Here is a 56,044-nt window from a genome sequence, read left to right as displayed (position 1 = left end):
GGCGCCACGGTCAGCGACGGTTCGAAGAGCGGCCGGGACGGCGCGTACGTCCGCTTCGACACGAGCGAGGACCGGACCGTCGAGGCCACGACCGCCCTGTCGTACGTGGACGCCCACGGCGCCGCGCTCAACCTCCGGGCCGAGGGCGGGCGTTCGTTCCAGCAGGTGCACACCGCCGCCCGGCGCGCCTGGGAGGACCGGCTCGACGACGTGCGCGTGCGGGGCGGGAGCGAGACCCTGCGACGCACGTTCTACTCGTCGCTGTACCGGTCCTTCCTCGCCCCCAACATCGGCAGCGACACCGACGGCCGGTACACCGGCTGGGACCAGAAGATCCACCGTGCCCGGGACTTCACGTACTACCAGAACTGGTCCCTGTGGGACACCTACCGCACCCAGTCGCAGTTGCTGTCCCTGCTCGCGCCGCGTGAGGCGCGGGACATGGCGATATCGGTGATCCGGATCGACGAGGAGAGCGGCTGGCTGCCCAAGTGGGGCTACGGCACGGTCGAGACGAACATCATGACCGGCGACCCGGTCACCCCGTTCCTCACCAACGCCTATCAGCAGGGCCTGCTCAAGGGCTACGAGGACCGGGCCTACCGCGCCCTGAGGAAGAACGCCGACGGGGTGCCGCCGGCCGACTCGCCCGCGGTGGGACGGGAGGCCAACAAGGAGTACGCCGCGGACGGTTTCGCGCCCTATGTCAAGGGCCGCCCGCACGTGAAGCCGGGCGACTCGGACTACGACCACGGCGCCTCGGCGACCCTGGAGTATGCCCTGTCGGACGCGATGCTCGCCGAGATGGCCCGCGACCTCGGACATGACGCGGACGCCGCACGCTACGCGGCCCGGGCCCAGAACTACCGCCGGATCTTCGACTCCTCGACCGGCTTCTTCCGCGCGCGCGACGCCTCCGGCGCCTTCACCGGGCCGGCCGATCCGGCGCGGAGCGAGGGGTTCCACGAGGGCACGTCCTGGCAGTACCAGTGGCTCGTGCCGCAGGACCTGCCAGGCATGGTCGGCCTCATCGGCGGCAAGCAGGCGGCCAACGAGCGGCTGGACTCCTTCTTCGCCTACGACAAGCTGGTCAAGGACCCCGCCAAGACCGCCCGCGAGGTGTGGGTGAACGGCCCGTACGACTACTACAACGCGGACAAGTACAACCCGCAGAACGAGCCCGACCTCATCGCCCCGTACACCTATCTCTCGACCGGTCAGCCGTGGAAGACCACCGATGTGGTGCACGCCGCGCTGACCCTCTTCACGGACACCCCGACCGGCATGACCGGCAACGACGACCTCGGCACCATGTCCGCGTGGAACGTGCTGTCGTCGATCGGTGTCTTCCCGGTGCAGCCCGGCTACGACACCTGGGGCCTGTCCACGCCCGTCTTCGAGCGTGTCGACCTCACGCTGGACCGCCGCTACTACCCGCGCGGTTCGCTCACCGTGGCGGCGCCCGGCACCTCCGACGGCAGCCGCTACATCCAGTCGGCGCGCGTCGACGGCGCTCCGCACGGCCGCACCTATGTGACGACGCGTGAGCTGCGCGGCATGCGGTCGCTGGCGTTCACCGTCGGTGCCGAGCCGTCCGGATGGGGGACGGACGCCCAGGACGGGCCCCCGGCGCTGAACTGATTGGTGACAGAGGGGCCGTGGCCACGATCGCGGGATCGTGGCCACGGCCGCTCTCACATGTTGATCATGTGGCCGGCCAGGCCGTGCACGGCCTCCTTGACGGCCTCGCCCAGCGTCGGGTGGGCGTGCACGTTGCGCGCCACCTCATGGACCGTCAGGTCCCACTGCTGGGCCAGGGTCAGCTCGGGCAGCAGCTCGGTGACGTCCGGGCCGATGAGGTGGCCGCCGAGCAGCTCGCCGTACTTGGCGTCGCTGATCAGCTTCACGAAGCCCGTGGCGTCGCCGAGGCCGTGCGACTTGCCGTTCGCGGTGAAGGGGAACTTGGCGACCTTGACGTCGTGACCGAGCTCGCGGGCCTGGGCCTCGGTGTAGCCGAAGCTGGCGACCTGGGGCTGGCAGTAGGTCGCGCGCGGGATCATCGCGTAGTCGAGTTCCATGGTCTCCGCGTCGGCGAGGGTCTCGGCGGCGACGATGCCCATCGCCTCGGCGGCGTGCGCGAGCATCAGCTTGGCGGTGACGTCGCCGATGGCGAAGATGTGCGGAACGGAGGTGCGGCAGCGGCCGTCGACGTCGATCGCGCCGCGCTCGGTGACCCGTACGCCGATCTTGTCCAGGCCGTAGCCCTCGACGTTCGGGGCGAAGCCGATCGCCTGCAGGACCTTGTCGGCCTCCAGGACCTGCTGCGATCCGTCCTTGGCGGTGACGGTGACCCGCACCTGCGGGCCCGACTCGTCGATGGCGTCGACCCGGGTGGAGGTCAGCACGTCGATGCCCAGCTTGCGGTACTGGCGGGCGAGCTCGGCGGACACCTCGGCGTCCTCGAGCGGGGTCATGCGGTCCAGGAACTCGACGATGGTGACCTTCACGCCGTAGTTGTGCAGGACGTACGCGAACTCCACGCCGATCGCGCCTGCGCCCGCGATCACGATGGACTGCGGCAGTTCCTCCGCGAGGATCTGCTCCTCGTAGGTCACCACCCGGGAGGTGCGGCGGGTGCCGGGGAGCAGCTTGGGCGTGGCGCCGGTGGCGATGACGCAGTGGTCGAAGCCGATGGTGCGCGTCGAGCCGTCGTAACCCGCCACCTCCAGCGTGTGCGGGTCGAGGAAGGTGCCGCGGCCGTCGAACTCCGTGATCCCGTTCTTCTTCATCAGGTAGTGGACGCCCTTGACGCGGCCGTCGGCGACCTTGCGGCTGCGGCGGAAGGCCTCGCCGAAGTCGAAGGTGACCTGCCCGTCGACCTTGATGCCGAAGGTCTTCGCCTCGCGCGTGAAGATGTGCGCCAGTTCGGCGTTGCGCAGCAGCGCCTTGCTCGGGATGCATCCCACGTTCAGGCAGACACCGCCCCAGTACTTCTCCTCGACGACGGCGACGCGCTTGCCCAGCTGGGCGGCGCGGACAGCGGCGACATAGCCGCCGGGTCCCGCTCCGAGGACCACGACGTCGAAGCGTTCGTCCAGCTCGGACATGGGGGTTTCCCTTCCTGTGGAACGACTTTGGCGACCGGATGTGGGTGACCGGCCTCGAATGATCATCCATGCGCCCGGCCGGCTCCCGCAAGCGCTTCTTTCCTGACCGGCCGCCGCCGTAACGGAACGCGGGCGGATTTCGTCAGTCGCGGGTTCGTGCCGCGGTCATCGCCGCCGGCTCGGGCGCGGGGCCGGTGCGTGGGATGCGGGCCAGGTCGGTCATCAGGGCGCTCAGCCAGGAGACGGTCGCGTAGTACAGGCGGGGCGCGCCGGGCGGCTCCGTGGTGAACCCGGCGAGGGCGGGGTCGAGGCGGGGCACCGGTGCGGCCGGGGTGTCGCTCCCGGGGTCGAGCGCCGCCGAGACGAGCAGCATCCGCCCGGCCACCCGGTCCCCGAGTCCGGCGGCCGACTCGGCGGCGGCCGGGCCCAGCGCGGCGGGCGGCGGTTCCAGCAGCCGTTCGGATCCCCACAGCGTGTGGTGTCCGGCGATGAGGGTGACCTGCCAGTCCACCGTGGGCAGCGCCGCCCCTCTCCCCCGGCCCCCGAAGAGCGTCGGCTCGCTCTGGAACTGGGCGTACGCCGACTCCGCGAGGATGACCGCCTGGTGCAGCGAGCGGTGGCCGGACACCGCGAGCGGCGCGGCGGCCACCGCGCCGCCGGCCGCCACGTCGGCACTGGTCGCCACCACGATCTCGGCCGCCCTGCGCAGGAGTTCCGCCGCCGCGTGGCGCAACTCGTCGTGGGCGCCGCGGGGCCAGGCGAGCAGGCCGAACACCGCTCCGATCGCGCTGCCGACCAGCACGTCCAGCAGGCGGACCTCGGCCAGCCGCCAGGTCGGCGGCGCGAGCTGGGCGAAGACCAGGGCGACGAGCACCGTGAACAGGCCCTGTGCCCAGCCGACGCCCTTGACCGGGCCCAGGGTGAAGGCGAGGAGCATCCAGAGCGGGAGCACGGCGGCGTAGATCTCGGTGTGGCCGCCCACCAGGGTCAGCAGCGCGGCGGTCAGCAACGCCCCGGCCAGCGTGCCTCCGAGCGCCCGGCGGATGGTGCTCCAGGTCTCGTCCATGGTGGTCCGGGTGAGCGTGAGCGTGGCCAGCGTCGCCCAGAATCCGTGGGGCAGCGTGTCCACGCCCGCGATGAGCCGGGCGACGGTCAGGGCCAGGGCGATGCGCACCGCGTTCTGGAAGAAGACCGACCGGCGCCCGGCGTGGCCGCGCACCCGGTGCCACCACAGCCCCGGGGCCCGGCTCGTGGCGTACCAGAAGCGGCCCGGCGGCACCGGCACCGACGCCCGCCGGCCACGAACCGCGAGGTCGGCCGCCGTGGCCATGGCCAGCGCGGCATCGGCGATCTCCAGTACGGCGGCGTGCCGGCGCAGTACGGCGGGCGGGAAGACCGGCGGGGGCGTGCCGCCCGTGGCAGCGGCCACGGCGGGCACGGGGCCGGCGGACGTGGCCGACAGACGGGCGCGGGCCGCAGCCAGTTCCTCGTAGGCGGCCACGGGCGCCGGCCCCGATCCGAGGCGCTTCGCGGCCCCGGTCGACAGGCCCGCCACCGCGCACAGCACGGCGGTCACCCGGGGGCCCTGACCGTCGCCGGGCGGGGCGGTCAGTTGTGCCAGCCGGCTGAGCAGGGTACGGGTGGCCAGGCCGGTATGGGCGAGGGCACGGTCGCGCAGCCCCGGCCCGGCGGGGCGTTCCGCCTCCGGGACGGTCAGGGGCCGCAGGGCCGCGCCGGCCTCCCGGGCGGCCCCGCTGTCCGTGCCGGTGAGGGCGTACGGGGGCACGGCCAGCAGGGTCGCGCAGTGGGCCGCGGTCCGTGCGGCGAGGGCGGCCCGCTCCCGGTACGACGGCGGTGCCGGCTCGGGGAGGAGCAGCGCCTCGGCGGCGATGAGCAGGGCCAGCCCCGTCGTCGTACCGATCAGGCGTTCACCGAGCGAGCCGGGATCGTACGGCGGGAAGGAGGGCAGGATGTAGAGCAGTTGCAGGCCGGGAGCCGCGCCGGCCGGGCGGGGGCCGCCCACGGCCGTGAAGGCCAGGGCGAAGCCCACGATCAGCATGCCGGCGACGGCGCTCCAGGTCCGCACCGACAGACAGGTGCCGGCGATCACCAGCAGCCAGCAAACCGGCAGCACGCGCAGTCCCGTCGCGGCCCGCTGCCGTCCGGTGCCGGGGATCCTGGACAGTCCGCCCAGCGCCACGGCGGAGAACAGGGCGTACGTCGCCGCGACGGGGAGGCCCAGGCCGTAGCGGAAGAGGAAGAACCCTGCCGCGGCGACCAGCGTCGCGCGTACCGCTCGGCGGCCCGAGGCGGCGTAGGCCGCGGGGATCCGGCCGAATGGGGCACCACACACGCTTACAGAATCCCGCACCGTCCGGTACCCGGCACGTGCGGCGGCCGGGGTGCCCGCCGTGAGGCGGGCGGCGTGCCGGCCGGGAGGAGGGGACGGGCCGGTGGCGGGGCCATCAGGGTGGTCGCAGGCCGTGTCGGGCGTCCGGCACGGGACCCGTTGGCCATGCTGGAGCGCGAGCTGCCCCCTTCCCGGCGAACAAGGAGCACGGTATGCCGACGGACCCGGTGGGACGTTTCCTCGCGGCCCTCGACCCGGAGCACCGGGAGGCCGTGGCCGCCAGGCCCCGCGAGGAGCAGGAGCGGCTCGCGGCGGCCTGGGAATGGGAGCTGGAGGCGGACACCGAGCTCGACACCCTCGACGAGCTGTCCCCGCCGGCCGCGGAGGCCGAGGCGGCCCGGCGCGTCCTGGAGTCCGGAACCGACTAGCGGAGGCGTCCTCGGCACCCCGGTGTACTCAGCCGCCGCCCCTCAGACGCCGGGTTCCGCGAGATCCCAGGGGCAGGGTCCGGTGCCGTCGGACCAGGCACTCAGCTTCGCGCCGTTGACGCACAGGATTCCGCACTGCTGGGCGTACTCGAGGGCCGGTGCCGTGAAGTCGCTCGTGGTGACGACCACCGCTATGTCGGCCTCGTGGACGGTGAAGCAGGTACCGCCGAAGCGCTGCATGTCCTGCGAGCCCACCTTGTTGGTGTCGCAGTAGCGCTTGCACTGGATGACCACGCGCCGGCCGTCCGGGGTGACCGCGGTGACGTCCGCGCCCAGGTCGCCGGCGCCGCCCACGACTTCCACCTGCCCGCAGTCGTCACGTGCGCACAGGTCGGCTATGGCCTGTTCGAAGGCGTCGGGGTCGAGCTCGGCGTGATCGACCACGTCGTCGAGGGGGACGGTCGCCTCCTCACCACCGAGCCCGAGCGGCCCGGCGCCGGGGTACGTGGCTTCCGGACCGAAGTTCTCGGCCTCGCTCGGTACGTCGGCCGGTACGGCCGGCGACGCGGCCACCGTCATCCGCACCGACTCGGCCGGGGCCGGAGCCGGTGCGGGGTCGCAGAGCGTGTCGGTGGCCTTCTCGGCCGCCGCCTCCAGGGTCTCGGTGGCACGGCGCGCACATCTCGCGACGGAAAGACGCCGCCACCGGGACCTGCACATGAGCGCCACCGCGAGGCTCACCATGGCCAGTGAACAGGCCCAGAACGGACGGCGTTCGACGATGCCGACAACGGTACGGGCGACGAAGCTCATGACGCACAGAATGATCGCGAGCAGGCCGAAGAACATGGCGGTCGTACGCAGATCGAAGCGCCGCCGGTCACGGGCGACGGGGCGGAAAGGGCGCGCGGGGACGGTCATGCTGGGCTTCCCTCCGGAGGACGACGACGAAGATCACCCGGCTACGCGTGCCCAAGATCGTCGACTTAAACGGTGGTTGAGGGCCTTGGAGGGCGTGCCTTTGCGGATCGGGCCGGGCGGGCGTTTGCTGGAAGTGTTCAGCAGCGGGGCGAGGACTCCGCGGGGACCACGAGGCGCGGCCCGCAGGGTTGCCTGCCCGGGTGCCCTCCGGAGCGGCCCGCCGCCGCCGTCCGGCGTTCGACGCGGAGGTGACCGAAGGTGAAAGCCGTCGTCTATGAGAAGCCCTTCACCGTGGCGGTGAAGGACGTTGACGATCCGCAGATACAGCACCCGAACGACGTGATCGTACGGGTCACGTCGACCGCGATCTGCGGGTCCGACCTGCACATGTACGAGGGCCGTACGGCCGCGCAAGCCGGCATCATCTTCGGCCACGAGAACCTCGGCATCGTCGAGGAGGTCGGCAGCGGCGTGGTCTCCCTCTCCAAGGGCGACCGGGTCGTGATGCCGTTCAACGTGGCCTGCGGGTTCTGCAAGAACTGTCTCGCCGGGAAGACCGGGTTCTGCCTGACGGTGAATCCCGGGTTCGCGGGCGGAGCGTACGGCTACGTCGCGATGGGGCCCTACCCCGGTGGGCAGGCGGAGCGGCTGCGGGTCCCGTTCGCCGACTTCAACTGCCTGAAGCTGCCGCCGGGCGACGAGTTCGAGACGGACTTCGTGCTGCTCGCCGACATCTTCCCGACCGGGTACCACGGCTGCGAGCTGGCGAAGGTGTCGCCCGGTGACTCCGTGGCCGTGTTCGGTGCCGGTCCGGTCGGCCTGATGGCCGCCTACTCGGCACTGCTGCGCGGTGCGTCCAAGGTCTTCTCGGTGGACCGGGTGCCCGAGCGGCTCGCCAAGGCGGAGGAGATCGGGGCCATACCCATCGACTTCACCAAGGGCGACCCGGCCGAGCAGATCAAGGAGCAAACCGCGGGCGAGGGGACCGACAAGGGCGTGGACGCCGTCGGGTACCAGGCCACGTCCCACAGGGACGTCAGCCACGAGGAGCCCGCCGTCGTCCTCAACACCCTGGTCGAGACGGTACGGCCCACCGGCCTGCTCGGCGTGCCCGGCCTGTACGTGCCGTCCGACCCGGGCGCACCCGACGAGCACGCCAAGCACGGCCAGTTGCTGGTCTCCATCGGCCGGATGTTCGAGAAGGGCCAGCAGATGGGCACCGGTCAGTGCAACGTCAAGCTGTACAACCGCCAGTTGCGCGACATGATCATCGCCGGGCGCGCCAAGCCCAGTTTCGTGGTCTCGCACGAGCTGCCGCTCGAGGACGCGCCTGTGGCGTACGAGAAGTTCGACAAGCGGATCGAGGGTTACACGAAGGTCGTGCTGCACCCGGGCCACGCGCTGGCGGCATGACGTGACTCAGGGTCCGGACGCCGGAGCGGGCGTCCGGACCCTGCGGGTCAGACGCCCAGGGTGCCTGGGCCGTTTTGTGGCCGGGGAGGGCTCCGGGTGCCTGGGGGCGGTGCGTTGGGTACGTCGGGCGGCGGGGGCTCGGGTACGTTCGCGTCGATCGTCGACTCCCCGAACAGTTCGTTACGGCACATGGGTTGGCCGGTACGCGTGATCCGCCGTCTGGAACCTGGCTGACGGGTCATCGGCTGCCCGCCGGTCTCTTCCTCCAAGCTTGCAAACAGCTCCTCAAGACTGCGGGCGTCGGGCTCGGCCTCTGGCGTGTCGTCGGCGACGCTCTTCAGGTGCTCGAACGCCTGCAAAAGTGTGTCGGCGTCACGCTCGAGGTCTTCGATATCGGCCCCGGGCACGTCCCCGAGAACGCGTAGGTGGAGCGTCACGGCGGCATGGGCTTGCTCCACCCACTCCAAGGAATCGGCCTTTCCGGCCGGTTCCTCGGACTGCTTGAGCAGGCGACGCCCTTCCTTCAAGGCCCTCTTCGCCGCAGTCTTGTGCAGGGCGATGGCGGACGTCCCGAGTTTCGGCGGTTCGAACAACGCCTTGAGCTTTTCACCGGTCGGCAGCAGAAGCGCCGCCAACGAGCTCCCGACCGTTGACAGCGCGGCGGCGAACGGCCCGCCGGAAGCCGTGGAGGCCAGAGCGATGGCGGTGGTGGTGGCCACGTGCGGGATGAGTGCCCGGGACACTCTGACAGCTCCCTGGAGGCGGGACCTCCAGTACCTGGGCGTCTCACCGGCCGCGACCTTGCCGGCTTCCCTTCCTACGACCTCGATGATCTCGTTGAGACTCGCCAATGCTTCGGCTTTGGCCGGCTCGCCCCCCGGGCGGCTGAGGCTCACCCGGGCCTCGGCCAGGTCGGCCAGAATCCCTGTGAAGGTGGGCGGTGGCGGATCCTCGTAGCCCACAGAAGCCAGGAGGGTGGGTACGAGGATCGCCAGGCACGTACATGCGTCCTCCGCGTCGAACCCGTCGGCCGGCCCGGGCCCGTCCCTGATCACGTCCTCGGCCTCCGCGAGCAGCAACCGCGCGGATACCAAGACCTCCGTCGCGGCGGCTAGCCGGTCAGGCGTCGGCTCGCCCCAACCAGTGAGTCGTTCAAGTCTGCGCTGCTGTCGGATGAACTCCGCCAACAGTTGGCGCAGTTCGTCCCCGGCCATGGCCATGCGCCCCTCCCCCTGGTCACCGCACAGTGTGGAGGAACCAGCCCTGTCGGGCAATACGGCCATTCATCGGCCAACTGGCGAAATACGGCCCGCGGCGCGCCACTTCGAGTGAGTGACGCGCCGCGGGTCAAGAACTGCCGAGTGCCCGGTCAGCGGTGGTTGCCGTGCCAGCCGCCGTGGCGACGGTCACCGCGGTGGTCGTGGCGACGGTCACCGCGGTGGTCGCGGTCGTCGTAGCGGCGGTCGTCCCAGCGGCCGCGGCGGTCGTCGCCCCGGTGGTCGCGGTAGCCGCCGCCCCAGCGGCCGTGGCGGTCGTTGCCCCAGGAGGCGGAGTCGATGTAGCGACCGCGGCTGTCGCGCAGGGTCGCGGTGTCGTTGTTGTCCCACACCTGGCGGCCGCGGTCCTGGTAGACGTCACCCACTCGGTCCCAGCCGTTGCCGGTGTGGACGCGGACCGTCTCGTGCCCCTCGAGCCGGTAGTAGCGGAAGACGTAGGTGTGGCCGTCCGCGTCGGACAGCGTCCAGCCGTTCAGGTTGACGTCACGGCGGCCCTCGTTGGTGATCTCGACCCATTCCCTGTTCAGGGCGCGGGCGTCGCGGACGTGGGAGCCGTGCTGCACGGCGCTGATGACGACCTGTGCGCGCTGGTAACGGCCGTGGTCGGCAGCCGAGGCCGGCAGTGCCGCCGCGCCCACGACGGCCGCCGCGGCGACGGTGGCGGCAGCGACACGACGTGCGGTCACGAAGACAGAAGCGGACAAGGTGTCCCCCTTCTCAGGGTTGTGCGGGTGGCGGCCGGGCGGCCGCACAGCCACACCGTGCAGGCAGCGGGCCGCGCCGCCGGCGGACACACGGAGCCCGTTACGATTCACGCACATTTCCGTGACTCTTGGATGCAATGTCCATTAATGCGGTGAATGAGTCATGTGAGGACGCCACCCGGCACATCAGGCCCAAGCCCGTCGTACCGGTCTCACCCGAAAGTGAGTAACAGTCAGCGGCCCGGCGAGTGGGGTCGCCGGGCCGCGGACGGTGTCGTTACTCGGTCACCTTCAGCAGCTTGTTGGGCGTTCCGCTGCCGGCGTTGGTGATCTTGTCGGCGGTCGCACCGCCGGTCAGGGCTGTCGCGACCTGAGCCGGTGTGGCGTCCGGGTGGCCGGCGACGTAGACGGCGGCGGCACCGGTGACGTGGGGGGTCGCCATGGAGGTGCCGGAGATCGTCTTCGTCCCCTCGTCGCTGTCGTTCCAGTCCGAGGTGATGTCCGATCCCGGCGCGTACAGATCGACGATGGAACCGAAGTTGGAGAAGTCGGACTGCGCGTCGGCGTTGGTGCTGGAGGCCACGGTGAGGGCCTCCGGCACCCGTGCGGGCGAGCTGGTCTTGGCGTCGGTGGACTCGTTGCCGGCCGCGACCGCGAAGGTGACACCGGCGGCGATGGCCTTGCCGACCGCCGCGTCGAGGGCCGGGTCGGCGCCGCCGCCGAGGCTCATGTTGGCGACGGAGGGGCCCTTGTGGTTCTTGGTCACCCAGTCGATGCCGGCCACGACCTGCTCGGTGGTGCCGGAACCGTTGTTGTCGAGGACTCTGACGGCGACGACCTTGGCCTTCTTCGCGACGCCGTGGGCGGTCCCGGCGATGGTCCCGGCGACGTGGGTGCCGTGGCCGTTGCCGTCGTCGGCGCTGTCGTCGTTGTCGACGGCGTCGAAGCCGTAGGAGGCGCGGCCTCCGAAGTCCTTGTGGCTGATGCGGACGCCGGTGTCGATGACGTACGCGGTCGCCCCCTCCCCGGCCTTGTCGGGGTAGGTGTACTTGTGGTCGCCGGCGGTGTCGGCCTGGTCGATCCGGTCCAGGCCCCAGGACGGCGGGGTGTCCTGGGTGGCGGTTATGTGGAACTTCTTGTTCTGCACCACGGTCGAGACCTCGGGATCGGCGGCCAGCCGCTTGGCCTCGGTCTCGGTGAGGCTCGTGGCCGAGAAACCGTTGACCGCCGATCCGTAGGTGCGGCCGAGTTCGCCGCCGTACCGTTCCGCCAGGTCCGCCTTCCGCGCCTGTGACGCCTTCTGGTCCAGCAGGACGATGTAGCTGCCGGCGACCGCGCCCCGGGCGTGCATCCCGTAGACCGTGCCCTCGGCGGGGCGTTCGGCGTGGGCCATGGGTGAAACGGCCATGGCGGTACCGACGACTGCCGTCACGGAGGCGATCGCGGTGGCGATCCTTGCCTTCCCCATGCGGTGCTGATGGGTCGTCAAGAGGGATCTCCTCGTCGTATGTGGGGGGTTGAGTGGGGGGACGCACCGGCGACGAAGACCGGTGCGCCTCGGAGCGTGCCTAGTTGTCACGCACAGATCAACCCCGTATATGCGAGAGGGAAGCGGCTCCCGCACACACCTCCACCAGATCCCCTCGCCCTCGACGGAACCCTTGGGCATAGCCGCAGCTCCCGGCAGTGATTGAAGTAAAAAACAACACCAGAGGAGCCTTTGTGACTTTTTCTGCACATGATGTGCACTCAGTTGAGCCGGAACCTCTGCGCCGCCGATCCATTGCAGTCCCACAGCTCGACCTTCGCGCCGTTCGCCGTACCGTTGCCCTCGATGTCGAGACAACGACCCAGTGTGCTCAGGGAGTTGTCAGCACGGTGGAACCAGTGCTGGTCGACCGCCCAGGTCTGGCAGTCCCAGAGCTGTACGGCGGTGCCGTTGACGCCGGTGTCGTCCGCCGCGACGTCGACGCACTTGCCGCCGGGGCCGGTGACCGTGCCCTGGGGGCCGTTGGGCACGTCCGTCCGCCCGGAGTAGCCGACCGACACGATGTTGGCCTGCACGGCGTTCTCGGCCGCGTCGGTCGGATAGCCGGCGACCATCACGCCCTCGAAGAACGTGCCCATGTTCCAGTTGCTGTTGTCGCCGCCCGTGCCGAGGATGATGCCGCCCTCCTGGTGCATCGGCTGGTAGCCGCCCCGGGTGGGCAGGGCCCCGTCCCACCACGTGGTCAGCGCGCCGGACTGGGAGTCGCCGCCCTTCAGGGCGTATCTCGTCCGGCCGTCGTTCTTCAGCACCGCGGTGACGTACGCGCTGTTGTTGCCGCGGTTGGCTGTGTTGGAGCCGTTGTCGCCCTGGAACATGCCGTTCTCCAGGTCCGCCTCGACCCAGGGTCCCGAACCGGTGCACGGGGCGAAGTAGCACGTGGTGGCGATGCTGACCGCGTCCATGTGACCGTTTCCGGTGTCGGCGGGCGTGCTCTCGGCGTTGCCGTAGTCGAAGCAGCAGGCCGAGCCGACGTGGGTGCCGCTGGCCACCATGTAGGCGCCCTCGGGCTGTCCGTTCACCGCGACGCCCGAGGCCACGCCGGTGTAGCGGTAGCCGACGCCGGGTGAGATCCACACGCCGTAGACCTTGTGGCCGCCCGCGGTGACCGCGATCTCACTGGCGTCCGCCCCGCGGTCCGCGCCCATGCCGGCGGTTCCGGCGGGTCCCGGGGTCAGGTCGTTGTGGCGTGCGGTCTGGTCGTAGATCTTCGTGATGCGGCAGGTCGTTCCGCCGCAGAAGGTGTCCTGGCGGCCGGCGTCCGCGTAGCCGCCCGCCGACAGCAGTCCGATGTCGGTGGCGGCGCCGTCCGAGGCGCGGGTGACCCGGTACAGGAGTCCGTTGTAGGCGCCGTAGAGGGCGCGCACCGTGCTGTGCGCGGCGACGCACGGGGTACCGGCCCCGCCGTAGATGTCGCAGGGCTGCGAGCCGGCGGCCTCGGCCGGCCCGCTCAGGCCGGCCAGGGCGACGAGCACGAGCGCCAGGACGGCCGGCAGGGATCGCACGCGTGCGCAGGGGCGCCGCGGCGGCCTGGGCCCGGTGCCGGTCGTGGCGTCGGTTCCTGTTCCGGGTCCGTGTCCCTGTACGGGCCCGGGTCCGGTGACTGCAGATCTCTCTCCGCGCATCGTCTGCTCCTCGAAGGACGGGACGTGCTGCCAACAAGGTGGGGTGTCAGCCGAGTTCGTCTTTCGTTGCGGCCGTTGCGGAACGTACGAAGCGCGATCGATGGCGTCAGGATTTGTTGCTTCAGACTTATTTAAAGCTTTGGATCTGTCCTGAATTGTTGCTTCAGTGGGTGGCTTGACGCCTCACTTCGGGGCACACGGACATGTGGAGTGTTACTTCGACAGGAGGCACGTCATGATCGCCCTCGGAGTCATCCTGCTCATCATCGGCTTCCTCACGGGGATCTCCATCCTGTGGACCATCGGCATCATCCTCGTGGTGATCGGCGCGGTCCTGTGGATCCTCGGCTCCATGGGGCACGCGGTCGCGGGGCGCCGGCACTACTGGTAGGACCGGGGCCGTTCTCGGGGCAGTGACGCGGACCGGCTGCCCGGACGCAGGGCCGGACACGCCGGTCCGCGGTGTGTCCGGGCGCCGCGTACCCTGCTGCTCGTGTCCGCCTCAGCCCCGCATCCGCACCGTGTCGCCGTGCTCGTCCTGGAGGGTGCGAAGCCGCTGGACGTCGGCATTCCCGCCCAGGTGTTCACGACCCGGGCGAGCATGCCGTACGAGGTGCGGGTGTGCGGGGCGGCGCCCGGTCTGGTGACCGGCGGCGACGGTCTGTCGTACCACGTCGCGCACGGCCTGGAAGCGCTCGCGTGGGCCCAGAGCGTCTTCATCCCCGGATACAGGTTCCCGAATCGTGAGGACCCGCCGCGGGCCGTCGTCGACGGGCTGCTCGCCGCCCACGAACGGGGCGCTCGGCTCGCCGCGATCTCGACGGGCGCCTTCGCGCTCGCCGCGACAGGTCTACTGGACGGCCGCCGCGCCACGACACACTGGCACTACGCCCGGGCGCTGGCGGCGCGGCACCCGCTCGTCCGGGTCGACGAGAACGTGCTCTTCGTCGACGAGGGCAGCGTGCTGACATCGGCCGGTGCCGCCTCCGGCCTCGACCTGTGCCTGCACATCCTGCGCCGCGATCTCGGGGTGGCCCCGGCGAACCACGCGGCCCGGCGTCTGGTCGCGGCGCCCTACCGCAGCGGCGGCCAGGCGCAGTACGTGCCGCGCAGCGTGCCCGAGCCGCTCGGCGAACGGTTCGCGGCGACCCGCGAGTGGGCGCTGCACCGGCTCGGCCGGCCGCTCACCCTGGACGTGCTCGCCCGGCACGCGGCGGTGTCGCCGCGCACGTTCTCGCGCCGGTTCGTCGAGGAGACCGGGTACACGCCGATGCAGTGGGTGATGCGGGCCCGCGTGGACGTGGCGCGCGAGCTGCTGGAGCGTTCGGAGCGGAGCATCGAGCAGATCGCCGCCGACGTGGGTCTCGGCACGGCCGCGAATCTGCGGCTGCACTTCCAGCAGGTCCTCGGCACCACTCCGAGCGAGTACCGGCGCACCTTCACCCGCGGCGAGTAGCCCGCGACCGGCTGGCGCGATCCTTGCGAACTGTGGCGATCCCGCCTCTGTCAGCGGCCGCCGCCGCCCGCGAACCTGGTGGCGAGCGAAGGGACACCACTCATGACTCGTATCGCCATCAACGGTTTCGGCCGCATCGGCCGCAATGTGCTGCGCGCCCTGCTGGAGCGCGGCAGCGACCTGGAGGTCGTGGCCGTCAACGACCTCACGGAGCCCGCCACGCTGGCGCGGCTGCTCGCCTACGACACGACGGCCGGCCGGCTCGGCCGCCCGGTGACCGCCGACGGTGACGCCCTCGTCGTCGACGGCCGCCGCATCAGGGTGCTGGCCGAGCGTGAGCCGGAGCGGCTGCCGTGGGGCGAACTCGGCGTCGACATCGTGCTGGAGGCGACCGGCCGTTTCACCTCGGCGAAGGCGGCCCACGCCCATGTGGCCGCGGGAGCGCGCAAGGTGCTCGTCAGCGCGCCGTCCGACGGCGCGGACGTCACGCTCGCGTTCGGGGTGAACACCGGTGCCTACGACCCGGCCCGGCACACGATCGTCTCGAACGCCTCCTGCACGACCAACGCGCTCGCCCCGCTCGCCTCGGTGCTCGACGAACTCGCGGGGATCGAGCACGGCTTCATGACGACGGTGCACGCCTACACGCAGGAGCAGAACCTGCAGGACGGCCCGCACCGCGACGCCCGCCGGGCCCGCGCCGCCGGCGTCAACATCGTGCCGACCACGACGGGCGCCGCCAAGGCGATCGGCCTGGTGCTGCCGAACCTCGACGGCCGGCTGTCGGGCGACTCGATCCGGGTGCCGGTCCCGGTGGGCTCGATCGTCGAACTGAACACGACCGTCGCGCGTGACGTGACGCGCGACGACGTGCTGGCGGCCTACCGGGCCGCGGCCGAGGGGCCGCTGGCCGGCGTCCTGGAGTACTCCGAGGACCCGCTGGTGTCGTCCGACATCACGGGCAACCCGGCCTCGTCGATCTTCGACTCGGCCCTCACCCGGGTCGACGGGCGTCACGTGAAGGTGGTCGCCTGGTACGACAACGAGTGGGGCTTCTCGAACCGTGTGATCGACACGCTCGAACTGCTCGCCGCCGGCTGACCGGACACCCCGGCCGCGCCGTCCGCTACCGGCACAGTGCGTCGCCGAGCGGCGTGCGCTGGTAGCGGACGGTGCGGCCGCTGCGGGTGCGGCTGAGCAGGCCCGCGTCGTAGAGGACGGCCAGGTGCTGGCTGACGGCGCCCGGGGTGACGCCCAGACGGTGGGCGAGTTCGGTCGTGGAGGCCGGTTCGGCGAGCAGGCGCAGCAGCCGGGCGCGGGGCCGGCCGAGGAGCCGGACCAGGGCACGGTCGGTGACCGGGGGCGGCGTCTCGGAGAGGGTGGCGCGGCCGCGGGCCGGATAGACGAGGAGCGGCGGGCGGGACGCGTCGATCATCGTCTGGGCGCCGCGCCCGAAGAGCGTCGGCATCAGCACCATGCCGCGTCCCGCGATACGGATGTCGCCCGACGGCCAGGGAGCGGTGTCGCCCTCGCGGTGCAGACGGAGGTGACCGCCGGTCCACACGAGTCGCGGGTCGAGCCCGGCGAACAGGGCGGCCGCGCCCTGCTCCGCCAGCACCCGTGCCCGGTGGGCGAGATCGGCCTCCATGATGCTCCGCGTACGCGGCCACCACGCGTCGGCGAGGCAGGTGCGCCAGTAGGCGTCGAGGGCGTCGGTGAGCCGGACGAGGAAGGCCGCCGGGTCGGCCAGGCCCCGCGCGACGAGCGGGGGAAGCGTGTCCGCGGCGCGGTAGGTGGCCCGGAAGTCGGAGGCGACGACGTCCGGTGGGGTACGGCGGACCTCGTCGAGCTCGTGCGCGAAGACCGGCCGGGCCCGTGCCGGGCGCGGGGTGAGGAAGTCCGGCACCCACAGCCAGGGGGCGACCAGGACGGTGAGCAGTTCGTGGTCCAGGTGCTCCAGGCGCGGGCGGATACGGCGCAGCCACGGCCGGTGGTGCGGGTACCGCGCGGGGTCGTGCAGACACCGCAGCGAGAACACCGCCTCCTGCAGCGGGGAGTAGGCGAAGGAGGTGGTGGCCAGGTCGCCGATGGCGAAGCGGAACTCGATCATTGAGTGTCACGCTAAATCATTGTCGGACCGGGGCGGGGAGGGGGTTGGCTGTCGGGCATGACCACCACACCACTTCCGAAGTCCGTTGCCGAGGACGGCGGTTCGCGGGCGGGGCGGGCGACCCGGGCGGGCGGGCTGCTGCCGGCCGACCCGGTGCTGCGCCTCGCCACCGTGCTGACCGCGGTCAACTCCCTTGGCAACGGGCTGTACTTCCCGCTGGGCGTCCTGTACTTCACGCGTATCGTCGGCCTGGAGGCGACCGCCGTCGGGCTCGGGATGACGGTCGCGGGCCTGGTGGGCGTGGCCGCGGGGGTGCCCGCCGGGCGGGCCGCGGACCGGTGGGGCGCCCGGCGGGTCGGCTCCCTGCTGTGGGGCGGCACGGGCATCGCCACGGCTTCGTACGTCCTCGTGGGTTCCTACGCCGCGTTCCTCGTCGCGGTGATCTGCGCGACGGGACTGCAGATGGCGAGCCGCGGGGTGCAGGGCGCGCTGTACGCGGAGGTGCTGCCGCCGGCGACGCGGGTGGAGGCGCGGGCGTATCTGCGGATGGTGACGAACGTCGGGATGGGCGTGGGCGGCGCGCTGGGCGCGGTCGCTCTGCAGGTGGACACGGAGGGCGCCTACCTGACGGTGATCGCGTTGAACGCGCTGTCCTTCGCGGGCCCCGCGCTGCTGCTGCCCCGGCTGGCGCCGGCGTCGCACACGCGGGAACGTGCGGTCCCGGCCGCCGGCGCTCCGGCGGCCGAGCGCTGGCGAGCAGTGCGCGACCTGCCCTTCCTGACGGTGACGGTGCTCAACGCGGTGCTGGTGGTGCAGTACACGCTGGCCGAGGTGGGGCTGCCGCTGTGGATCGTGCAGCGCACCACGGCTCCGCGCTGGACGGCGGCCCTGCTGATGATCGTCAACTGTGTGCTGGTGGCGCTGCTTCAGGTGCGGGTCGCCCGGCGCGCCTCCCAAGTGCACACGGCGGTACGGGCGATGGGCTGGTCGGGGCTGCTGCTGGCGGCGGCCTGCGCGGTGTACGCGCTGTCCGCGGGCCTCTCCCCCGTGTGGGCGGTGCTGTCGCTGACGGCCGGGGCGGTGGTGCAGGTGTTCGCCGAGGTGCTGTCGGCGGCGGGCGGCTGGACCCTCGGCTACGAACTCGCCGACGCCCGCGCGCACGGCGTCTACCAGGGGGTGTTCGGCACGGGTGCGTCGGCGGGGATGATGGCGGGACCGGCCCTGGTCACGGTCACCGCGATCGCCCACGGCACCTTCGGCTGGGCGGTGCTCGGCGTGGTGTTCGCCGTCGCCGGGCTCTGCGTGGCACCGGCCGTGCGCTGGGCCCGGCGGGACGGCGCCTGGCGGGGCGAACCGGCTTGACGCCCCGGGCCGGAGGGCGGCGAAGGCCGGGCCCTCCCACCGCGGGTATCCTGAGCGCGATCCGGCCCTCCTCGGTCAACTGGAGCAGCACGCATGGAACTTGTCTTCGCCGGCCGGGTGATCGAGTGGCGGGGGCCGTCACCGTTCTACTTCGTCGCCGTGCCCGAGGAGGAGTCCGCCGACATCCGGCAGATCGCCTCGGCGGCCACGTACGGCTGGGGCGTGATTCCGGTCGACGCCCGGATCGGCGGCAGCGACTTCTCCACGTCGCTCTTCCCGAAGGACGGCGGCTATCTGCTGCCGCTGAAGAAGGCGGTGCGTGCGCAGCGGGGCCTGTCCGCGGGCGACGACGTGACCGTGGCGATGACCGTGCGCCTCTGACCGGCCGGACCGGCCGCTGCCGGTGCCGGGCGCCCCGGCAACAACCGGAATCCGTGGTTCCGTGACATCCCTCACAGCGCTCCCGCGACATGAGCGGGTCGGTTAGTAGACACCACTCTGGCGACATATGGGATTTGTCCGTCTTGGTACGGAAGTGGATCAGACCCGGTCGGACGGCGTTCCGTCCGGCCGGGCGCGCCTGCCGTCCTCGTGGCGCACGACGGTTTCTGACGGAGCGGCAGTGGTGGGCGCGCCCCGCTCGCGCCCGGCCTGCACGCCCGGCCGCCCTTGGCAAGGGCCGTCCGCGGCTACTAGGCGCGGTAGTACGACTGCCTCTTTGCATGCCATGTGAAGGCTTCCTAAGAATGACGATCCGCAAGGCGTTCCCGCAGGTCGGGAGCGGAGTCCGCGACGCGTCGGCGACACCGGGACGCGCAACGACCAGCGAGTGAGGTCACGCAATGGGAGAGCATCGCAAGAAGCAGCATTACCGGCGGGTGGTCATCGCTGCGGTCGCCGTGAGCGCCGTCGGAGTGCCGTCCATAGCCATGGCCTGCGGCGAGTGGCCGGACGGCGGAGCGGACCGCCCCGTCGCCGCGCAGGCCGCCGCCGCCCAGAGCCGGTACGACGACCACGGGCAGCGCTACTGGCACGGTGACGGTGGCATCGCGCCCAGCTGGCTGCCGTCGCAGACGCCGGGCGCGACCGCACCGAGCACGACCGCCCCGAGTGCGACCGCACCGAGCACGACCGCCCCGAGCGCCCCCGCGGCCACCCCCGAGAAGCGGGTGCCGAAGCACCACCACCGGCACGTGCACAGGCACAAGCACACCGTCAAGGTGTCCCCCAGCGCTCCCCGGCCCACCGCGACCACGCCTCAGCCCGCCCCGAAGCCCGCCGGCACGGCTCCCCGGACCACGCCCCGGCCCACCACGCCCCGGCCCACCGCGCCCGCGGCCACCACCGCGCCGAGCACCCCGAGGCCCACCGCCGGCGCCACGGCCTCCGGCGTCACCGCCCGGATCCTGGAACTGGTCAACGCCGAGCGCGGCAAGGCCGGTTGCTCCCCGCTGACCCTGAACGCGACCCTCACCAAGGCCGCGCAGGAGCACAGCCAGGACATGGCCGCCCACCAGAACATGTCGCACACCGGATCCGACGGCTCCTCCCCCGGCGACCGGATCACCGGCGCCGGCTACACCTGGAGCTCCTACGGCGAGAACGTCGCCTACGGCTACTCCACGGCGGAGCAGGTCATGGCCGGCTGGATGTCCAGCCCCGGCCACCGGGCCAACATCCTCAACTGCTCGTTCAAGGAGATCGGCGTCGGTCTCGCGCAGCCCAACAGCTACTGGACCCAGGACTTCGGAACCGCCCGCTAGGCCGAGTCCGCCTCGCTCCACCTCACCGCTCCGGCCCGGCCAGGGCCCGCAGCAGCAGCACGGTCACGTCGTCGGTGCGCCGGCCGCCCGGCCAGGCGTGCCGGACGAGGCCGTCGGCGAGGTCCGCGAGGTCACCGCCGTCGGCACCGGCGAGATGTGCGGCCAGTTCCATCGTGGTCTGCGCGACGTCGGTGCCCGGGTGTTCCACCAGCCCGTCCGTGTGCAGGGCGAGGATCGCTCCCTCGGGCAGGGCGGCGGCCGTGACGGGGTAGCGGACTCGTGTGCCGATGCCCAGCAGGGGCCCCGGTTCGACGTCCAGTGTCGTCGCGTGCCGCGGCGCCGGTCTGATCAGCGGCGGAAGGTGCCCGGCGCTGGCGAGGCACAACCGGTGCCTGGCCGGGTCGAGTTGCACGTACAGACACGCGACGAGCAGTTCGGAGTCCAGGTCCGCCAGCAGCTGGTTGGTGCGGGCCAGGACCTGGTCCGGTGCCGCCCCCGCCGTCGCGTGGGCGTGGATGGCGGTGCGGACCTGCCCCATGAGCGCGGCCGCTGCGACGCTGTGCCCCTCCACGTCGCCGATGACGGCCGCGGCGGTGCCGTCGTCGAGGCGCAGCAGGTCGTAGAAGTCCCCGCCCACGTCCAGGCCATGACCGGCCGGCAGATAGCGGGCGGCGACCTCGAGACCCGGCACCTGGGGCAGGGTGCGGGGCAGGAGCGCCTGCTGGAGTTCGTGGACGAGACGGTGCTGGGAGTCGTACAGGCCGGCACGGTCCAGCGCCTGCGCGACGAGCCCTGCCAGTGAGGTGAGCACGGCGCGCTCGTCGGCGCTGAAGTCGTGCGGACGGTCGTACGTCAGGATGCAGCAGCCGACGGGGCGGCCGGAGACGACCAGCGGCAGGAAGGCCCACGCCTGTTTGCCGCTGAGCCGGGCTGCCTGGGGGTGGCTGCGGGCGAGCTCGGCCGGACTGGAGATGAAGGCGGGGACGCCGGCCGCCAGGACGTCACCGGCCGGTGTGAGCTCGGTGTCCAACGGGAGCGCGTCCAGGCGCTCCAGAGCCTCGCCGGGATAGCCGTAGTGGCCGACGATGCTCAGCCGGCCGGCGTCGACGGCCGGGAGGACCATGCCCTGGGCGCCGAACGCGGGCAGGATCTGGTCGGTGACGAGCGTGACGAGGTCCCGCACGGTGACGATCTCGGTGAGCGCGGCCGCGAGGTGGACGAGCTGGTAGAGCCGTCCCGTCGGAGCCGGCGCGGCGGTACGCCGCGCCACCGGTGCCGCGGGGTCGGCGGCCTGCTCCCGGCCCGGGACGACGCGGACGCTGATACCGCTGCCGTCGGGGTAGAGCCGGAAGGTCAGCCACCGGTCCGGCGGCCGCAGGGCGTCGAAGGAGGCGGGCGCCCGGCTGACGACGACCGTGCGGTACTGGTCCTCGTACACGGGGTCGTCCAGCCACGGCAGGGACTGCCAGGGCCGGGTGCCGAGCAGTTCCTGCACCGAGCGCCCGAGCAGCCGGGCGGCCGTGGTGCTGGCGAAGGTGACCCGGCCCTCCAGATCGAGGGACACGGCACCCTCGGGAACGCGTTCGAGGTAGTCGGCCGCGGCCGTGCCGGTCAGCAGGGGGTGGCGCACGGTGTCGACGCGGAAGACGCGGGGCAGCTCGGGCAGGTCCGGTGGCGCGGGCGAGTCGTCCAGCAGACGGGCGAGCTGGTGCGCGCTGGCGGTGATGTGGCCGCGTTCACGCGCGGACGCGGCGCGCGCCCGTTCGTCGGGCCACAGCAGTACCAGGCCGCCCCAGCACCGGCGCGCACCGGTCACGGGGACCGCGGCGAGAGCGAACCGGTACGGCAGCACGGCGGCGGTGCGCGGATAGCGGCGCGCCATCTCGTCGTGGCCCGCGACCCACACCATCCGGCGTTCTCTGATCGCCTCGGTGAGCGGCGCGGGAGCGGTGAGCGGCAGGCGCCGCCACGGAGCCGTGAACTCCTGCGGCACCCCGCACACGGCCACCATCCGCAGGACCCCTCGCGGCTCCTCGGTGAGGAACAGACCGCCGATGGACGCGCCGGTGCGGCGCACCACGCCGGTCAGCGCCGACCCGAGCGCCTCGTGCAGCGAACCGTCCTCCTGGGGATCAGGCCGCATAGCGCCTCCACCGACTGTCGAGTGAAGCCGTCAACCACCCCGCCCACCGGTTGCCCGCCAAACGACGACCCATACACGACGAGAGTGAACATATGGCTGATATGGGTCATCTCCGAGGCGAGTGACCTGCGCCTCCGACACTGGTGGGCCGGAAGACGGCTACTGATCCGGCTTCGGGGTAGCCGACTGATTCAGATCAACTACGTACCCAGTGACAACCGAGGCATTTTCATGGCCATCCCGCTTAGGCAGAAGGCGTCGGATGAGCCGGAACGGAACGGGGACGCCTCGCTGCGGTGGAACACCACCTGGGACAGCGGCGCCATCAGCGCCGCCCAGGCCCGCGCAGCGGCGGAGCGCTTTCTCGTCCGTGTCCGTGCCACCGACCGCGTCCCCGTCCCCGACCGCGTGGTGCAGGACACGCAACTGGTGGTCAGCGAACTGATCACGAACGTCGTACAGCACACGTCGGGGCCCTGCGGGCTCGGTCTGGAGGTGTCTGCCGACGGTGACCGTCTCCGGATCTCGGTGTGGGACTCCTCGCGCCGGATGCCCCAGGTCCGGTCCCGCGACGGACAGCGGATCGGCGGCCACGGCCTCGAGATCGTCAAGGCGATCAGCCATACGCTCTCCGTGACGGCGCGGGACGGGGGCAAGCACGTCGACGTGTCGCTCCTGCTGCCCGGCGCGCGCGGCCCCGCGGCGCCGGCGGACCCGGATCCGCTGGGCCGGGCGCCGCGGGAACGGACCCGTGCGGATCCGCCCAACGGACCGCCACCGGGGCGGACCGGAATCGCCACCGGGACGGACGGCATCCCGCGCGCGGCCGGTCAGGCCGTCCCGGGTTTGTCGTCGCGTACCCGCTCGGCGATGTCACGCAGCTTGACGTTGTGCTCCTGCGAGATGCGCCGCAGTACGTTGAAGGCGTCCTCCTCGCTCAGCCCGTGGCGCTCACGCAGAATGCCCATGGCCTCCCCGACGGCGTGCCGGCTCTCCAGCCCGTGCTCGAGCTGGTCGATGGTGCGCGCGCTGGCCAGAGCCACGGCGGCGTGCGAGGCCAGCAGCCAGCCCGCCGTCTCGATCTCCTTGCTGAAGGCCCCCGGGCGGGAGCTGTACAGGTTCAGCGCCCCGAAGTCCTCCTGGTCCGTGTACAGCAGCACCCCTGTCATGCTGGACACGCCCAGGTCGCGGGCCGACGACGCGAAACGCTCCCAGTGGGGCTGGGGCGCGCTCATGTCGGGGATGCGGTAGATGCGGTCGCCGCTCCTGCGCCGGGCCAGGTCGAAGCACGGCCCCTCCCCCAGCTCGCCCTGGAGCCGGTCGGACTCACGGACGATGTCGTGGGTGGCGGACAGGGTGACCGCCTTGCCCTTGCGCACCGCGAGGATGCCCGCGAACTCACAGCCCTCGACGAGTTCCACCGCCGCGGCCGAGATCTTGTCCAGCGTCGCCTGTACCGAGTCCTGCTCCAGCAGGTCCCTGGCGAGCCGGGCCATCGCCTCCGCGTACTCCCGCCACTCCATCCGTCACCACCCGTCTCGCTCACCGGTTCGATCAACAGTAGCCCCGCCGCGGCGGGCACCGCGCCCCCGGCCGCGGCCCGGGCGCGGCGGTCCGGAGCGACGGCTCAGTCGTCGGAGTCCGGTTTGCCGCGCGCGGCGGCGTACGCCTGGGCCGGTGTCATCGGGACACCGCCCAGGCTGACCGTCTTGTAGGGGCTGACCCTGGCGCAGGTCTTGGCCTGGTCGGCGGTCTGGGCGTGGGCGTTGGAGACGGCCGCCCCGGTGTCGGCCGGTTCCGGCGAGGCCGAGGACGAGGTGCCGGGCCAGGTGGTGCCGCTCGGCCAGTCGGTGCCGACGACGAGGGTGAGGCCGGTGCCGGTGCCCTGCTCGAGATGCGAGGCGGGCAGGCCCAGGGCCTTGGCGGCGGTCCGGGCCTCGGCCTTCTGGCCGGTGCCGTAGGTGAGCGTGGTGGTGGCCGCGGGGCTGGGGGCGTTGGCCGTGGTCGTACCGGTGCTGAAGCCCTTGCCGGTGAGGGCGGCGGCGACGGCGGAGGCGCGGCCGGTGATCCCGGTGCCGTTCTCCACCGTGACGGCGATGCCGGAAGCGGGCACGGCCTTCGCCTCGGCGGTCGCCGAGGCCGCCCCGGACTTCTTTCCCGAGCCGGTGGTCAGTGACCGGTCGTCGGCGATGGCGGAGAACAGCGCCCTGGCGCCGGAGCCCACCACGACCCGGTTGCTGTCGCCCGGGTCGGCGCCGGTCTGCATGGTGGTGAAGGTCATCCGCTTGGTGGGGACCTTGTTCACGTCGGTGGCGAGACCGATCAGCTTCTTCACGGTGCCGAGGCCGTCGTCCACGGTCAGCGCCTTGGTGGCGGCGTCCGCGAGATCGTAGACCGCGCTCGGGTCGGTGAGCGTGCCCGCGCTCTTGAACTTGCGGATCATCGCGCCGAGGAAGATGTGCTGGGAGATGGTGCGCCCGAGGTCGCCGCCGTCGCCGAAGCCGTGCCGGGAGCGGACGAACTCCAGGGCCGCGACGCCCTTCAGGGTGTGGCTGCCCTCGGACAGCTTCAGATGCGAGTAGGTGTCGTAGACGTCGTCGGTGACGCAGACGGAGACTCCGCCGACCGCGTCGGACATCTTGACCACGCCGGCGAAGTCGAGCTTGACGAAGTGGTCGATGGGGATGCCGGTGAGCTGGTGCACGGTGGCCACCTGGCAGGCGGGGCCGTACTGCAGCGCGCTGTTGATCTGGCCGTAGTAGCCGCCCGTGGACCGGCCGGTCGCGGTGTCCTTGCAGGCCGGGACCTTGGTCATGGTGTCGCGGGGGATGCTCATCACGGTGGCGTTGGAGCGGTCGGCGGATATGTGCACCACCATCTGCACGTCGGCGTTGCTGCCGTCCTGGACGCCGGTGCGCGAGCAGCCGCCGCCGAGTTTGCAGTCCGCCTTGCTGGTGCGTCCGTCGGAGCCCATCACCAGGATGTTGATCGGGGTGCGGCCGAACGCGTCGGCCTTCTCGGTGCCGCCCTTGCCGTCGAGCGAGACGCTGTGGATGTTGCCGTTCAGGTGCTCGTAGAACCACCAGCCGGCACCGGCCGTGGCCAGTACCGCGAGCGACAGGCCTATTCCGGCGATCCGCAGCGCGCGCCTGCCGCGTCGGACCGGCCGGGCCCGCCGCGCCCGTGCGCCGCGGCGGGGCCGGGCGGCTTCCCCTGCCGCCTGCCGGGCGGCACCGCGGCCACCGGAGGGGTGCGGGGCGCCGGACTCGTCGGTGCGCTGTGCGGGCACTCGGGCGGTGCCGCGCGTGGCCTGCCCGCCCGGGCCGTCCCACGGGTCGCTCATCTTCCACTCCCCTGAACGGTCGGGCCCGGCAGACCGGACCGTTCGGGTGCACGGGCGGGCTTCACCTGGGTTATTCGGTTGCGAAATCTAACAAACCCATGGCGCGAACAGCACGGATCCTGGGGCAATTCACAGGTGAGAGATCGGCAAGACCGGCTGCCGGGGCCGTCCGGCACCGGGACGAACCGGGGCTTTTCGGCCGACGCAAAAGGGGCACGCGTCCGGGGTACGTGTTCCGACCGGAGGGGCGGTGTCCCGATGTCCGAGTACGAGCGTTCCCGCACGATGCCCGCACAGCCCGAGCATGTCTTCGACCAGGCGGCCAACGTCAGCCAGCTCGACGCGTGGCTGCCGCGGGAGCTGCACGTGCACGTGGAGGATCTCCCGGCCGTCACGGTCCACGAGGACGACACCGACCAGGACACGGCGGCCCTCATGCGGGCCGAGAACGACCAGATGCGCATCGAGTGGGGCACCCGCGAGCAGGGCAGTTACGCGGGCTGGCTCCAGGTCGCGGGTATCGGCAGCGGCGCCAGCGAGGTGATCGTGCACCTGTCCTTCTTCGACGAGAGCCACGATCCGGGCGAGCGGCAGGTGTGCGACGCCCTCGACCACAGTCTGCGGCGCCTGGAGGAACAGGTACGGCTGCGCGTCGACAACGCGGCGGGGTGAGCCGCCACGGGCGCGTGTCCGGTGAGCGGACGCCGCCCGTCCCCGAAGGCATGTGACGCGCCCTGCGGGTATACGTACGCCCGGCGGAGCCGGCGCCCGCCCCGAAGCCATGGTGAGGGGGCGGGCCACGACAGGGGAGGCAGGGCATGTTGCAGCGGACGGCGGAGGAAGACGGGCACCCGGACGCGGGCGCGACGACGACGGAGGACACGGAGGCCCGCAAGCAGCGGCTGCGAAGACGGCTGGAGCGTCTGCTCGGCATCGCCGCGACGGAGGGCAACCGGCTCACGCGGCTGCGCAACGGCGACGCGATCTTCCCCGCCATGCTCGAGGCGATCCGCTCGGCACGGCACACCATCGACATGATGACCTTCGTCTACTGGCGCGGCGAGATCGCGCACGAGTTCGCGAACGCGCTGGCGGAGCGGGCCGGGGCGGGGCTGCGGGTCCGGCTGCTGCTGGACGGGTTCGGGGCGAAGGAGATCGAGCCGAGCCTGCTGGAGGCCATGGACGAGGCCGGGGTCCAGGTCGCCTGGTTCCGCAAACCGGTGCGGCTGTCCCCGCTGAAGCAGAACCACCGCTGCCACCGCAAGGCCCTCGTCGTCGACGAGAGCCTCGCCTTCACCGGCGGCGTCGGCATCGCGGAGGAGTGGTGCGGGGACGCCCGTGGTCCCGGCGAGTGGCGGGACACCCATGTGGAGGTGCGCGGACCTGCCGTGGACGGCATAGCCGCCGCCTTCGCGCAGAACTGGGCCGAGTGCCACGACACGCTCTACGACGAGCGGGACCGGTTCATCGAGCACGAGCAGCCGGGCCGCGCGGTCGTGCAGGTGGTGCGGGGCTCGGCCAGCTTCGGCTGGCAGGACATGCAGACGCTCGTGCGGGTCGTCCTGACGTCGGCACAGGAGCGGTTCCGCCTCTCCACCGCGTACTTCGCGCCCGACGACTACTTCGTCGACCTGCTGGCCGCCACCGCCCGGCGCGGCGTGCAGGTGCAGATCCTGCTGCCCGGGCCGCACACCGACCAGCGGGCCTGCCGCCTGGCCGGGCAGAACCACTATCAGCGGCTGCTGGACGAGGGCGTGGAGATCCGCGAGTACCAGCCGACCATGCTGCACACCAAGATCATCACGGTCGACTCGGTCGCCTCGCTGATCGGGTCCACGAATTTCAACCGGCGCTCCATGGAGCACGACGAGGAAGTCATGCTCGCCGTGCTCGACGAGGAGTTCACCGCCGGCCTCGACCGTGACTTCGACGAGGACCTGGAGCGCAGCGAGCCGGTCGACCCCGTGCGCTGGCGGCGCCGGCCGGTGCTCCAGCGGGCCCGCGAGCTCTCGGTCGCACCGATCCGCAGGTTCCTGTAGAGGTTCACCCTGTCCGGTATGAGCGCGTCACCCCGTCTCGTGCGGGTTCGCCCCGTCCCGCCGCACGCGGTGGGACGGGCACCCGCGCCGGACAGGTGTCGAACCCCGGTCCGGGGGCATCGGCGCAGTATGAATGCACAGTCATGGGCCCTGCGTGGACGGGGCCACGCCCGCCGCGCGGCCGACAGCACGGCGATGGCCGCGGCGGCCCGCTCGGGATTCGCCGCCCGAGGACTGATCTACGTACTGGTGGGCGTGATAGCCCTGCAGATGGCGTTCGGCGGCGACGGCGGCGGCAAGCAGGCCGACCGCGGGGGCGCGCTCGGCGAACTCGCGTCCAAGCCGTTCGGCTCGGCGATGCTGTGGATCGTCGGCGTCGCCCTCGCCGGCATGGCGCTGTGGCGACTGTCGGAGGCGGTGTGCGGCGGGGCCGGCGCGGACGGGAGCAAGGCGTCCAAGCGCGCCATGGCCGCCGCACGGGCGGTGTTCTACGCCTTCCTGTCCTTCTCCGTCCTGTCGTACGCGGCCGGGGACAAGGGCAGCGGAAGCGGCTCCTCCGACCGGAACACCGACGACGTCACCGCCACCGTGCTGAAGTGGCCGGGTGGACAGTGGATCGTCGGTATCGCCGGGGCCGCCGTGGTGGTCGCCGGACTGTGGATCGCCGTCCGGGCCGTGATGAAGAAGTTCCGCAAGCATCTGCGGACCATGGAGATGTCCCACAAGGCCAAGCGGTTCACCGACTTCTTCGGAGTCGCCGGCGGTACGGCCCGGGGCCTCGTCTTCGCCGTCGCCGGGGTCTTCGCGCTGGTCGCGGCGGTGCAGCACCAGCCCGGCAAGGCCAAGGGCATGGACGACACGCTGCGTTCGTTCCGCGATCTGCCGGCTGGTCCGTGGCTGCTCGCCCTCGTCGCCCTCGGCCTGGCCGCGTTCGGCGTCTTCTCCTGGTGCAACGCCCGCTGGCGCAAGGTCTGAACCGGCGTCCTAGGGTACGTCCCCGGCCTGGCCGGGCAGCGGCACGGTGGTCGTGACCCGTTTGCCCCGGTCGTGCCGGGTGACGCGCACGCGGCCGCAGATCCGGAGCACGAGGTGCAGGCCGCGGCCGCCCATGCGCTCGGCGTCCACGGGCCGGACCACGGGCGATCGCTGGGATGTGTCCGAGACGGTGACGCGCAGCTCGTGCCGGCCGGGAGCGACCTCCAGGAGCATCCCGCAGGGGCCGGGAGCGTGGCGCAGCGCGTTGGTGATCAGTTCGCTGACCACCAGTTGCGCGTCCTGGCTGGCACGCAGCACGGGAGGGTGCCCGGCCCGGGCGAGAAGGGTGCGGACGGCGCCGCGCGCGTCGGCGATGCGCAGGGCGCCCTCGGCCCAGGTCGCGCTGAAGCGCAGCGCGTCCACCGGCTCGGGTGACCCGGCACCGGACACGCCGTTCTGTGGGCCCGGCGTCGTGTGCGGCCCGGGGCCGCCCTCGCTCTCATGCGTCACGGACATCCCGCCCCCCTCGGTGTTCCCGGCATCCTTCCCGTCTTTCAGGTGGTGCACCGCGCGTCAGGGCGTGTCGCTGCGCAGCGCGCTGTCGCGGGAGTCGGTGATCGTGAAGTGTTCGAGGGTGCCGCTGATGGCCAGCAGCCGGACCAGAGCCTCCTGCAACGGGCCGAGGATGACGAACTCACGGCCCCGCGCGCGGTGGCGCCGCTGGGCGTCGAGGAGGGCACTGAGCAACTGGCTGTCGCCGAAGGTGACCCCCGAGAGGTCCACCACGGTGGTGGGCAGATCGGACTCGTCGGCCTCGGCCCAGGCGGCGCGCAGCAGGTCGCACTCGTCGAAGTCGATCTCCCCGCGCACCCTGATCTCCAGGACGCGCGCGTGCCGCGCGACCTGCACTGTTGTCTCGGAACCCCACCGCATGCCGTCATCCTGCCATCCGCGGTCGGGGGAAGGCGAGGCCGGTGTCACGAGACCACCGCCCCGGTGACGCCGCCCTCTTCCGGCGGGCCCGGTTCGCCGGCCGCGACGGGTGCGGTGAGATGACCGAGCACGTTGGTGTGCCGCAGCATGCGCTCCAGGACGTCGGGCCGGTGGTCCAGATGCAGCGCGGCCCCGGCCGCCCGGGTGTGCCGGTGGATCATCAGCAGCGCGGACAGTCCGATGGAGTCGATCCACGTGAGCGCGGCGAAGTCCAGGCGCACATGGCGGGGGGCCGGCGGGCCGGCGAGGCGGGCGACGACGGTGTCCACCAGCTCGTCGCTGGTGTCGTAGTCGAGTTCCCCGCCGACGCGTACGGTCAGGGTGGACGGCGCGCTGACCGTGGTGAGGCTGAATTCGGTGGCAGAGTGCTGGGTCATACGTGCAGGTCGGGTCCGGGAGCGGGCGTGCGGGCGCGCTCGAGCATGGCGGTGGCGCCCTCACGGAGCAGTTTCAGGGTACGCGGGAAGTCACGCAGCCGGTCGGACAGCGCGTCCAGGCCGCTGACCAGGGAGAGCGCCGGGACGTTTCGCGCCTCGAGGATCTCCGCGGTCCACAGGAGGAATCCGGTGAACACCTCCACGTCGTCGACGTAGAGCGCCGTGGCCAGGAAGTCGACGATGTGCGCGATGTCCTCGGCGGTCCGCTCCCGCTGTTCGTCACTGTACTCACGCAGCGCGGGGAAACGGTTCTCCAGATCCTTCAGCGTCTGTTTGACGAGCATGCCGCGCGACTGGACGACCATCGTGTACTCCTGGTCGGCCAGGTGCGGCAGGTCGTCGACGATCTGCCGGGCGGCGGCCGGGTCGGGGTGCGGCAGGTCGGCCTCCAGCGCCGCCGCCGCGCCGCGGGCGTCCGCCGCCCACCGGTCCGCTCCGAGCGCGAACGCGTAGCGGCCCCGCGGGCCGAACGCGCGGCCTCCGGCCAGCACCGGGACGCCGACGGCCTGACAGGCCGTGATGGCCGCGTGCGCGGTGGGCAGGTGGGTGGGGATGGATCCGGACAGCAGCACCGCCCGCGGGTTGGTGTGGTGCAGGTGGGCGACGAGGTGGGGGGTGGGTGTCTGCGCGCCGAGGTAGTCGACCTGCCAGCCGCGCAGGCGCAGGATCTCCGCCACGAGCCGGGCGGGGAAGGCGTGCCACTCCCCGTCCACACAGCCGACCGTCACACGTCCGCGGTACTCACGCCGGTACGGGCCGCCGTCCTGACGGTGGGCCAGGGCGGCGACCACCCGCTCGTTGATGGCGGTGGCGGCGTGTTCCTGGGCCACGCTGATGCGGTTGGCGGCCCATTCGGTGCCGACCTTCGCCTGCACCCGGGCGATGACGTCCAGCAGCAGGGTCTCCTCGTCGACGCCCTCGGCGAGCGCGCCGTGCACGACAGCGACCGCGCTGTACTCGTCGGCGTCCACGACGGCCTGCCAGAGCCGGTCCTCGATCCGGCTCACCGGTTCGGGAAGGCTCACCCGCGCCTCCCCCCGCGCTCGCCCGCGCCGTCGTGGTCCGCGGTGCCCGGTGAGGCCTTGGCCGGGGCACTGACGGCGACGGTCGCCATGTCGTCGTGGCGGCCCGTCCCGATCCACTGGGCGGCGAGCATCTGCACCCGCTCCACGACCGCCTCGGCGGGCAGCCCGGCGCACTCGGCCAGGGTCCGCCTCAGCCGCCGTTCGCCGAACATCTCGTCGCCGAGCGGCCCGCCGCGTGCCTCGGTGATGCCGTCCGTGTACAGCAGGCAGGTCTCTCCGGGGCCGAGCACCGCCTCGGCGCCGACCGAGCTGATCTCCGGCAGCGCGCCGACCAGGGTGCCCCGGGTGGGCACCTCCTCCACGCTGCCGTCGCGGCGGACGATCAGCGGCGGCAGATGCCCGGCGCTGGTCAGCCGTACGTGCACCCGGTCGTCGCGGCGGCGCACGGAGGCCAGCACCAGGGTGGCGAACCGGGTGTGCTGGGTGGTCAGCAGGGCGCCGTTCAGCAGTTTCAGCACCTCGTCGTGGTTTCCGGCCAGTGGCAGCAGGGCGTGCAGGGTGTTGCGGATCTTGCCGGTCAGCACGGCCGCGTCCAGGCCCTTGCCCGCGACGTCTCCGAGCACGACGAGGGTCTCCTGCGAGCTCTCGGCACCGGGGTGGAAGTCGTAGAAGTCACCGCCCACCCGTTCCTCGTCCCCGGCGGGACGGTACTGCCCGGCATACTCGACCCCGTCCACCGTGTGCAGGGCCGGCGGCAGCAGTTCGCGCATCAGCGTGGCCGTTATGGCGGTCTGCTCGGTGTACAGGCGGGCCGCGGACAGGGCGGCTCCGGCCCTGGCGGCGAACAGCCGGGCGAAGACCTCCTCACCCTCGGTGAAGACCCGATCGGTGCCCGAACGGAGCAGGATGAGGGCCCCGGCGGGGACGCCGTGACCGGGCAGCGGGGTGACGATCACCGAGCCGACGGGCCCGGCGAAGCCCTCCGGGACGACCCAGCCGGGGAGGCCGTCGGGGTCGATCCACCGGGCCGGGACCGGCGGGAATCCCTGCAGGGCCTCCGCCAGGCCGTGCACGGCGCGCGCGTCGATCTGCCGCACGGCCCGCTGGACGGGGTGACCGCGCTGGGCGTAGGTCAGGGTGTGCCGGCGCCCCTGCGGGGGCAGCACGAGCACGGCGGCCTCGGCGAGGTGTTCCGCGGCCATGCCCACGGTCGCGTCCGCGCAGCGCGGCACGTTGAGGGTGGACAGCAGTCTGCTGGACACGGCCGACAGGATGGCCACCCGTTCCTGCGAGCTGTGCAGGGCGGTCTCGGCCACGCGCCGGTCGGTGTCGTCGATGAGCCACCACACCACGGCGCCGCCCTCCGACGGGGTGGCATGTGCCTCGTAGCGGCGTTCGTCGATCTCTCCGGTCAGCGGGCCGGTGAAGGTGCCGGCCGGTCCTTCGGTGAGGCGCCGGTGGGCCGCGGACAGCCAGGACGGCAGGAGGTGCTGCCGCGCGCCGTCGCCGTCCCGGTGCGGCAGGAGCCGGCGGGCGGCGGCGTTCAGGCCCACGAGAACACCGCTCCGGTCGATGACGAGGACCGGGTAGGGGGCATCACCCCAGGTCGCGCCGACGTTGACGCCGGCGTCCCGCGGGTAGGCAAAAGAACTCGGGGAAGCGCACACAAGCGGGGGCACGCACGCCGCGCACCCCACCACCTTCCTGCCTCAGGGGATGTTGTCCTTCGGCAACCGTCCCGCATCCACCGCTGGGAAGCAAGCCGCCCCCAGGCATTCGCGCACCGTCAGGGCGACGGCGAGGGCGGCGCCATGGCCCAGCGGATGGCGCGGGTCAGCAGGTGACCGGCCGGGCGCACCGTGAGGTCCTCGACCAGCGGGACCCGGGGCAGTCGCAGCAGACCGCGGGCCCAGTCCGGCAGGAGGTTCACGGCGTTCGCCGCCAGGGCGCCGTACAGGGGGCGCGCCGCGAGCGGCCCGGGCGGTTCGAGGAGCAGGAAGCGTGCCACGGCACGGGCCTCGGGGGTGGCCCTGAGTTCGGGCCGGTAGCTCTCCAGCCGGTCGGACAGGGCTCGGCGGTCGCGCGGCGGGTCGGACACCCCGAGGGCTTCGGCGACCGTCGCGGTGTCGCCTGCGTAGCCGTCGTAGCCGGCCGCGTCGAGACGGTGGGCGCCGTAGCGTTCGTGGGCGCGCAGGAAGCACTCCGTCTCGGCGGTGTGCACCCAGCCGAGCAGGTGGGGGTCGGCGGCGTGGTAAGGCTCACCCTGCCGGGTGTGCCCGCGTACGTGTTCGTGGATGCCGCGGACCTGGTCGACGGCCGCCCGCGCGTCCGCCGCCGTGCCGTAGGTGGTGACGGCCAGGAAGGCGCTGGTGCGCTGCAGCCGCCCCCAGGGGTCGCCGCGGTAGCCGGAGTGGGCGTCGACGGCGGCCATGGCGAGAGGGTGCAGGGACTGCAGCAGGAGGGCGCTCACCCCGCCGATGAACATCGAGGCGTCGCCGTGGACGGTACGGATGGGCCGGTCGGGCCCGAACCAGCGGGGGCCGGGGGTGTCGTGGATCCGGGCGCGGGTCTCCCGTCCGTCGGGGCCCGCCACCCGGCGGAAGAGCATCGCGCCGAGTTGGGCGCGCAGGTCCGGCAGCACGGCTTCTCCCGTCTCCCGTCGGCCGCCCGCGTCACTGGCCGGCGGACACCCCGTCTCGTTCCCGGTCGGACCGCGGCCACACATACGGCAGGTCGTCGGGGACACCGGGGAACGTGTGGCCGTAGGCGTCGGGATCCTTGCGGACGAGCGCGGAGCGGTGGCTGCGGTGGAAGTCCTCGTCGCCGATCCAGGGCGGCAGTTCACCGGCGGCCGCGAGAGCCGACTGGTCGCGTACCGGCGCGCCGGGGCGCTCGGCGGCGAGCCCGGCGACCAGCGAGGCGGCGCAGCTGTCCTGGTGGCCCTGGTCCCGCCAGACCCGGCAGATCTCCAGGCCGTAGCGGACCAGGGCCTCCTCGTATCCGGTCCACATGCGCACGGCGGGGTGCCGGCGCCATCCGTATCCCGGGACGGTCAGGCCGCGCAGGACCTGGAGTGCCTCGACCCGCTGTTTGCCGAGGCGCCGGCGGTCCAGGAGCAGAGCGGAGCGGTGGAAGTCGGGGTCGGGCAGGAATGTCTGCATGACGGCCGTCCTCACCTCCGGCGATGGTCCGCGGTCACTTCTTGCGCAGGGCGGACGGCTTGTGCACCGCCCGCTTGCCCGACTTGGCGCTGCGGACCTCGTACTGCGGATCGTCGGACGAGGCGTCCACCGTGCGTCCGGCGGCCTCGGTGCGTTTGGTGAGCTTCCGCTCGACCTCGCCCTCCGTGGCGCTTCCGTGGCTCTTCCAGGCCACCGTGTCGCCCTTGGAGAGATCCTTGCCGGAACCCTCACGCTTGTTCTTGGCCATGGCCATCGCTCCTTTCCTCGCGTCCCCCCTGTCGAGATCACCGGTCGTCCCGTGCCCCGGCCCCGGCCCCGGCCGCGGCGCGGTCGGCGTCGCCGCCGGCGCCGAGCAGCCCGGTGTGCAGGAGGGGTTCCCGCGCTTCCAGCCGGGGCAGTTCGCGACGGGACAGCCGCAGGACGACCGGGGGCAGGGCGGCCCGCGCCGGCTGCACGAGCCGCAGCCAGGCCGGTGCGTACATCGCCGTCCGGCGGCGTTCCAGGCCGCGGACGACCCGTTCGGCGACGTCGTCGGCGCGGTACGTCCGGCGGGCGGGCGGCGGCATGTGGCCGCGCAGTTCCCGCAGCACGGCGTGCCGGTCGGCGTCGCGGATCATCTCCGTGTCCATCCAGTTGAGGTAGGCGATGCCCACACCGACCCCGCGGTGGGCCACCTCGGCACGCAGCGAGTGCGTGAAGGCCTCCACGCCCGCCTTGGAGGCGCAGTAGGCGCTCATCATGGGCGCGGCGCCCATGGAGGCCAGGGAGGCGATCTGCAGGTAGTAGCCGGCCGTGGCCATCAGGTCCGGCAGGAAGACCCGGGCCGTCTGGGCGCTGCCGACGAGGTTCACCTCGATCACGCGGCGCCACTCGGCGGGGTCCGAGGAGGCGAAGGGGCCGCCTTCGGCGACGCCGGCGTTCGCGATCACGGCGGACGGGCGCCCGAGGCGACGGCGCACCTCCTCGGCGGCGGCTCGCAGCGCGGAGGCGTCGGTGATGTCCACCTCGTGGGTCAGGGCCGGCCCCGGCAGCCGGGCGGCGACCTCCGCCAGCAGGGCCGGCTCGTGGCCCAGCAGCGCCGGTACCCCGCCGCGGCGGGCGACCGCGTACGCGAGTGCGGCGCCCAGGCCGCGTGCCGCGCCGGTCACCACGACCACCCGGTCCCGCAGGGGGCTGCCGCCCGCGCGCGTCATGTCTCCTCCGCCGCGGGGCGGGCCGTGTGGTTCGGGTGCCCGGCGGTACGGCGGGCCTCCTTCATCTCCGCCTCGTACAAGTGGTCGCGTCCCTGGGCGAGTTCGTCGACCGCGCTGCGCTCCAGTTCCCGGAACGGCCGGTAGTAGGTCTGGTCGTAGGCCTCGATGATCTGGAACGTCCAGTGGCCGGGAATGACGTTGCGGCCCAGGATCTCCGTCTCGACCTTGTCGGCCCACTCCGAGTGCCCGGCCTCCCGCAACAGGCGCACCGCACGGTCGAGTTCGAGGTCGGCGCCGCCGGTGAGCTGGTGGAAGTCGTACAGGCTGCCGCGGGCCCGTTCCGTCGTCTCCAGGGCCTTCGACAGTGATCCGAGGGCCTCGACCGTCTTGTCGTCGACACCCTCCGGGCGCCGGTGCCGGCGGTCGGGGCCGTCCTGGTGTTCGCTCATGCCGCTCCCTGTTGCTTCGCTGTGGCCGGCCGTCAGCGCCGGCGGCCGGTCCGGTCGCGCCGGGCGAGCATCCGCTGGGCGCCGGCCAGGCCCCTGGTCCGGTGCCCCCGGAGCACGGCCCGGGCCGCGTTCGCCCCGCACGCTCCGTGTACGCCGCCCCCTGGGTGGGCGCCGGCGGAGGCCAGGTAGAGACCCGGCACGGGGGTCTCCGGCCGTCCGGTGCCGGGCAGCGGACGGAAGACGAGCTGCTGGTGCATGGCGGTAGTGCCGCCGTTGATGGCACCGCCGCAGAGGTTGGCGTCGAGTGCCGCCAGTGTGGGCGGGGCCAGGACACGCCGGGCCCGGATGCGGGACCGGAAGCCGGGCGCGAAGCGCTCGACCTGGCGCTCGACACGGTCCGCCATGCGCTCCTGGTCGTCGGGGCCCCACTTCCCGCTGATGCCCTCGTCGCCCGCGTCTCCCCGGATGTCGTGCGGGATGTGCGTGTAGGCCCATGCCGCCTCGGTGCCCTCGGGAGAACGGGAGGCGTCGGCCGTGGTCATCTGGCCGAACAGGGCGAAGGGGCGGTCGGGCACCTGGCGCATGGCGATCTGCGCGGCGAAGCGGGTCAGCTCGTCCATGCCGTCGGCCAGATGGACGGTCCCGGCGCCGGCGGCCCGCTCGTCCCGCCACGGCACCGGGCCGTCGAGCGCCCAGTCGACCTTGAAGGTGGCGAAGTCCCACTGGAAGCGCCGCAGATCCTCCAGCACCTGTGCGGGCAGGTGCTCGGGGCCGACCAGCTCCTCGTACAGGGCGGGCACGGCTACGTCGGCGAGCACGGCGCGCCGGGCGGACACCGCCTGCCCGTCGGCCGTGCGGACGCCCACGGCCCGGCCGCCGCGTACGACGACCCGCTCGACGCGCCGCCCGCAGCGCAGCTCTCCCCCACGGCTGAGCAGCCGGCGCACGAGCGCGCCGGTCAGCTCCCCGGACCCGCCCACCGGCACGGGGAACCCGTAGGTCTGTCCCAGCATGGACATCAGCCAGCCGAAGCCTCCGCTGCCCGCGGACTCGGGGGCGAGGTCGGCGTGCAGCGCGTTGCCGGCCAGCAGCAGCCGGCCGCCCTCGCCGCGGAACTCCTCCTCGCCCATGCGGCGCACCGGCAGGATCAGGGAGCGCGCCACCCTCAGGCCGCCCGAGGCGCGCAGGTCGAGGGCCAGTTTTGCCATGGCCTTGACCGGCGGGAAGGGGGTGAACAGGGTGCCCAGCACACCGGGGCGCAGCTTCCGCCACAGCTCCACCAGTCGGTGCCAGGCGGCTCCGTCGCCCTCCGCGAAGGAGTCGAGGGATGCCGCCGTGTCCTCGGTCCGCCGGTGCAGCACCGCGCATCTGCCCTCGCTCAGCGGATGGGCCAGCACGCTCGGCGCGTGGCCCCAGCGCAGTCCGTGCTCCTCCAGGCGCAGCGCGGAGAGCACGGGCGACGCGGCCGCCAGGGGGTAGAACGAGCTGAACATGTCGCTGATGAAGTCGGGATCCACGCCGCGGTCGTGCCGTACGGCGCCGCCCGGCTCCGGCTGCTCCTCCAGCACGGTCACGCTCCACCCGGCGTCCAGCAGCAGATTGGCGGCCACCAGGCCGTTGGGGCCGGCCCCGATCACCACGGCGTCAGGCATGACCGGCTCCGCTCCCGCCCGTGGCGTACCGCCCGCCCGGCCTCGGGTGCCGTTCCCGCTCCCCGGCGGTGTCGTCCCCCTCGCAGGTCTTCGCCAGGCGCGCGAGCATGGCCCGGTGCCGCAGCTGGATCAGTGCCTCGAAACCGAGGTTGTGCAGAGCCCCGCCCGCGCCCTGGAGCGGGTGCTCGTCGACGATGACCAGGCAGTGCTCCCCCCATTTGCGCAGCTCGATGCAGATGCGGGCGGTGCCGAGCGGGCCCGCGTGGGCCTCGAGTTCCAGGACGGATCCCTCCACGCAGCGCCGTACGACCGTCTCGTTGCCGACCTCGAAGGGGCCCAGCCGGATCTGGTAGCTGATCGACGCCGACTCCTGCGGCCACTCGCCGTCCTTCGGCTGGGACGCGGCGGTTCCCACCACCCACTGCGCGTACCGGGTGCCGTCGGCGAGGACCTCCCACACCCTGGCCGGACTGGCCTTGATCAGACGATGCCGAACCGCCACGCGCGCCTCCTGATGCATATGTCCGTTTTACTGTTCTCGCCGAGTGCCCTCTCCGGCCCTGCCCGACACGTGTCCCGCGTCCCGCGTGCGAGGGCGGCCGGATCGGCCGATGCTGGAGCCATGCCCGGCAAGCGCCCAGTGATCGTGCAGTTGCCGTCCCCGACCGGCGGACGCCGGGTACGGGTCGACGGCGAGATCCTCGGCCTCGCGCACAGCGTGCGCGACCTGGTCGAGTTCCTGCGCCGCGCGGGCCTGGAGATCGAGCCGGAGGACGTGGCGGACTCGCCGCTGATCGACTGGCGCGGTATGGGCCCGGACCGGTGGGAGGCCGAGACCCGGACCTGAGCACGGGACGGCCGCGCGGTCCTGCGGAAGGCATCGAGGGGTTCCCCCCGATGCCTGGTGCCCGGTGTGCCCGATGGGGTACTGGTCGCCGGGTACTGGTCGCGTCGATACCCGAGGAGCGGGTATGCGCGTCGCAGGGCCACAGCGGGAGGGCACACCTTGAGCGATTCATCACTGCGGGCGGTGGGCTGGGCACGCTCACTGCCGCTGGACTCGAGCGTCAAGACCGCGCGCGACTGGGCGCGCGAGCATCTTCGGTCACTGGGCTGGACCGAGTCCGCGCCGGACACCGTGGACGACGTGCTGCTGACCATCTCGGAGCTCGTCACCAACGCCCACGTGCACGCGCACAGCGCGGCCGACCTGGTGCTGACCTGGGACAGCACCTGTCTGCACGTGGCCGTCCACGACCGTTCCCGGCGGCTGCCCGTTCCGCGCCCGGCCGACACCGAGCGTCCGGGCGGGCGGGGCATGCTGCTCGTCGACGCGCTGGCCGACACCTGGCAGGCCCGTCCCTGCCCCGACGGCAAGGTCGTACACGCCTGTTTCCGGCCGCCGGCTCCCGGCTGACGTCCGGGCTCCTCCCGGCCGCCCGGTGACCGGCACCGCCGGTCAGTGGCCGGCGGTGCCGGGCCGGTACAGCACGGGCAGGTCGGCGGGGCGCACCCGGAGCGTCACCGGCAAGGTGGCCTCCACCTCGCCGTCGGCGCCGTAGGGCACGGGCCGGGAGGCCTCGATGCGCAGTTCGCGTCCGCGCAGGATCCGTACCTCGGGGCGCTTCACATGGGCCCCGGTCTTCAGTTCGTTCATCAGCGTGAAGAACAGCAGGCGCGGTGCCTCGCGGATCAGAACGACGTCGAGCAGTCCGTCGTCGACCCGCGCGCCGGGGGCGATGAGGCGGCCGAAGCCGTAGTAAGGGGAGTTGGCGGCCACCACGGTGTAGCCGCGGTGGTGGTGTTCCTCGCCGTCGACGGTGACGCGGTAGTCGGCCGGCCGCCAGGTGGTGACGGCACGCAGGCCGCCCGCGTAGTACGAGGCGGCGCCGCGCAGCAGCCGGGTGTGGTTCGCGTGCCGGTTGGCGAGCGCGTCGACGCCGGCGTAGACGCTGCCGAGGACCACGGTGCGCCGGTGGACGGCCGATTCGACCTCGATGGTGTCCACCCGTCCGGGCTCCGCGTGCAGCAGGATGTCGGCGAGTGCGGCGGGGTCGCGGGGCAGGCCGAGGGCGCGCGCGAAGTCGTTGCCCCGCCCGGCGGGTACGAGGCCCAGGACGGTGCCGGTGCCGCTGAGCGCGCCGCCGACGCCGCCGGCCATGCCGTCGCCGCCGACCGCCAGAACCACCCGGCCGCGTGCTCCGGCCTGCCGGGCGATGTCCTGGGCGTGGGCGAGGCTGTGGCTGTACTCCGTCTCCAGCCCGGCCCCGGCCTCGCGGAGCAGGCGGGCCACCTGGAGCAGCGACGCCGCTCCGGTCGAGTCACCCGCGGTCGGGTTGACGACGGCGGTGAACTGTCGCATCGGTGTGCCTCCGGGCGGTGACGGTGGGAACGGAAGGGGCCGGCGGGTGGGTCAGTCGGTGGGCAGCAGGACGCCCGGGTTGAGGAGCCCGTCCGGGTCCAGGCGGTGCTTGACGGCGCGCAGCGCGGCCACGCCGAGGGCGCCCGCCTCCCGTACGTACCAGTCGCGGTGGTCGGTGCCCACGCCGTGGTGGTGGCTGATGGTGCCGCCGGCGGCGAGGACGGCGTCGTTGGCGGCGTGCTTGGCGGGCGCCCAGTGCGCGACCGGGTCCTCGCCCTGGGCGCTGACGACGGTGAAGTACAGGGAGGCGCCGTTCTCGTACACGTGGGAAATGTGGCACATCACCAGCGGAGGTGTGCCGGCCCGGGTGAGGGTCTCGGTGAGCGCCGTGCGCACCGCGGTGTACAGGTCGGGGACGCGGGACCAGAAGGCGGCGGTCTCCAGGGTCTCGGCGAAGGCGCCGGCGTCGAGCAGGGCGTCGCGCAGATAGGGGGCGGAGTAGCGGCCGTGGGCCCAGCGTTCGCCCGGTTCGGCGCCGATCAGGGTGCCGCCGCAGTCCCGCAGGACGGCCGCCGCGCGCTCGCGTCGCCGCCCGGTGTCCTCGGCGGTGCCCTCGTATCCGGTGATCGCCACGCATCCGGCGTCGCCCCGCTCCAGACGGGAGCCGATGGCGTCCGGCTGGGCGAGGCCGATGAGCGTCTCGGTCTCGTCGGACAGGCGCAGCACGGTGGGCCGGGGTCCGTCCTGGGCGAGGCGGCGCAGGGCCGCGGCGCCCTCGTCGAAGGAGTCGAACCGCCAGCCCTCGTAGACGCGCACCTGCGGCAGCGGGCGGATCCGTACGAGGACGGAGGTGATGACGCCGAAGGCGCCCTCCGAGCCGAGGACGAGCTGGCGCAGGTCGGGTCCGGCGGCGGAGCGCGGGGCGCGGCCGGTCTCGATGGTGCCCTCGGGGGTGGCGAGGGTCAGGCCGAGGACCATGTCGTCGAAGCGGCCGTAGCCGGCGGAGGCCTGTCCGCTGGAGCGGGCGGCGGCGAAGCCTCCGATGGTGGCCCACTCGTAGGACTGCGGGAAGTGGCCGAGGGTGAAGCCCTGTTCGGCCAGCAGGGCCTCGGCCTCGGGGGCGCGCAGGCCGGGCTGGAGCACGGCGGTGCGGGAGACCGGGTCGAGGTCGAGCAGGCCGTTCATGCGGCGCAGGTCCAGGGCGACGAAGGCGCGCCGTTCGGGGGCGAGCCCGCCCACGACGGAGGTGCCGCCGCCGAACGGGACGACGGCCAGACCGTGCTCGGCGCAGGCCTCCAGCACGGCGAGGACCTCGTCGTGGGAGGCGGGCAGGACCACCGCCTGCGGGACGTCGGTGACGTCACCGGCGCGCAGCCGGAGCAGGTCGGGGGTGGACTTGCCGCGGGTGTGCCGGATGCGGCTCTCGGCGCCGGTGAGGACGTGCTCCTCGCCGCCGGCGGCTTCGGCGAGCGCCTTCAGGGCTGCCGGTCCGGCGGTGGGTCCGGGCAGCCGGATGTCCTCGAGGGCGAGGGCCGGCGTCGTGCGCGGGGTGACGCCCAGCAGGTCGCGCAGCAGTCCGGTCACCGTGCCGGGCAGGGGTGCGGCCTTCGCCGGGTCGCCCCAGCCGTTCCACAGCATGTCCATCGAAGGGTCGTCCTCACAGGTCGGTGTGCTCGGTTCGCGCGGCGGCGGCTCCGCCCGGCCCCCGGGGCGTTACACTGTGACACATGACGCCTATTCGTCACAACGGTTCGGACAGCGATCCCGTGCTCGACGCGGTGCGCGACTGTGTGCTGGCCGTCGGAGTACGCCGCACGACCCTGGCCGACGTGGCCCGCCGCGCCGGCGTCTCACGGATGACGCTGTACCGGCGCTGGCCCGATCTGCGCACCCTGGTCGGCGATCTGATGACCCGCGAGTGGATCGACGTGGCAACCCGCGCGATACCGGAGTCCACGCCGGACGCCGTCACCCGCGCCCGGATCGTGGACGGGCTGGTGGCGGGGGTGGAGGCGTTCCGCGCGCACCCGCTCTTCCGGAAGATCGTCGACGTCGATCCCGAACTGCTGCTCCCCTACGTCCTGGACCGGCGCGGCACCAGCCAGGTGGCGCTGCTGGGGCTGCTGGCCGAGGCGCTGCGCGAGGGCCACGCGGACGGTTCGGTGCGCACCGCCCACACCGAACGGCAGGCGCGCGCGCTGCTGCTGGTGGTGCAGTCCTTCGCCCTGTCCCTGCGCACGATGACCGACGAGGACGACCCCGACCTCGACTCCGCCGCCCTGCTCGGTGAGCTGCGCGCCCTTCTGGAGAGGACCCTGACGCCATGAGCCACCCCGAGGCCGTACCCGGCTCGTCCCTCAGCGCGGGACGGCGCACCCGTGAACTCACCGAGGCGGCGGACGGCCGGGTCCGCGACGTCCTGGTCGTCGGGCTCGGTGCCACCGGGGCCGGAGCAGCCCTCGACGCCGCCGCCCGCGGACTGGACGTCGTCGCGGTCGACGCCCACGACCTGGCGTTCGGCACCTCGCGCTGGAGCTCCAAGCTGATCCACGGCGGGCTGCGCTATCTCGCCTCCGCGCAGTTCGACGTCGCGCACGAGAGCGCCGTCGAACGCGGGGTGCTGATGACCCGCACCGCCCCGCACCTCGTGTCCGCCCAGCCGTTCGTGCTGCCGCTGACCCCGCTGGTGTCGCGGGCCCAGGCCTCGCTGGCCTGGGCCGGGTTCCGGGCCGGTGACATGCTGCGGCTGGCCGCGCGGACGCCCCGGCAGGCGCTGCCCGCGCCGCGCCGGCTGTCCGCGACGGAGGCCCGGCACCTGGCGCCCGCGGTGCGCGCCGACGGGTTGCGCGGCGGGCTGCTGTCCTGGGACGGCCGGGTGACCGACGACGCCCGGCTGGTGACCGCCCTGGCCCGCACCGCCGCCGCGCGCGGCGCCCGGGTGCTGACCCGGGTGCGGGTGCTGGAGCTGACCGGGACCGGCGCCCGCGTCCGGGACGAACTGACCGGCGAGGAGGGCGAGATCCGCGCCCGTGCGGTGATCAACGCCACCGGCGTGTGGGCGGGCGGGCTGGTCGACGGCATCCGGATCCGCCCCTCCCGCGGCACCCATCTGGTCCTGCGCTCGGAGCGGCTCGGCACGCTGCCGGCCGGGCTGCACATCCCGGTCCCCGGCGAGACCAACCGCTTCGTGCTGGTCCTGCCGCAGGGCGACGGCCGGGTCTACGTCGGCCTCACCGACGAGCCGGTCGACGGCCCCCTGCCGGACGTGCCGGAGGTGCCCGAGACCGACATCGGCTTCCTGCTGGACGTGCTCGGCTCCGTCCTGGACGTTCCGGTGCGCCGGGACGAGGTCGTCGGGTCCTTCGCCGGGCTGCGCCCGCTGCTGGACACGGGCGGGTCCCGGGGCGCGGGCGACGCACCGGCCCGGACCTCCGACATCTCCCGCCGGCACGCGGTCCTGACCTCGGCGGACGGGGTGACCACAGTCGTCGGCGGCAAGCTGACCACCTACCGGCGGATGGCGCAGGACGCGGTGGACGCCGCCCTCGAGGCCCGCGGCCTGCCCGCCCGGCCCTCCCCCACCATGGATCTCGCGCTGGTCGGTGCCGCCCCGCCCGGACTGCTGCGGGCCCTGCCCGCGCCCCGTCGCCTGGTCCGCCGGCACGGCACCGAGGCGCCGGCCGTCCAGGCCCTGGCGACACGCGATCCGGCGCTCGCCGAACCGGTTCTGTCGGGCCATCCGGTCACCCGGGCCGAGCTCGTCTGGGCCGCCCTGCACGAGGGTGCCCTGGAGGCGTCGGACCTGCTGGACCGCCGCACCCGGATCGGCCTGGTCCCCGAGGACCGCACCGAGGCGCTCACCACCGCCCGGGACGCACTGGAACGGGCGGCCGCCGGGCACCGCTGAGGTCGGGCAGTCCCCGCCCGGCCCCCACCAGGCCGGGCATGGGGAACGCTTGCCGACGAGGTCACACCTGGCGAGCCCCTCGGGAGCGCCGTCGCGGACGGCCGGCGGGGCTCCCCGGCCCAGGGGGAGCCGTCACGCGGTCGGGCCCGCGGCCCCGTGCCGCTCAGCTCGCCGGGGGCCGGCCGGGCCGGACGGTGTGCCGCTCGCGACGTGCCGGTGCCGGACGGGTCGCGCGGCCCTCGGTGACGGCCGGCCCACGGTCACGTCAGCGACCCGGAGTTCACCAGGTCACCGGTGGCCGGCCGGGCCACCGTGCCGCTCGCCGGAGGTTCCTGGTGGTGTTCCACCCAGTCCGTCAGGGCGGTGAAGGCGGCCCGGTAGCAGGGCAGGATCGGGCGGAGCCGGTCCGGGTAGGTGTCGTAGAGGCTGTCGACGTGGGTGCCGCCCTCGATGCGGTAGTAGCGGTGCAGCCGGGAGCGGCCCTGCTCGGCGATCATCCGCGCGTACAGGTCGGACTGGACCCGGATGGGGATCAGCGCGTCCAGGGTGCCGTGCACGGTGATCATGGGCTTGCCGATCCGGCCGGTGAGCGAGACCCGGGCGACCGCGTCGTGGACGGCGCGGGGTCTGGACGCGTAGTCGTAGCCGGCGTCGGAGGGGCAGGGGGCGAGGATCTCCTCGACCGTCGAACCGGCCGAGGCGCCGGGGCAGTCGGGGTCGTAGCCGGGGTCGAACTCGGCGCGGTAGGTCTTCTGGGTCAGCCCCCAGTAGACCTTCTCGTGGTAGGGCCACAGGAACTCCGAGCCGCGGGCGAACCCGGCCGCGTACATGTCCTCGTCGCCGGCCCGGCCGAGCCGGCGGGCGACGGCGGTGGGCAGGAACGTGAAGAGGTTCGGGCCCTCCGGGCGCCACAGCGGCCCCTCCCAGTCCACGCCGCCGTCGTACAGCTCGGGGTGGTTCTCCAGCTGCCACCGGGTGAGGTAGCCGCTGTTGGAGATCCCGGTCATGTAGGTGCGGCGCGGGGCGTGTCCGTAGTGCTGGGCGACGACCGCCTTGGCGGCACGGGTCAGCTGGGTGGTGCGCCGGTTCCACTCGACGACGGCGTCGCCGGGACGCTTGCCGTCGGTGTAGAAGTCGGGCCCGCTGTTGCCCTTGTCGGTGGCGGCGAACGCGTAGCCCTGGGCCCAGCACCCAGTCGGAGACGAGGGTGTCCATCGCGTACTGCTTGCGCACGCCGGGGGCGCCGGTGACGACCAGCTTGCCGTTCCAGTCCTCGGGCAGCCGGATCACGAACTGGGCGTCGTGGTTCCAGCCGTGCAGCGTGTTCAGCCTCGAGGAGCCTGGGAAGTAGCCGTCGATCTGCAGACCCGGCACGCCGGTGGGGTTGCGGGTGCCCTTGGCGGCGAGTCCGGCCCAGTCCGCGGTGTCGGTGTAGGACGTGCCGGCGAGGGCGCTGGTCGTCAGGTCGTCGTGGCGGGAGATCTGCTGCAGCTCGGCGCCCGGAACCGTGATCCGGCGCCGGCCGCCGCCCCGGCCGGGCGAGCCGTCGTCGGCCCGGGCCGAGGCCGCGGGGGTGACGGACGCCGCCGCGAGCAGGGCGGCGGACAGGAGGGTGCTTCGACGGCTGGGGTGCATGGTGCGGCCTTCCGGGTCCGGTGGTGCGGTACGGAGGGAGTTGGAGCGTGCCGTGCACATGTTTGGCCTCCCCCGCCCGCCCGGCCATGGTCGACAGCCACACATCGAAAGCGTCAGCGATGGCATGAGCACACATGGCCGCCGGGGTTCGGCGCGCCGGCCGCCGGAGGGCGTCGCCGTCGCCCCCGGCGTGCGGGGCGTCGGCGGCTGCGGCACGCTACAGACAGGTTCGGCGAAGGGACGCAGCGTGGCCGACGGCGGCAGACCGCCCCGGCCGTCCGGGCGAGGCAGCGCGGACGGCGCCGGGCGAGCACACGAGCCGGCCCCGCGACCGGGCGGACGGCCCCGGACGTCACGGCCGGTCCGGGTGGTCGTACGGCGGGCACCGCGTCCGCACCGCGACGGCCCCTCCCCCGGATACTCCGGCGTGGAGCACGGGACCTGGTGACGCGCGGCCGCTCACCGGAGCCGCGCTTGGGACTCGGGGACAGTCAGGAGTGATGCGACATGAGCTTCGACACCGAGCCCGCGGCACCTGCCCCGCAGGTGCGGCACTGGCCCGTCGACGACCTGCCCGCCCTGGAGCCCGACCCGTTCCTGGACGAGGTGCTCCGCGACGAACCGGTCACCCGGATCACGCTGCCGTACGGCTCCGGGGACGCCTGGCTGGTCACCCGCTACGAGGACGTCCGCTTCGTGACCTCCGACCCGCGCTTCTCCCGTGCGGAGCTGGTCGGGCGCACGGTGACCAGCATGGCGCCGCAGGCCGTGGCGTCGCAGACGGCGGGGCTGCAGTACAGCGACCCGCCGCGGCACACCCGGTTGCGCCGGGTCGTTGCCCGGGCGTTCACCGCCAGGGGCATGGACCGGCTGCGCCCGCTGGCGGAGCGCACCGCGGAGCGGATGCTCGACGGCATGGAGCAGGCCGGACCGCCGGCCGACCTGATGGAACACCTGCACACCCCGTTCCCGATCGCCGTCGTGTGCTTCTTCCTCGGCGCGGACGAGGACGACTGGCGGGACTGGGCCGGGAACTCCGAGGCGCTGCTGTCCAAGGACCCGGACGGCGGCGACCGCAACCGGGCGGCGCGCGAGGCGACCCGCGGCCGGGTCGTCGATCTGCTCGCGCGCCGGCGTGAGGAGCCGCGGGAGGATCTCGCCAGTGTGCTCGCCCAGGCCGCCGCGGCGGGCGAGATCAGCGACGGCGAGGCGGTCTCGCTCGCCATGGCGGTCTACGTCAGCGGCGGTCACGCGGTCCGCAACAACAGCGGCTCCATGATGTACGCGCTGCTCACCCATCCGGCCCACCGCGACCGGCTCCGGCGCGATCCGTCGCTGGTGCCGCAGGCGGTGGAGGAGCTGTACCGGTTCGTGCCCCACCGCAACGGCGTCGGGATACCCCGGGTCGCCACCGAGGACGTGCGGGTCGGCGGCCGGCTCATCCGCAGGGGCGATGTCGTCTACAACGCCTATGTCGCCGCCAACCGGGACCCCGCGGTCTTCCCCGAGCCGGACGTCCTCGACTTCACCCGGGACGGTGCCGGGCACCTCGCCTTCGGACACGGCCCGCACTTCTGCCTGGCGGCGCTGATGGCCCGGATGGAGGCCGAGGTCATGATCAGAGCCGTGCTCGGCCGGTTCCCGCGGCTCCGGCTCGCCGTGGCGGCCGAGGACGTGGAGTTCCAGCGCGAGGGGCTGATCCGCGGGCCGCGCGTCCTGCCGGTGACCTGGTAGCGCGGGGCCGGTCAGGGCAGGATCGCGTCGACGTACCCGCCGTCGACGCGCAGCGCTCCCCCGGTGGTGGCCGAGGCCTGCTCGGAGCTGAGGTAGACGACCATGTTGGCGATCTCCCCCGGCTCGATCAGGCGTTGCAGCAGGGACTGCGGGCGGTGCTCGCGCATGAAGGCCCGCTGGGCCTCGTCCCAGGGCAGGGACCGGTCGACGAGTTCGTACACGAAGTCCTCGACCCCGCCGGTGTGGGTGGGCCCGGCGATGACGGAGTTCACCGTCACGCCGGAGCCCGCCGCCTTCTTGGCGAATCCGCGGCTCACCGCGAGCAGCGCGGTCTTGGACATCCCGTAGTGGATCATCTCGGCGGGGATGACGACGGCGGAGTCGCTGGCGATGTACTGGATCCGCCCCCAGCCGCGCTCGGTCATGCCGGGCAGGTACGTCCGGGTCAGCCGTACGGCGGCCAGGACGTTGACCTCGAAGTAGCGCCGCCACTCGGCGTCGGTGATCTCCAGCGGGTCGGCGGAGCCGAAGATGCCGAGGTTGTTGACGAGGATGTCCACCCGTGGCAGCAGCCCGGCCACCCGGTCGGCGCCCTCCTCGCCCGCCACGTCCGCGGCCAGCGGCACCAGTTCCGCGCCGGGGACCTCCCGGGCCAGCGCGGCGACCGCGGCCGACACACTCTCCTCGCTGCGTCCGTTCACGGCCACCCGGGCGCCGGCACGGGCGAGACCGGCGGCGATGGCGGCACCGATGCCCTGCGTCGAACCGGTGACGAGGGCGGTGCGTCCAGTCAGATCGATGCGCATGCGACGACAGGTTCCCCGCGCGCGGGCCGCCCTACCGGGTTCCGGCCGGGCCGGCTCACGCTTCGTCCAGCCGGCGTACGTCCTCCTCGTCCCACGCGCTCGTGTCGCGCGGTTCGACGTACGGCTCCGCCTCCGGCGGGTTCCCGCCGGCGATCGCCCGCTGCCGTGCGGTCTCCGCGTCGAACTCCAGGCCCAGCAGGATCGCCAGATTGCTTATCCACAGCCAGACGAGGAAGACGATGACGCCGGCCATGGCCCCGTAGGTCTTGTTGTACGAGGCGAACCCGGCGACGTACAGCGCGAACCCGGCCGACGCGATCAGCCACAGGAGCAGGGCGAGGAAGCTGCCGGGGGTGATCCACCGGAACCCCCTGACCTTGGCGTTCGGGGCCGCCCAGAACAGGATCGCGATCATCACGGTGACCAGGACGACCAGGACCGGCCATTTGGCGATCGCCCAGGCCGTCAGGGCCGCGTCCCCCATGCCGAGGGCCTCCCCGGCTCGCCGGGCGAGACCACCGGTGAACACCACGATGAGGGCGCTGACCACGGCGAGCACCATCAGGACGACCGTCACACCGAGACGGACCGGGAGGATCTTCCAGATCGGCCGGCCCTCGGGGACGTCGTAGACGGCGTTGGCCGTGCGGATGAAGGCGGCGACGTAGCCCGAGGCCGACCAGACGGCCAGTACCACGCCGACGACGGCGAGGACGGAGCCGGTGCCCGCGCTGCCCTGCAACTGCTCCACCGCGCGCGTGAGGATGTCCCGGGCCGGGCCGGGGGCGAGGTGCTTGAGGTTGGTCAGCACCTTGTCCGTGGCGGACTTGCCCGTGATGCCCAGCAGGGAGATCAGCACCAGCAGCGCCGGGAAGAGGGACAGCACGCCGTAGTAGGTCAGCGCCGCGGCCCGGTCGGTCAGCTCGTCGTCCTTGAACTCGCGCAGCGAACCCTTGAGGACCCGGCCCCACGCCGCCTTCGGCAGCTTCGTCGGCGCGTCCGGAGCGCGCCGCTCGACCTCCGGGCCGGGCCCGGCGTCCTCCGGTGACGGCGGCTCGGGCTCACTCGCCGCGTCGTCGTGATGGTCCTTGTGCCCTGGAAGATGCAGTCGTGCCATGCCCCACGGGTACCCCCGGAGGCGCGAATACGCAGCCGGGGGCAGGACACGGTGCGATTCTCCGTCAGGCGGCCTCGTCCAGCAGGCCGGTCAGCGTCGCCCGGGCCCGCGCCACGCGGGAGCGGACCGTACCGACCGGGCAGCCGCCGGCCCGCGCTGCCTCCGCGTACGGCAGCCCGGCCAGCTGGGTCAGCACGAAGGCCTCGCGGCGCTCGTCCGGAAGCGCCGCCAGCAGGTCCAGCAGGGCGACGCCCTCGTCGAATCCGGGCAGGCCGCGCGGCTGGGCGCCCTCCACGGCGGTCTGCCAGTCGAGGGCGTCGCAGAGCCGGGGCCGGGCGGCGGCGCGCCGGTGACTGTCGGCGACCGCGCGGCGCGCGATGGACAGCAGCCAGGTGCGCGCCGAGGAACGGCCCTCGAAACGGTGCAGGCTGCCCAGCGCGCGCAGGAACGTGTCCTGTGCCAGGTCGTCGACGGCCTGGGCGTCGGCGCACAGGTGGGCGACGTAGCGCCGCACGTCGCGGTGCAGCGCGCGGACGAAGTGCTCCAGCGCGCGGGGGTCGCCGGCCCGGGCCGCGAGGGCCCACGCGGTGACCGGCTCGTCGGCCGGGGCGGGATCTTCGGATGCGGAGGGCAGGAGGGCAGGAGTGATCACCTGGTGTCCTTCTCGGATCGTCCGGATCCGGGCCGCGGGCACGATTCGGCGCCGGCGGTCCGGTGAGGAGGGCCGGCCGCCGCGGCACGCGCGCGGGTGCGGGGTGTGCGCGGGGTGCGGCCGGGGCCCGGGGCGCGCGGGGCGGCCCCGGGATTCCTGCTGCCGTCAGGCGGCAGCGGCCCCGGCGGGCGGACCCCGGGAGACGATCGAGTGGACGAGGAGCAGCAGCCGCGGCGCCCGTGCCGAACGGCGGCGGCGGAGCCGCGGGCGCGGACGCGCCGGGGTGGGGGGCAGGGCCAGCAGCAGTCGCAGCGGTGCCGCCAGCCGGGCCGCCGCGGCCCGCAGGATGCGGAACGCGGCCTTCTCGCCGTACGCCAGCCACAGGCCGCACAGCGGCGCGGCGAGCAGGTGGGCGGCGAGCATGCCGGCGGAGGAGCCGATGTTGTCCGGGGCGTGCCGCATGTGCCCCGCGCCGGCCATGTGCGCCATGTGGCTCATGAGGCCGGTGCCGTCCGTGCCCATGGAGCTCATGGAGCTCATGTCCATGGCGCCCATGCCGGCGGAACCCGTACCGAGGGAGCCCGTGGAGCCCGTCCACAGCGAGGCCGGGTCCATGGGCGTCGTTGCGGTGAAGGCCGGCCGGGCCAGTGAGAAGGCCGCGTGCAGCACCGCCTGGGCGGCGACCACGACCGTCACGACCAGCGGCAGGCCGCGCTCACGTCCCGTCAGCGACCAGCCGGCGGCGCCGGTCACGGCCAGCCCCGCCGCGAGCGCCCAGCCGGGGACGTGCCGGCCGGACATCAGGACGTGGCCCAGGGCCGCGAGCAGCACACAGACGGCCGCGAACACCGCGGCACGCGCCGCGCGCGACCCCCACCCTGCTGTCATCGCGCCTCATCCTCGCATCCGGGCGTTCCTCGTCGTGCCCCGGTACGCGCCGCGGACCGCTCGTGACTCAAGCGGCGCGGGACGTGACTCAACCGGCGCGGGACTGCGGCCTACAGACCGGCCATGCTGTTCTCGGCGCCCCGGCCGACGGCCGGCTCACCGGCCGGCGGCCGGGCGGGGACGGCGGCGGGAGCGGCGGTCAGCCGGGGCAGCAGACAGGTCCAGAACTCCACCATGCGGTCCTCCGACTCCGGGTCGCGGTCCGGCCCGCCGAGCCGTTCGAAGCCGACCGTCGCCGCCACCACGACCGTGGCCACGCCCTCGGGTGAGACGCCGTCCCTCAACTCCCCTGCCGCGTGGGCCCGTCGGGCCGTGTCGCGCACCCAGTCGTGCCAGGTGTCGAGCACCGCCGTCCCGTTGTGCCGCGCGGGGTCGGCGCTCAGTACGAACCCGGCGCGCACCACGGGGTCGGCGGCCAGGGCCACCACCAGCCGGCGGATCGCGTCGACCAGCGTCCTCGCCGCCCCGGTCTCCGTGGACCGTGCGCACTCGGCCAACTCCCTCACCGAGCAGGCGGCGGCCCCTTCGATCTCGCGGGCGAGGGCGTCCTTGCTGGGGAAGTGGAAGTGCAGCGCGCCGGCGCTGACTCCGGCCCGTCCGCTGATCGCGGGCAGGGAGGCGCGGGCGTAGCCGTCGTTGGCGAAGGCCTCCGCCGCCGCGCGGATGAGGGCCTGCCGGGTGCGAACCGCCCGTACCTGCTTGACCATGACGCCCTCCTCCTGGGCCGGCGCGGAGGCGGGCCACCCCTCAGCCCCGTAAACCGCATGTTCAGTATGTTTATGCCGGACGGGCACGGCAAGGCCTGGCGTCACGCCGGGTGCCAAAACCCGTAAGCGCTCTCAAATGCCCTTGCCGCACGGGGAGTACGCCGTGTGGCTCACCGTTGGAAACCGCGCGTCTGGTCGGCGGGGGGAGCGGGAGAAGTCCGCCGCCCGGGGTGGACGGCGGACTTCCGGCGGGCGGCCGCCCGCGCGCTCAGGAGTCCTGGGGGCGCAGCAGGACGGGCAGCGACCGGTAGCCGTTCAGCATGAACGTCGGCAGCGGCGCCAACTCCGGTGGCGCGCAGGCGAGTTCCACGTCCGGGAACATCTCGAACAGTCGAGAGAGCGCGGAGGCCGCCTCGATCTCCCCGAGCGGGGCGCCGAGGCAGCGGTGGGGTCCGTGACCGAAGCCGAGGATGTCCCGGTCGCGGTCACGCAGCAGGTCGAAGCGGTCCGCGTCGGGCCCGTGCCGTTCGGTCTCGTGGCCGCCCGCCGCGAAGTTGACGAGGATGCAGTCGCCCTTGCGGATCAGCACCCCGTCCAGGTCGATGTCCTCCACGGCGAACCGCATCGGCGCGTACGCACCGGGCGTGTGCACGCGCATGGTCTCGGCGACCACGTCCGCCCAGGTGGCGCGGCCCTCGCGCACGTGCGCGAGCTGGTCCGGGTGGGTGAGCAGGGCGCCGGCCGCGTTGGTGATGAGGGTGGCGGTGGTGTCCTGGCCCGCGGCGATGAACATGAAGAGGGAGCCGAGGAGTTCGTCCTCGGTCAGCCGGTCGCCGTGGTCCCGGGCCGCGATCAGCGAGCTGGTCAGGTCGTCGCCCGGCCGTTCCCGCTTGTCCTTGACGAGCGCGGCCAGCCGCCCGAACGCCTCCAGCCGGGCGGCCTCCATCTCCGCGCCCGGCACGGTGGAGCTGAACACGGTGCTCAGCGCGGCGGACAGGGCGTCCGTCTCGGCACCCCGCGGCACCCCGAACAGTTCGCAGATGACCCTGAGCGGCAGCACCTCCGCGTAGGCGGTGCGCAGGTCGACCGGGGCGCCTGACGGCAGGGCGGCGAGTTCGCCGAGCAGTTCGGCCGACAGTTCCCGGACGCGGGGCCGCAACGCCTCGGAGCGCCGCGCGGTGAACGCGCCCGCCACCAGGCGGCGCAGCCTGGTGTGGTGCTCCCCGTAGGCGAACAGCATGTTCTCGTTCGCCACCCACGGGTAGAGCGGCCACTCCTCGGTGATCTCCCCCGCTATGAACGGCGGCCAGTGCAGCCGCGCGCTGCGCGAGACGCGCGGGTCGGTCAGCAGCCGCTCCACGTGGCTCTGCCCCACGACAGCCCAGGCTAGGACCCCGCCGGGCAACTCGACCCGTACCGCGGGGCCCTGGGCGCGCAGCGTCGCGGCCTCGCCCATGTGGTCCCGGCCCATGAGGTCCAAGGCGTAAGGGCAGGCGTTCTGTTCCATCGGTGTGCTCCCTGGGTCGGTCCTGCATCACGTTGTGGCGTGGCGACGCGCCCATGGCAGCGATGTCCGCTCCCCCACGCGGGGAGAGGACCGGCGGCCTTGCTCCGCGGAGGGCTCCCGGTCAGCCGGCGGCCGGGGCCTCCTGCGGTTCCCCGCGCAGCTCCATGGCCTCCTCGTGGACGCGTCTGCCCCGGTCGAGCGACATGTCCAGGCGCACCAGGACCGCGGGAACCGCGATGCTGGTCATCAGTTGCCGGTAGAGGTCGACCACCCGCTCCATCAGGTCCGAGTGATCGTTCATGATCTTGGAGAGCACCTGTGCCCCGGTGAACGCGGCCACGAACGCCTTCGCCGCGGCCTGGACGTCGACCTGGGGCAGCAGTTCCCCGTTCGCCTTCGCCCGTTCCAGCAGCATGGCGTTGTAGTCGACCCAGGAGGCCATGGGCACCCGCCGGTCCAGCCCGTCGTGCGGTGAGCCCTGGTCCACGGTGAGGCGGATGCTGCCGCGCACCATGGGGTCTCCCGAGCCCAGCAGGTGGGCGAGGAGGAAGCCCGCGTCCAGCCCCTCCTGGAGCACCAGTTCCCGCGGCGGCGATTCCGGCACCGACTTCAGCTGGTCGGTCAGCACCGCCTGGGCGAGCTGTTCCTTGGAGGCGAAGTGGAAGTAGAGGGCACCCTTCGTGACGTTCGCCCGCTGGAGGATCTCCGAGATGGTCGCGGCCTCGTAGCCGACGTCGGCGAACACGTCGGCGGCTGCCACCAGGATGTTGCGCCTCGTCCTGATCGCTCGTTCCTGCAGGGCCACGGCACATCCTCCGCACTGGCTTCACGGACCGGTCGGCCATGAAAAGAAACCGACAGGTACGTATCGTGCCACCTCGGAAGATGCCCTTTCAACCATATGGATGCCTCCCCTTCACCGGGTGCACGGTCTCCCCGGGCCGTCGCCGACGCCACGATAAAACCTGTCGCCCGGTATCTCAATGCCCCGCCGGGCCTGGCCGCACAAGGAAGGAGGCCGCACCCCCGGGGAGTTGGGCATTCCGTTCACGACGAAGTCCGGCGGGGTTCACAAGGCGCTCCTGTTCGGCCACCGTTGGCAGAAATTTGGCTTGATAAGCAAACCGGGAGGTCCGTATCTTCTGACTCTGCGCAACCCACCCTGCCGGATCTGCGACCACGGGAGAGGGTCATGACCCTTTTGACGTCCCAGGTACATCTCCCTCCTTCGCCGGAGATCGAAAACCACGGCGAGTTGACCCGGCTCCTCTTCGACGGCGACGACCGCGAGCGCGTCCACGGTATGTGGCGCGACCTCATCGCCAAGGACACGTTCCGCCACCGCCCCGGACTCGGCGCCGCCGAGCGCGCAGCGCTCTCCTACGAGTGGCTGCGCCTGGTGAACGACACGGCCGGAGGGGCCGAACGGCTCGCGAACGACCCCCCGTTGCTGGCGGCACTGCACGAGTGGACGGCGATCGTGGACGGCGGCGGGGGCCTGTGCACGGTGGCGAGCATCCACTACAACCTCTTCCTGGGCAGCCTGCTCGACCACGGGGGCGCCGGGCGCCGGGACCTGTCCGACTTCACGGCCCTGCGGCGCACCGGAACGTTCCTGTGCACCGAGCTGGACCACGGCAATGACGCCTCGGCGCTGGAGACCACCGCGGAACTGGACCCGGTGACCGGCCAGTTCGTGCTCGACACCCCGCACGCGGGCGCGCAGAAGTTCATGCCCAACACGAGCATGACGGGCGGCCCGAAGAGCGCCGTGGTCGCCGCCCGCCTCATCGTCGAGGGCCGGGACGAGGGTGTCTTCCTGTTCCTGACCCCGCTGAGCGACGAGCGGGGGCTGCTGCCGGGCGTCCGGGTCCGCTGGCTGCCGCTGCGCACCGGGGCCCCGGTGGACCACTGCCTGACCTCGTTCGACCGGGTGGTCCTGCCGAGCGAGGCCCTGCTGGAGTCCGAGCACGGCCGGCTGGATGCCGAGGGCCGGCTGCACAGCGGTCTCGGCAACCGGCGCAAGCGGTTCCTGCACTCCATCGGCCGGGTGACCATGGGCAAGCTGTGCATGAGCGGCGCCGCCGTCGGCGCGACCCGGGCCGCGCTCGCGATAGCCGTGCGCTACGGCGGCCAACGGCTGGTCAGCGGGCCCCGGGCGGGTGAGCGCATCCCGGTGAACGCCCATCGCTCGCACCACGGGCGGCTGCTGAAGGGCGTCGCCACGGCCTACGCCATGACCTTCCTGCACCGCGCGGCGCTCGCCCGCTGGGCCTCCGCGCACACCGCGGCGGACGCCGGGGAGCGGGCGGACGCCGGAGAGCGGGCGGACGCCGAGCGGCTGATCGCCGTGGCCAAGGGCTGGATCACCTGGCAGGCGCGGGACATCGCGGTCGAGTGCCGGGAACGCTGCGGCGCCCAGGGTCTGTTCGCCGCGAACGGCCTGTCGGAGTTCCCGCAGTACATCGAGGGCACCATCACCGCCGAGGGCGACAACCTGGTGATCTGGGTGAAGGCGGCCGCCGAGATGCTGTTCGAGCATCAGCCGCCCCGTCAGGACCCCGAACCGCCGGGCGGTGTGGAGCGGTTGACGGACCTCCGGCACTTGCGCGGGCTGCTGGCCCGGGCCGAGGCCGTCTGGCAGGACCGGGCGCGGGCGGCGCTGCGCCGGGGGCCGTCCGGTAATCCGGTGGAGCGGTGGAACGGCGCCTCCTCCGCCGCCCTGGAGATGGTCTCGGTGCACGCCCGGCTGCGGGCGGCCGACGCCTTCCTGGCCGCGGTGACCCGGGCGCGGCGCCCCGAGGCGGGCGAACTGCTGGAGAAACTGTGCCGGTTGTTCCTGCTGCAGCAGCTCGGTGAGTTCACCGGCGACCTGCTGGCCGACGGCCACCTGTCCGGCGATCAGGTACGCGCCCTCCCCCAGTTCCTCGACGACGTCCTGCGCGACCTCGCACCGCACATGACCGACCTGGTCGAGGCCTTCGACCTGCCCAGGGAGTATCTGGAGGGCATCCCGTTGACTTCTTCCCCCGCCTAAAGGCGGGGGATTCCAGCGGTCGCCCGTTGGGGTTCCTGCTTCATCGACGGCCGCCCCGTCCGGGAGGACTCCCGTTGAGGTCTTACACCGTCTCCACAGGCAGACGCCGCCAGCCCGGCGGCCAGGATGTTGCGTGCCG

General features: G+C 72.9%; 50 protein-coding genes and 3 pseudogenes (1 of these 53 cut by a window edge). 19 read left to right on the top strand and 34 right to left on the bottom strand.

The window, feature by feature from the left end:
• On the top strand, positions 1-1,641 hold the 3' portion of the coding sequence (locus AB0924_RS16460; protein WP_366911845.1) for a GH92 family glycosyl hydrolase. Its footprint begins 651 nt before the window's first position; 1,641 of the gene's 2,292 nt are visible here — the last part of the coding sequence; its start codon lies off the left edge, out of view; it ends in the stop codon at positions 1,639-1,641.
• 53 nt (positions 1,642-1,694) lie between these two features.
• Here the strand turns inward: AB0924_RS16460 and lpdA are convergent, their stop codons facing one another.
• Positions 1,695-3,107 carry a dihydrolipoyl dehydrogenase gene (gene lpdA / locus AB0924_RS16455; RefSeq protein WP_358933704.1) on the bottom strand — a complete coding sequence of 471 codons (1,413 nt, stop codon included), beginning with the start codon at positions 3,105-3,107 and terminating at the stop codon, positions 1,695-1,697.
• A 142-nt stretch (positions 3,108-3,249) separates the two neighbouring features.
• The gene (locus AB0924_RS16450; protein WP_366911739.1) at positions 3,250-5,460 is read right to left on the bottom strand and encodes an FUSC family protein; all 2,211 of its coding nucleotides are present in this window, start codon (positions 5,458-5,460) and stop codon (positions 3,250-3,252) included.
• Between the two features lie 209 nt (positions 5,461-5,669).
• On the opposite strand from AB0924_RS16450, the gene AB0924_RS16445 reads away from it, so the two are divergent.
• Entirely contained in the window at positions 5,670-5,885 is a 216-nt protein-coding gene (locus AB0924_RS16445; protein ID WP_358933700.1) for a hypothetical protein, read from the top strand.
• A gap of 42 nt (positions 5,886-5,927) precedes the next feature.
• Here the strand turns inward: AB0924_RS16445 and AB0924_RS16440 are convergent, their stop codons facing one another.
• On the bottom strand, positions 5,928-6,806 hold the full coding sequence (locus AB0924_RS16440; protein WP_366911738.1) for a restriction endonuclease: 879 nt from the start codon (positions 6,804-6,806) through the stop codon (positions 5,928-5,930).
• A gap of 258 nt (positions 6,807-7,064) precedes the next feature.
• On the opposite strand from AB0924_RS16440, the gene AB0924_RS16435 reads away from it, so the two are divergent.
• A complete protein-coding gene (locus AB0924_RS16435) occupies positions 7,065-8,219 on the top strand; it encodes a glutathione-independent formaldehyde dehydrogenase (RefSeq protein WP_366911737.1) in 1,155 nt (384 codons plus the stop codon).
• Between the two features lie 47 nt (positions 8,220-8,266).
• On the opposite strand, the gene AB0924_RS16430 is transcribed toward AB0924_RS16435, so the two are convergent.
• The 4 genes from AB0924_RS16430 to AB0924_RS16415 form a co-directional block, all read right to left on the bottom strand.
• A complete protein-coding gene (locus AB0924_RS16430; RefSeq protein ID WP_358933693.1) occupies positions 8,267-9,439 on the bottom strand; it encodes a hypothetical protein in 1,173 nt (390 codons plus the stop codon).
• Between the two features lie 149 nt (positions 9,440-9,588).
• Positions 9,589-10,182: a lamin tail domain-containing protein gene (locus AB0924_RS16425; protein ID WP_358933691.1), complete on the bottom strand. Its 594-nt coding sequence runs from the start codon at positions 10,180-10,182 to the stop codon at positions 9,589-9,591.
• Between the two features lie 295 nt (positions 10,183-10,477).
• Positions 10,478-11,608, bottom strand: a complete 1,131-nt coding sequence (locus AB0924_RS16420) for a S8 family peptidase (RefSeq protein ID WP_366911844.1) — start codon at positions 11,606-11,608, stop codon at positions 10,478-10,480.
• Positions 11,609-11,949: 341 nt separating this feature from the next.
• On the bottom strand, positions 11,950-13,251 hold the full coding sequence (locus AB0924_RS16415) for an arabinofuranosidase catalytic domain-containing protein (RefSeq protein ID WP_358933689.1): 1,302 nt from the start codon (positions 13,249-13,251) through the stop codon (positions 11,950-11,952).
• 355 nt (positions 13,252-13,606) lie between these two features.
• Here AB0924_RS16415 and AB0924_RS16410 point away from each other — a divergent pair, with 355 nt between their 5' ends.
• From AB0924_RS16410 to gap, 3 genes are all read left to right on the top strand, one after another.
• A complete protein-coding gene (locus AB0924_RS16410; RefSeq protein ID WP_250402800.1) occupies positions 13,607-13,762 on the top strand; it encodes a DUF6131 family protein in 156 nt (51 codons plus the stop codon).
• Positions 13,763-13,864: 102 nt separating this feature from the next.
• Entirely contained in the window at positions 13,865-14,827 is a 963-nt protein-coding gene (locus AB0924_RS16405) for a helix-turn-helix domain-containing protein (RefSeq protein WP_358933686.1), read from the top strand.
• A gap of 102 nt (positions 14,828-14,929) precedes the next feature.
• Positions 14,930-15,928 carry a type I glyceraldehyde-3-phosphate dehydrogenase gene (gap, locus tag AB0924_RS16400; protein WP_358933684.1) on the top strand — a complete coding sequence of 333 codons (999 nt, stop codon included), beginning with the start codon at positions 14,930-14,932 and terminating at the stop codon, positions 15,926-15,928.
• 25 nt (positions 15,929-15,953) lie between these two features.
• Here gap and AB0924_RS16395 read toward each other — a convergent pair whose 3' ends face one another.
• Positions 15,954-16,937, bottom strand: a complete 984-nt coding sequence (locus AB0924_RS16395; protein ID WP_366911736.1) for a helix-turn-helix domain-containing protein — start codon at positions 16,935-16,937, stop codon at positions 15,954-15,956.
• 57 nt (positions 16,938-16,994) lie between these two features.
• Between AB0924_RS16395 and AB0924_RS16390 the strand changes: the two genes are divergently transcribed.
• From AB0924_RS16390 to AB0924_RS16380, 3 genes are all read left to right on the top strand, one after another.
• Entirely contained in the window at positions 16,995-18,299 is a 1,305-nt protein-coding gene (locus tag AB0924_RS16390; RefSeq protein WP_358933680.1) for an MFS transporter, read from the top strand.
• A gap of 93 nt (positions 18,300-18,392) precedes the next feature.
• Positions 18,393-18,680 carry a DUF1905 domain-containing protein gene (locus AB0924_RS16385; protein ID WP_358933678.1) on the top strand — a complete coding sequence of 96 codons (288 nt, stop codon included), beginning with the start codon at positions 18,393-18,395 and terminating at the stop codon, positions 18,678-18,680.
• A gap of 461 nt (positions 18,681-19,141) precedes the next feature.
• A complete protein-coding gene (locus AB0924_RS16380; RefSeq protein WP_366911735.1) occupies positions 19,142-20,062 on the top strand; it encodes a CAP domain-containing protein in 921 nt (306 codons plus the stop codon).
• 22 nt (positions 20,063-20,084) lie between these two features.
• Here the strand turns inward: AB0924_RS16380 and AB0924_RS16375 are convergent, their stop codons facing one another.
• Positions 20,085-22,205 carry a SpoIIE family protein phosphatase gene (locus tag AB0924_RS16375; RefSeq protein ID WP_366911734.1) on the bottom strand — a complete coding sequence of 707 codons (2,121 nt, stop codon included), beginning with the start codon at positions 22,203-22,205 and terminating at the stop codon, positions 20,085-20,087.
• A gap of 231 nt (positions 22,206-22,436) precedes the next feature.
• On the opposite strand from AB0924_RS16375, the pseudogene AB0924_RS16370 reads away from it, so the two are divergent.
• Positions 22,437-22,868 (top strand): annotated as a pseudogene (locus AB0924_RS16370) (ATP-binding protein); the annotation flags it as partial.
• A 167-nt stretch (positions 22,869-23,035) separates the two neighbouring features.
• Here AB0924_RS16370 and AB0924_RS16365 read toward each other — a convergent pair.
• Both AB0924_RS16365 and AB0924_RS16360 read right to left on the bottom strand, forming a co-directional pair.
• Entirely contained in the window at positions 23,036-23,728 is a 693-nt protein-coding gene (locus AB0924_RS16365) for a GAF and ANTAR domain-containing protein (protein WP_358933671.1), read from the bottom strand.
• Between the two features lie 104 nt (positions 23,729-23,832).
• Positions 23,833-25,548, bottom strand: coding sequence for an LCP family protein (locus AB0924_RS16360; RefSeq protein ID WP_366911733.1), 1,716 nt, complete (start codon positions 25,546-25,548; stop codon positions 23,833-23,835).
• Positions 25,549-25,806: 258 nt separating this feature from the next.
• On the opposite strand from AB0924_RS16360, the gene AB0924_RS16355 reads away from it, so the two are divergent.
• The 3 genes from AB0924_RS16355 to AB0924_RS16345 all read left to right on the top strand — a co-directional run bounded on the left by AB0924_RS16355 (position 25,807) and on the right by AB0924_RS16345 (position 28,562).
• Positions 25,807-26,220 carry an SRPBCC family protein gene (locus AB0924_RS16355; protein WP_358933667.1) on the top strand — a complete coding sequence of 138 codons (414 nt, stop codon included), beginning with the start codon at positions 25,807-25,809 and terminating at the stop codon, positions 26,218-26,220.
• 146 nt (positions 26,221-26,366) lie between these two features.
• The gene (locus tag AB0924_RS16350) at positions 26,367-27,587 is read left to right on the top strand and encodes a phospholipase D-like domain-containing protein (RefSeq protein WP_358933665.1); all 1,221 of its coding nucleotides are present in this window, start codon (positions 26,367-26,369) and stop codon (positions 27,585-27,587) included.
• Between the two features lie 129 nt (positions 27,588-27,716).
• Positions 27,717-28,562: a DUF1206 domain-containing protein gene (locus AB0924_RS16345; RefSeq protein ID WP_358933663.1), complete on the top strand. Its 846-nt coding sequence runs from the start codon at positions 27,717-27,719 to the stop codon at positions 28,560-28,562.
• Positions 28,563-28,571: 9 nt separating this feature from the next.
• Here AB0924_RS16345 and AB0924_RS16340 read toward each other — a convergent pair whose 3' ends face one another.
• From AB0924_RS16340 to AB0924_RS16285, 12 genes are all read right to left on the bottom strand, one after another.
• A complete protein-coding gene (locus AB0924_RS16340; RefSeq protein WP_366911732.1) occupies positions 28,572-29,078 on the bottom strand; it encodes an ATP-binding protein in 507 nt (168 codons plus the stop codon).
• A gap of 57 nt (positions 29,079-29,135) precedes the next feature.
• Positions 29,136-29,495 (bottom strand): STAS domain-containing protein, encoded by a 360-nt coding sequence (locus AB0924_RS16335; protein WP_358933659.1) that lies wholly within the window; start codon positions 29,493-29,495, stop codon positions 29,136-29,138.
• Between the two features lie 44 nt (positions 29,496-29,539).
• Positions 29,540-29,932: an STAS domain-containing protein gene (locus AB0924_RS16330; RefSeq protein WP_366911731.1), complete on the bottom strand. Its 393-nt coding sequence runs from the start codon at positions 29,930-29,932 to the stop codon at positions 29,540-29,542.
• Positions 29,929-31,017, bottom strand: coding sequence for a B12-binding domain-containing protein (locus AB0924_RS16325; RefSeq protein WP_366911730.1), 1,089 nt, complete (start codon positions 31,015-31,017; stop codon positions 29,929-29,931). Before AB0924_RS16325 ends, AB0924_RS16330 begins: the two co-directional genes overlap by 4 nt.
• The gene (locus tag AB0924_RS16320) at positions 31,014-32,696 is read right to left on the bottom strand and encodes a PP2C family protein-serine/threonine phosphatase (protein WP_366911729.1); all 1,683 of its coding nucleotides are present in this window, start codon (positions 32,694-32,696) and stop codon (positions 31,014-31,016) included. The genes AB0924_RS16325 and AB0924_RS16320 overlap by 4 nt, the downstream gene beginning before the upstream one ends.
• Positions 32,697-32,803: 107 nt before the next feature.
• Entirely contained in the window at positions 32,804-33,658 is an 855-nt protein-coding gene (locus AB0924_RS16315) for an oxygenase MpaB family protein (RefSeq protein WP_366911728.1), read from the bottom strand.
• 31 nt (positions 33,659-33,689) lie between these two features.
• The gene (locus AB0924_RS16310) at positions 33,690-34,178 is read right to left on the bottom strand and encodes an MSMEG_6728 family protein (protein ID WP_358933651.1); all 489 of its coding nucleotides are present in this window, start codon (positions 34,176-34,178) and stop codon (positions 33,690-33,692) included.
• A gap of 34 nt (positions 34,179-34,212) precedes the next feature.
• Positions 34,213-34,446 carry a DUF2945 domain-containing protein gene (locus AB0924_RS16305; RefSeq protein WP_366911727.1) on the bottom strand — a complete coding sequence of 78 codons (234 nt, stop codon included), beginning with the start codon at positions 34,444-34,446 and terminating at the stop codon, positions 34,213-34,215.
• Between the two features lie 37 nt (positions 34,447-34,483).
• Positions 34,484-35,392, bottom strand: coding sequence for an SDR family oxidoreductase (locus AB0924_RS16300; protein ID WP_366911726.1), 909 nt, complete (start codon positions 35,390-35,392; stop codon positions 34,484-34,486).
• Entirely contained in the window at positions 35,389-35,841 is a 453-nt protein-coding gene (locus AB0924_RS16295; RefSeq protein WP_366911725.1) for a hypothetical protein, read from the bottom strand. The genes AB0924_RS16300 and AB0924_RS16295 overlap by 4 nt, the downstream gene beginning before the upstream one ends.
• A gap of 32 nt (positions 35,842-35,873) precedes the next feature.
• On the bottom strand, positions 35,874-37,493 hold the full coding sequence (locus AB0924_RS16290; protein WP_366911724.1) for an NAD(P)/FAD-dependent oxidoreductase: 1,620 nt from the start codon (positions 37,491-37,493) through the stop codon (positions 35,874-35,876).
• Positions 37,486-37,995: an SRPBCC family protein gene (locus tag AB0924_RS16285; RefSeq protein ID WP_358933641.1), complete on the bottom strand. Its 510-nt coding sequence runs from the start codon at positions 37,993-37,995 to the stop codon at positions 37,486-37,488. The genes AB0924_RS16290 and AB0924_RS16285 overlap by 8 nt, the downstream gene beginning before the upstream one ends.
• A gap of 120 nt (positions 37,996-38,115) precedes the next feature.
• Between AB0924_RS16285 and AB0924_RS16280 the strand changes: the two genes are divergently transcribed.
• Together AB0924_RS16280 and AB0924_RS16275 are read left to right on the top strand one after the other, a co-directional pair.
• Entirely contained in the window at positions 38,116-38,340 is a 225-nt protein-coding gene (locus AB0924_RS16280; RefSeq protein ID WP_358933639.1) for a hypothetical protein, read from the top strand.
• 159 nt (positions 38,341-38,499) lie between these two features.
• Complete coding sequence (locus AB0924_RS16275; RefSeq protein WP_358933637.1) at positions 38,500-38,910, top strand: ATP-binding protein; 411 nt, start codon at positions 38,500-38,502, stop codon at positions 38,908-38,910.
• A 42-nt stretch (positions 38,911-38,952) separates the two neighbouring features.
• Here the strand turns inward: AB0924_RS16275 and AB0924_RS16270 are convergent, their stop codons facing one another.
• Both AB0924_RS16270 and AB0924_RS16265 read right to left on the bottom strand, forming a co-directional pair.
• Complete coding sequence (locus AB0924_RS16270) at positions 38,953-39,855, bottom strand: YegS/Rv2252/BmrU family lipid kinase (RefSeq protein WP_366911723.1); 903 nt, start codon at positions 39,853-39,855, stop codon at positions 38,953-38,955.
• 51 nt (positions 39,856-39,906) lie between these two features.
• Entirely contained in the window at positions 39,907-41,499 is a 1,593-nt protein-coding gene (locus tag AB0924_RS16265) for an FAD-binding oxidoreductase (protein ID WP_358933632.1), read from the bottom strand.
• A gap of 83 nt (positions 41,500-41,582) precedes the next feature.
• Here AB0924_RS16265 and AB0924_RS16260 point away from each other — a divergent pair, with 83 nt between their 5' ends.
• Positions 41,583-42,182, top strand: a complete 600-nt coding sequence (locus AB0924_RS16260) for a TetR/AcrR family transcriptional regulator (RefSeq protein ID WP_358933630.1) — start codon at positions 41,583-41,585, stop codon at positions 42,180-42,182.
• On the top strand, positions 42,179-43,762 hold the full coding sequence (locus tag AB0924_RS16255) for a glycerol-3-phosphate dehydrogenase/oxidase (protein WP_366911722.1): 1,584 nt from the start codon (positions 42,179-42,181) through the stop codon (positions 43,760-43,762). Before AB0924_RS16260 ends, AB0924_RS16255 begins: the two co-directional genes overlap by 4 nt.
• A gap of 260 nt (positions 43,763-44,022) precedes the next feature.
• On the opposite strand, the pseudogene AB0924_RS16250 reads toward AB0924_RS16255, so the two are convergent.
• Positions 44,023-45,397 (bottom strand): annotated as a pseudogene (locus tag AB0924_RS16250) (tannase/feruloyl esterase family alpha/beta hydrolase).
• 507 nt (positions 45,398-45,904) lie between these two features.
• Between AB0924_RS16250 and AB0924_RS16245 the strand changes: the two are divergent.
• Positions 45,905-47,131, top strand: a complete 1,227-nt coding sequence (locus tag AB0924_RS16245) for a cytochrome P450 (protein WP_366911721.1) — start codon at positions 45,905-45,907, stop codon at positions 47,129-47,131.
• An 11-nt stretch (positions 47,132-47,142) separates the two neighbouring features.
• Here AB0924_RS16245 and AB0924_RS16240 read toward each other — a convergent pair whose 3' ends face one another.
• The 7 genes from AB0924_RS16240 to AB0924_RS16210 all read right to left on the bottom strand — a co-directional run bounded on the left by AB0924_RS16240 (position 47,143) and on the right by AB0924_RS16210 (position 53,673).
• Positions 47,143-47,937: an SDR family oxidoreductase gene (locus AB0924_RS16240; protein WP_358933622.1), complete on the bottom strand. Its 795-nt coding sequence runs from the start codon at positions 47,935-47,937 to the stop codon at positions 47,143-47,145.
• Between the two features lie 55 nt (positions 47,938-47,992).
• Positions 47,993-49,054, bottom strand: coding sequence for a YihY/virulence factor BrkB family protein (locus AB0924_RS16235; RefSeq protein ID WP_366911720.1), 1,062 nt, complete (start codon positions 49,052-49,054; stop codon positions 47,993-47,995).
• A gap of 64 nt (positions 49,055-49,118) precedes the next feature.
• Positions 49,119-49,706, bottom strand: a complete 588-nt coding sequence (locus tag AB0924_RS16230) for a sigma-70 family RNA polymerase sigma factor (protein WP_366911719.1) — start codon at positions 49,704-49,706, stop codon at positions 49,119-49,121.
• 165 nt (positions 49,707-49,871) lie between these two features.
• Positions 49,872-50,594: a hypothetical protein gene (locus AB0924_RS16225; protein ID WP_366911718.1), complete on the bottom strand. Its 723-nt coding sequence runs from the start codon at positions 50,592-50,594 to the stop codon at positions 49,872-49,874.
• 110 nt (positions 50,595-50,704) lie between these two features.
• Positions 50,705-51,361, bottom strand: a complete 657-nt coding sequence (locus AB0924_RS16220) for a ScbR family autoregulator-binding transcription factor (RefSeq protein ID WP_358933613.1) — start codon at positions 51,359-51,361, stop codon at positions 50,705-50,707.
• Positions 51,362-51,629: 268 nt separating this feature from the next.
• Positions 51,630-52,868: a cytochrome P450 gene (locus tag AB0924_RS16215; protein WP_366911717.1), complete on the bottom strand. Its 1,239-nt coding sequence runs from the start codon at positions 52,866-52,868 to the stop codon at positions 51,630-51,632.
• Positions 52,869-52,989: 121 nt separating this feature from the next.
• The gene (locus tag AB0924_RS16210) at positions 52,990-53,673 is read right to left on the bottom strand and encodes a ScbR family autoregulator-binding transcription factor (protein ID WP_366911716.1); all 684 of its coding nucleotides are present in this window, start codon (positions 53,671-53,673) and stop codon (positions 52,990-52,992) included.
• 387 nt (positions 53,674-54,060) lie between these two features.
• Here AB0924_RS16210 and AB0924_RS16205 point away from each other — a divergent pair, with 387 nt between their 5' ends.
• Positions 54,061-55,905, top strand: a complete 1,845-nt coding sequence (locus AB0924_RS16205) for an acyl-CoA dehydrogenase (RefSeq protein ID WP_366911715.1) — start codon at positions 54,061-54,063, stop codon at positions 55,903-55,905.
• Here the strand turns inward: AB0924_RS16205 and AB0924_RS16200 are convergent.
• Positions 55,902-56,044, bottom strand: a pseudogene (locus tag AB0924_RS16200) (RNA-guided endonuclease TnpB family protein); the annotation flags it as partial. The gene AB0924_RS16205 and the pseudogene AB0924_RS16200 overlap by 4 nt on opposite strands.

Origin of the sequence: Streptomyces sp. NPDC047869 (assembly GCF_040704065.1) — a bacterium.
In the GTDB taxonomy this organism is placed as follows: Bacteria; Actinomycetota; Actinomycetes; order Streptomycetales; family Streptomycetaceae; genus Streptomyces.
Note: the sequence above shows the minus strand (reverse complement) of the source record. Positions and strands in the feature narration are given on the sequence as shown.

What these genes read in the sequence shown, in the direction of transcription:
- lpdA (WP_358933704.1), bottom strand. Translation starts at nt 3,107, where the DNA reads ATGTCCGAGCTGGACGAACGCTTCGACGTCGTGGTCCTCGGAGCGGGA.
- AB0924_RS16445 (WP_358933700.1), top strand. Translation starts at nt 5,670, where the DNA reads ATGCCGACGGACCCGGTGGGACGTTTCCTCGCGGCCCTCGACCCGGAG.
- AB0924_RS16440 (WP_366911738.1), bottom strand. Translation starts at nt 6,806, where the DNA reads ATGACCGTCCCCGCGCGCCCTTTCCGCCCCGTCGCCCGTGACCGGCGG.
- AB0924_RS16430 (WP_358933693.1), bottom strand. Translation starts at nt 9,439, where the DNA reads ATGGCCATGGCCGGGGACGAACTGCGCCAACTGTTGGCGGAGTTCATC.
- AB0924_RS16420 (WP_366911844.1), bottom strand. Translation starts at nt 11,608, where the DNA reads ATGGCCGTTTCACCCATGGCCCACGCCGAACGCCCCGCCGAGGGCACG.
- AB0924_RS16410 (WP_250402800.1), top strand. Translation starts at nt 13,607, where the DNA reads ATGATCGCCCTCGGAGTCATCCTGCTCATCATCGGCTTCCTCACGGGG.
- gap (WP_358933684.1), top strand. Translation starts at nt 14,930, where the DNA reads ATGACTCGTATCGCCATCAACGGTTTCGGCCGCATCGGCCGCAATGTG.
- AB0924_RS16395 (WP_366911736.1), bottom strand. Translation starts at nt 16,937, where the DNA reads ATGATCGAGTTCCGCTTCGCCATCGGCGACCTGGCCACCACCTCCTTC.
- AB0924_RS16390 (WP_358933680.1), top strand. Translation starts at nt 16,995, where the DNA reads ATGACCACCACACCACTTCCGAAGTCCGTTGCCGAGGACGGCGGTTCG.
- AB0924_RS16385 (WP_358933678.1), top strand. Translation starts at nt 18,393, where the DNA reads ATGGAACTTGTCTTCGCCGGCCGGGTGATCGAGTGGCGGGGGCCGTCA.
- AB0924_RS16380 (WP_366911735.1), top strand. Translation starts at nt 19,142, where the DNA reads ATGGGAGAGCATCGCAAGAAGCAGCATTACCGGCGGGTGGTCATCGCT.
- AB0924_RS16375 (WP_366911734.1), bottom strand. Translation starts at nt 22,205, where the DNA reads ATGCGGCCTGATCCCCAGGAGGACGGTTCGCTGCACGAGGCGCTCGGG.
- AB0924_RS16365 (WP_358933671.1), bottom strand. Translation starts at nt 23,728, where the DNA reads ATGGAGTGGCGGGAGTACGCGGAGGCGATGGCCCGGCTCGCCAGGGAC.
- AB0924_RS16360 (WP_366911733.1), bottom strand. Translation starts at nt 25,548, where the DNA reads ATGAGCGACCCGTGGGACGGCCCGGGCGGGCAGGCCACGCGCGGCACC.
- AB0924_RS16355 (WP_358933667.1), top strand. Translation starts at nt 25,807, where the DNA reads ATGTCCGAGTACGAGCGTTCCCGCACGATGCCCGCACAGCCCGAGCAT.
- AB0924_RS16350 (WP_358933665.1), top strand. Translation starts at nt 26,367, where the DNA reads ATGTTGCAGCGGACGGCGGAGGAAGACGGGCACCCGGACGCGGGCGCG.
- AB0924_RS16345 (WP_358933663.1), top strand. Translation starts at nt 27,717, where the DNA reads ATGAATGCACAGTCATGGGCCCTGCGTGGACGGGGCCACGCCCGCCGC.
- AB0924_RS16340 (WP_366911732.1), bottom strand. Translation starts at nt 29,078, where the DNA reads ATGTCCGTGACGCATGAGAGCGAGGGCGGCCCCGGGCCGCACACGACG.
- AB0924_RS16335 (WP_358933659.1), bottom strand. Translation starts at nt 29,495, where the DNA reads ATGCGGTGGGGTTCCGAGACAACAGTGCAGGTCGCGCGGCACGCGCGC.
- AB0924_RS16330 (WP_366911731.1), bottom strand. Translation starts at nt 29,932, where the DNA reads ATGACCCAGCACTCTGCCACCGAATTCAGCCTCACCACGGTCAGCGCG.
- AB0924_RS16310 (WP_358933651.1), bottom strand. Translation starts at nt 34,178, where the DNA reads ATGCAGACATTCCTGCCCGACCCCGACTTCCACCGCTCCGCTCTGCTC.
- AB0924_RS16305 (WP_366911727.1), bottom strand. Translation starts at nt 34,446, where the DNA reads ATGGCCAAGAACAAGCGTGAGGGTTCCGGCAAGGATCTCTCCAAGGGC.
- AB0924_RS16300 (WP_366911726.1), bottom strand. Translation starts at nt 35,392, where the DNA reads ATGACGCGCGCGGGCGGCAGCCCCCTGCGGGACCGGGTGGTCGTGGTG.
- AB0924_RS16295 (WP_366911725.1), bottom strand. Translation starts at nt 35,841, where the DNA reads ATGAGCGAACACCAGGACGGCCCCGACCGCCGGCACCGGCGCCCGGAG.
- AB0924_RS16290 (WP_366911724.1), bottom strand. Translation starts at nt 37,493, where the DNA reads ATGCCTGACGCCGTGGTGATCGGGGCCGGCCCCAACGGCCTGGTGGCC.
- AB0924_RS16280 (WP_358933639.1), top strand. Translation starts at nt 38,116, where the DNA reads ATGCCCGGCAAGCGCCCAGTGATCGTGCAGTTGCCGTCCCCGACCGGC.
- AB0924_RS16270 (WP_366911723.1), bottom strand. Translation starts at nt 39,855, where the DNA reads ATGCGACAGTTCACCGCCGTCGTCAACCCGACCGCGGGTGACTCGACC.
- AB0924_RS16265 (WP_358933632.1), bottom strand. Translation starts at nt 41,499, where the DNA reads ATGGACATGCTGTGGAACGGCTGGGGCGACCCGGCGAAGGCCGCACCC.
- AB0924_RS16260 (WP_358933630.1), top strand. Translation starts at nt 41,583, where the DNA reads ATGACGCCTATTCGTCACAACGGTTCGGACAGCGATCCCGTGCTCGAC.
- AB0924_RS16255 (WP_366911722.1), top strand. Translation starts at nt 42,179, where the DNA reads ATGAGCCACCCCGAGGCCGTACCCGGCTCGTCCCTCAGCGCGGGACGG.
- AB0924_RS16245 (WP_366911721.1), top strand. Translation starts at nt 45,905, where the DNA reads ATGAGCTTCGACACCGAGCCCGCGGCACCTGCCCCGCAGGTGCGGCAC.
- AB0924_RS16240 (WP_358933622.1), bottom strand. Translation starts at nt 47,937, where the DNA reads ATGCGCATCGATCTGACTGGACGCACCGCCCTCGTCACCGGTTCGACG.
- AB0924_RS16235 (WP_366911720.1), bottom strand. Translation starts at nt 49,054, where the DNA reads ATGGCACGACTGCATCTTCCAGGGCACAAGGACCATCACGACGACGCG.
- AB0924_RS16225 (WP_366911718.1), bottom strand. Translation starts at nt 50,594, where the DNA reads ATGACAGCAGGGTGGGGGTCGCGCGCGGCGCGTGCCGCGGTGTTCGCG.
- AB0924_RS16220 (WP_358933613.1), bottom strand. Translation starts at nt 51,361, where the DNA reads ATGGTCAAGCAGGTACGGGCGGTTCGCACCCGGCAGGCCCTCATCCGC.
- AB0924_RS16215 (WP_366911717.1), bottom strand. Translation starts at nt 52,868, where the DNA reads ATGGAACAGAACGCCTGCCCTTACGCCTTGGACCTCATGGGCCGGGAC.
- AB0924_RS16205 (WP_366911715.1), top strand. Translation starts at nt 54,061, where the DNA reads ATGACCCTTTTGACGTCCCAGGTACATCTCCCTCCTTCGCCGGAGATC.